The sequence below is a fragment of the Clostridioides sp. ZZV14-6009 genome, from assembly GCF_020658095.1.
Classification (GTDB): domain Bacteria; phylum Bacillota; class Clostridia; order Peptostreptococcales; family Peptostreptococcaceae; genus Clostridioides.
This window is the reverse complement of sequence record NZ_JAGWDG010000009.1, coordinates 57,672-115,342: the sequence shown is the minus strand read 5'-3', so window position 1 is coordinate 115,342 and position 57,671 is coordinate 57,672. Positions and strand designations below refer to the sequence as shown.

The window sequence follows — 57,671 nt, the reverse complement described above, 5'->3', positions numbered from 1 at the left end:
AATATTTTTTTTAGAATTTATATATCAGATTCTAGCTATTTAACTGCTATACAAATTCTAGTTAAATAATATACTAAAAAGCCCTTAAAAAACATCTATTTTGGATTTTAAGGGCTTTAACTTTATGATAAAATACTCATCTAAATATTCATTACAAATACATAATAAATATATAATAAATATATAATAAGCCTAAAAAAATTATATAAGAATTAAAATTTCATTGTTTTAATATTACTTCAACATTATTTTAATATTGTTTTAATGTTGTTTTAATATCGTTTTAGTATTACTTTAATCTTACTTTAATATGTTTTAATAAAGAACTTATCTCGTCTAAATAATATATGTTTAGCACATGAAGAACTCTTGTACAACAAGTATAAAGGAGCAACCTTTCATCTTCATTATTATAATTTTTATTGCTTGCATTATATATAATAACCACATCAAATTCAAGCCCTTTAGATAGATATGAAGGCATTATTAACACACCGTTTATATACTCGTCATCATCTTTTGTTATACATTGTACATCAACATCATTCTCTTTTACAAACTCGTATACTTCTCTAGTTTCACGAACTGTCTTTGTTATGATACCAATAGATTTATAATTTTTCTGTTTATAATCTTTTATATCGTCATATTTGCAGAATTAAAGAGTTTATAAAATATTTCATATTGTAATGGAGTGTAATCCTATGCTTCATCTATGATTACATATTTTTATAGTAGAAAGATAAATAGTTTCTAATCTTCATTAATATCCTTTTCGCTATGCTTTTCATCCTTAGATACATTCTGTTCATCAAATCTCTTATTCTTAAAAAACTCTGGATGTTGTTTTACTATCTGTTCAAAAAATCCCGGATGCTGTTTCATCATTTGTTCAAAAAATTCTTCTCTATTAAAAAAATCTTGAAATGCTTCCATACGTGAACTATAAAACTCTTTTCCTTCTTGAGAACTCTCATGTGGATTTGGACGTGAATCCATATGTCCCATTCCAAAGCCTTCTCTTCCATTAAAACCTAAGCGTTGACCAGGATATGGTCTTGAGTGTGGTCCCATATGCGACCCATCAAAATTAATATTATCATCATTTTTTATAGTTCTCTCCAACTCATTAGTAATCTTAATAAGAATATCACTTAGAATGCTTTTTTCTTCTTTTTCTAAAATATCGAATATTTTATTAGTTGGGTCTTCTTCCTGCTCAATTTTATTAATTTCATCCATACCTTTTGATGTTAGTCTTACTACCATTACTCTACGGTCTTTTTCTGAAGGGGTACGAGTAATAAATCCTTGATTTTCTAGTTTTGAAAGCAATTCACCTAAAGATTGAGGTCTCATATCAAGCAAATATGATAGTTCTTTTTGAGTAATTTCTGGCTTTATTTTTAGCATAGATAATACTCTTCCTTGACCTCTATGCGTTCCTCTAAAAAAACCATGTGATTTATGATTTTGAAGGTGAAATTTATGTAGTAATGATTGTACTTTAAAAAATTGCTCTAATAAATTTTCATCTTGAGTTTCATTCATGATTTTTACCTCCTAAATTAATTATTAATTTTGTAATCATGCACTTTACTAATTATATAATTTTTTTCAAATAGGTCCTTTAAAAAGGTACCTTACTTGTATTGAGTATAAGAGCAAGCCTTGGATTTGTCAAATATTTTAATACTTTACTACACTTTTTATGCTTTTTCAGCACCATAATAAAATACTTGTATTGTCTCTTTTAAATAAATAATCAAGTTTGATTTTTCAAATTAAAAACTACAATATATTATTACAAAATAAAAATACCCAATCAACCTAAATAGTCCAATTGGGTATAAATTCTTTAAAAAATCATTTTGTATTTAAATAATTATCTTTGTATTTGAATTTTTATCTAACTCTAATCTTTATCTAACTCCAACTTTTATTTAACTCTAGCTATTAGAGAAATTGTATTAAAGTACTTACCATCTTCTACTTCCATCATTTTTTTATCATTTTTTGCATAAGAATTATCGCAGTTTAACCAATCTTGCCATGCTTCTTCATGACAACTTAAAGCTTCACATTTCTCTAAAATCACAGACTCCGATTCTGACCAAAGTTCATTCCACCATTTAAGAGAATGAAAATTCATATTATCTTGCCAAAATGGAATAAGTTCATCAGGTATACAATCTACAAAATCTTGTTTTAATCCTGGCATTGCCATTGCAATTATTCCACCCTCTTTTACAAGAGGCGATATGTGATTTTCTAAAAAACCTTCTTTGTTTCCAAAGTAGTGATAAGAGTGAACACTTATTACTGCATCAAAGAAACCTTCTGCGTAAGGTAATTCATGTGCCTCTGCTTGTATTGGAAATATTTTATTATCTAAGTTAAAGTCCTTAAATCTTTCATAATTCTCAGTTGGTTCTATCCACAAATCTGTTGCAAATACAGTTGCATCAAATTCATTTGCTAAAAATATAGAAGATATACCTCTTCCACATCCCAAATCTAAAATACGCATTCCCTTTTCTAATTTTATCTTATTTGTCATTTCCTCTAGTATTTTTATACAATTAGGCCCCATCATGTTTTTCATGAGGAACTCTTTGTCATATTTATTACTTTTCGTAAATATCATTCTATCTTTCCTTTCCTTATAAATTATTATTTATTTAAATTGTTCCTATTTTAATGTATATACTAATTAATCTATTTAATTTAGCGGATATTTGACACTTTACCTTTTATTATACCATTTATTCTCATAAATATAATAATTCTATTATTTTAAAATTAATATTTATAATAATTTAAAATAAATACTTATAAAATATAGTTTATCATAATAATACTATAAAAAAACATCGAAAAATAAGTATTCTAGAGAGGAGTAGTAAAAATAGCTTTGATATATGTTAGTTATAAAATATGAACAAATAAAGAAGCAAATAGACATGAACTTTGGAATAACTAAAAGAATCTAACTCTGCGACAATTTTTTAAACTCTCCAGAGAGCATTACGACACTACATTATAAAGCTAATTAAGATACTATTCTAAAAACAATAAAATAAGCAGTCAGTAAACACAAATTTTTACTGACTGCTTATTTTTGTTTTCTTAAATTCTGGAGTAATAAAATCATTTTCAAAATTCATAAAACTCCAATCATCATCAATATTTTTAATATCAAATTCTATGTCTAGCTTTTTATAAAGTTCTTTTGCTTTAATACTAATCACTCCTTTATAATAATATTTAACTGATACATATTTATACAAGAGTTCTATAATATGCTTATACTTTAAAAGTCAACTATATCTCAAAATACTGTGAGTATTAACTCATTTTAAAGTATAGTTTATTTTTCTAGTATACGTTTTATCTCAATACTCTTGCCTATAAATATCCGTTCATTTTAATATACTTTATTAACCCTGTCAAATACTATTATTTTATATGAGCTATTCTCAATTTATTTATTATTCTAATTATATTTACTTATTATCTTAATTCTTATTGACTTACTATCTTATAGTTACTCTCATTTATTATCCTAATCCTGTTAATCATTAAGCTCCTAACTACCTAAACTTTTTTTAAATTTTTAGAAGGCTTTTTTTTAACTTCAATAATCTTTAAAATATCATCAAGCTCTTTCTCATTCTCCACTCTATAATTTATCCATCCTCCACTTCCACAAGGGTATCGCTTATCCCAAAATTCATTTGTCTTTGGCAATAAGTTATCCAGTATATCTAATAGCTTATCTACATCATTACTTCCAATTTGAATAGTTACTGTAAAGCAATCTTTCTCAAAAAACACATAAAATAGATGCATTGTTTTATGTGAATACTTATATCCCCAGCCATAATTATTTCCAAAAGGAAATCTTAATTCTTTACGTAAATCATATTTTTTATCTAATAAATTCTCAAGATACAAAATAAGGTTAAAATGATTTTTGCCCACATACTCAGAAATCTCTTTTTCTGATGGCATGACACTTTTATTCAACATTCTTTCATACAATTTTAATCACCACTTTTGATTTATTTTTAATCTGAAAATACTAGTATCAAAATTATTCACTTTTTTTACATTCCTCCACAAATTCAATTGGATGTTGAATAATCTTAGAAACTTCTTCTACAGAATACCCTTCATCTAAATATCTTCTAGCTATAACTTCCATAGATTCTCCTACCTCGATAATATGTTTATCAGGGTCATAAATACGCACTACCCTCTGTTGCCATTCATATTTTAGTGGTTGATGAACATACTCTACATCTTTATATGATTTAAGTTTTTCAATAAATTTATCAAAATCATCAGCTTCAAAATAAAGTTCCATATTGTGTGACTTTTGCACAACTGTATCGGGATTTAGCCCTGTTAACCATGCAAAATCCTCTTGTATTGCAAATCCCCCACTAAAAGTTACATTTCTACCTAAATCTAACACAACTTTTTGGTCAAACAATTCTCCATAAAACTTTTTTGACACTTCTACATTATTTACTGCCAATAATGAACATTGATATTTCATAAATGTACCCCCTAATTTCTATTATTATTTTATTATATCAATTTAAACTTGAAAGCTATATGTCATATTTACAAAAATTATTTGATTATGTATTTTACACAACTACAATCTCCATACAAAAAGCTACCCTAAATATAGTTATTTAATTGATAACTAAAGGTAGCTTTTTATATTGAATTAATAGAATTGTCCATCATTAATTTACACTCATGTTTAATTTTATTTTGGTTCATATTACAAACCATTTATAATTTTCAAAGTCAAATATACTATATATCATAAATATACTGTATATGATTTAGGTTTATACTATACAAGCTCGAAAAATTTCTAAAAATAAGTTTTCATATTTTTAGGTATCATGTTTTATTTTACAAATAGCTACTATTTTTCTTTAATCTTCTTTTCTTATTTTTCTTTAATACTTCTTAACCACGCTTCAATAAAAAGTATATCCTCTTCACTTATATTATCATCTGCATGCAGTGATAATAATAAACTTTTTATAGAGGAATCGTGAATATTACTAAAAAACTCTCTTGTTTCAAAATTCAAGTAATCTTTTTCAGCAATTAAAATCTCATACTGTGTATGTTTATTTATCTTTTTAGAATTTAAAAATCCTTTAACTACTAATCTAGATAAAACAGTTAAAGTTGTCGTTTGCTTCCATTGATATTTTTGCTCCATAGCTAAAATAATATCTTTTGATGTTATTTTGGAATCTACTTTCCATATAAATTTCATTATCTTAAATTCTGATTGTGGCAGCTTTTTTATCGGCATAATAAACCTTTGCTACTCAGAATATAGACAAGCAATATCCACAGTAAAATTTTCATCAATTTAATTGATATTATATTCATTTAAATTACTGTGATTTTATAAGATTTTCTCAATCTTAAATTCTAAAGTTAGCTATTTGTACATAATAAACATATGTAAATAGTGTCAAAATTACTTTATATTGCTTAGTTTTATGAAATATCTTGTACTCAGCTATATACTTCTGGATACTTGTCTCAGTAGCTCTCCCTTCTCTTAAGTTTTTCTTTCTAATTTTAAGCATTTATATTTTAGTAATCTTACTTCTTTTAATTTTGACTTATTGCTTCTCTAACTTTTAAAAAAATAATCTATCATTTGCGATTTTAAATACTGTAATCTCAATCTTAATTTACGATTTTAAATATTGTAATCTCAGTCTTAATAATTACACTTTATACAATTAAATTTTGCTAGTTTATTGAATATTCGTTTGTATCTTTTATAATCCAAACCTTTTCCTCAACAGTTCTTTATAGCTCTAATTTAATTCAACATATCTAGACATCTACACTTGATATAACTAAAAATCAGACACCAAAACTCTACTTTAGTAGAGTTTATATGGTCAAAAAATGTCTATTTAAAATACTTTTTCGCTCTAAATACAAAGTTATAATAAAATATTTTTCTAATAATTACATAAAAGTTTTTCTAATTAAATCTGCTCTTAAAATCTGATTATCGTCTTCTCAAAATTAAAAACTACTATATTATAATTCTATTTTAGTAGAATATTTTTGTCAATAACATTTTAAGTATTATTGAAAAATATTTAAAAAAAGGGAACTATTTAAAGAGTTTAACAATCTTACAATAATTCCAAAATATATTATTCCTATGAAAATTTTGATACCATGAGTAACTTAGCTCTAAGCGCATAAAGCAAAAGTTACTATTTTATTTAATAAAACTTGACAAGAAAAGAATTTATATTTATTCTACTATGATAGAGTATTTTTGTCAATAAATAATAAAATTATTTTCAAAATATTTTCATTGTTCACGCTTATTCATTATTTCATTATAAAATATTACTTTAATAGTGGTAATTTTAAAGTTATTTTTAGACCTTGACAATTATCACTTATGATATCTAATTTACCTTTATGTGCATTTATAATACCTGCTACTATTAAAAGCCCTAGACCATGATTCTGACCTTTAGCATATGCATCACTCAAATTATATTGATGCTTCAATAAATAACTAATTTTATCTTTACTTATACCTTTTCCATCATCTTCAATAGTTATATAGCAAAAATCTAAATCAGACCTTGAAACTACATTTATATTACACCCATGTTGATTGTGAGTTATGCTATTTTGTATCAAATTGCTAATTGCTCTTTTTAATAACTTTTTATCTGCATCTATAATAATATCTTCATCCAATATATTAAGCTCAATATAAAAGTTATTATCCAAATTATTATTTATAAAATCAGAAACAACCTCTCTTAAGAAAGCAGAAACTCTAATTTTACCGCAATCTAATGCTTGCATATTGTATTCTAATTTAGAGACTAAGTTAAGGTCGCTTACTAATTCCCTAATCTTAATACCTTGATTACATATAATATATACTTGCTCATGTTCTCTTTGAGAAAGATTTTTACTTTCCTCAAGCTCTCCAGCATATCCTATTATCATTGAAAGTGGTGTTCTTATATCATGAGATATTCCTGCAATCCAATTAGACCTAGCTTCTTCTCTTTTTCTAAGCTTTGCATTTTTTTCCTGTAATTCTCTAGATACAGAGTTAATAGATTTTGAAATATCGCTAAGTATCCCCTTTTCTTGAAGAAGTACTGGCTCGCCCTTTGAAATAAGCTTCATCCCTGTAATAATTGGCTTTATAGATTTTATCATTTTTAATCCTATAAATAAAGCTATTAAAAAAGTAATCATTGCATTAAGCAAAAGCATAATTAATATTAACCTTGGAAATTGGTCTATTTCATTAATAGTATAAGTAAGGTTAAACCTTGTATACTTGTCTTTGGGATATCCTGTAACTAGAAGCCCATCAGGATGTTCCCATACATACACAGGATAGTCTTTTAAAAAAAATTTTGAAAACTTAGCTACATCCGTTAAAGTATAATGCTTTGGTATTTCGTTTGGTAAATCATACTCCCATATTCTGTCCCCATTATCATCAATTAGCATTGCCCAAGCTTGATTTTTGTGTAACACCTCTTTACTAGATTCATCCAAGACAAACTTACCATCCTTTAAAGTTAACTTTTCTTCAAGCATCATTAAATTTGCTTTAGTTTCTCCGCTATTGCTTGTATCTGATTCGCCAGAGTATGGGTATACAAAAGTTACATATGAAAATATCAAAAATCCTGCTATGTTTAAGATAATTAGAAATAATGAAATCAAGATACTTGAACCTATAAATCGTCTTAATATATACTTTACACTATCCAAAATTAAATCCCTCCTCTTGAAATCTTCATATGGCATAAATCAATTAATAATTAACTTATATCCAAGCCCTCTTACTGTAAGAAGATGCTTAGGAGAAGATGGAGCTTCTTCTATCTTTTCTCTAACTCTCCTAACATGTACCATAAGAGTATTTTCATACCCATACATGTCATCCCCCCATATAGCTTGACATAGTGCATCACTAGTAACAATTCGCCCTTTATTTTCATAAAGCTTTAAAAGCAGGGAATGTTCTTTAGCAGTTAAAGATATTTCTTGTCCATCTTTTTTCACACATGCAGTATTTAAATTTACAACAACATAATCTCCTAGTTTAAATACTGGCAACTCATCTTCCTTCATAGGAATATATACACGATTTAATATACCTACTAACCTTAAAGTAAGTTCTTTAGGTAAAAATGGCTTTACTATATAATCATCAGCCCCTAAACCTAGACCAATCAATCTATCTTCATCCTCTCCTCTTGCAGAAAGAAAAATAACTGGTATCTTAGACGTTTCTCTAATTTTTCTCATAATAGAAAAGCCATCTCCATCTGGCAACACTACATCTAAAATTGCACAGTCTGGTTTTATATTTTTAAATACTCTCACAGCTTCTTCATAACTAGATGCTAGAAAAATTCTATTAAATCCCTCTTTTCTTAAGATTTCATCTATCATTTTTAATAATTCTTTATGGTCATCAACCACAAGTATTTTTTTATCCTTTATTGTTTCCATAATCATCACCCTTCCTAAGTATATCATATACCCATTTTTATAACTTTACCTCAATAGACTATTTAAGGTTATCGTAAGGTAAACTTCAGCTAGCTGAAATGTAAGTGCTTTATTGTATTAATATAAGCTACAAACACTACTATATGTAAGTCATAAAAATTCATACTAAATTATAGAAAAGAGGATAAAACATATGGAAATGATAATTAAGACAAACAGACTTTCAAAAGAATACAATAAAATATTTAGAGTAAAAGACTTAGACCTTAGAGTCCCAAAAGGAGCTGTATATGGCTTTTTAGGTCCTAATGGTGCTGGTAAATCCACTACTCTTAAAATGCTACTTGGACTTGCAAAGCCTACACAAGGAAATATTAGTATTTTAGGCAAAGAATTAAACGATAAAAACAGGATATCAATCTTAAATGACATTGGCTCATTGATAGAATCTCCATCATACTATGGACACTTGACAGGACTTGAAAATATGACTATTATGCAAAGACTTTTAGATTTACCTAAAAAAAATATACATGAAGCCTTAAAAATAGTAAGACTAGAAAATCAAAAGAATAAGAAGGTCAGTCAATATTCACTAGGTATGAAACAACGTCTTGGTATTGCCATGGCAATAATGAAGTTTCCTAAATTATTGATACTTGATGAGCCTACAAATGGACTTGACCCAGCTGGAATTGAAGAGATTAGAGAACTAATAAAATCTCTTCCAGAAAAATATGGTATGACAGTTCTTATTTCCAGTCATCTTCTAGGTGAAATTGACCAAATCGCCACATCAATAGGAATAATAAATCATGGCGAACTTGTTTTTCAAGATAGTATAAAAGAACTTCATGATAAAGGTCAAAGTCATATTGCTATTAAAACACAAAATCCAATATCTGCTCAAAAACTTTTAAATACACAAGGATATATGTCACTTATACAAGATGGATATTTAACTATTGAGAATTTAAAAGATACGGATGTAGCTAAAGTAAATAACATACTTGTACATTCAAATATGGATGTGTTTAGAATAGAAGAACATAAAAAGAGCTTAGAGGATATATTCCTTGAACTTACTGGCAAGGCGGTGACTTTATAATGAAATATCTTAGTTTAGAATTCTATAAGATTAAAAGAAAGAAAATTATTTTGATGACATTTTTATTTGTAGCTGTTGAGATAATGTGGTGTATCATGAATTCAAACAGAGCTCTTACAAAAAATCCAGACATGCTAAGTGGATTTGAATATTCATACATGATTATGAGTTTTACAAGTTTAAACGGATTATTTTTTCCTATTTTAATATCAATAATTACTTCACGAATAAGCGATATAGAACATAAAGGAGATACATGGAAACTTTTAAAATCTTCTGCTACACCCTTAAACAGTATTTATTTTTCTAAATTTTTATGCTCCACTATTTTGATATCAGTATCTATACTCTTACAAATATTAGCTATTTTAGGTTTTGCGTCTTTTAAGGGCTTTATCGAACCATTTTCTATGTCCTTAATTATCAAATATACCTTAGGCACAATACTTGTTAGTATAGCTATAATAGCACTGCACCAATGGGTTGCAACTGTATTCCAAAATCAAATGCTTGCTGTTACGCTTGGTATGTTAGGTAGCTTTATAGGTTTAACATCAGGATTATTTTTTCAAGGTATTCGTAGATTATTTATATGGTCTTATTACATAGAATTAACGCCTCTAAATTATGCCTATGACACTGCCCTTGGTTCATCAGTTTACAAGGTAAATATGAATTTTTCAATGACTGTTTTAATCTTCTTTGTTGGAATGTTAATTTATTATATTGGAAAAAATCATTTATTAAAAAAGGAAATATAGGAGGGATTTAAATGTTAAGAAAATCGGTTCTGGGAGAAATCCTAAAGTTAAAAAATTCTTTTATATGGTATATATTATTGGCTTTACCACTTATAAGTGTGCTAATTGGTTCTGGAAACTTTTATCTAAATCAAGGTGTCCTTAAGAAAGAATGGTATAGCTTGTGGACTCAAGTTAGTCTATTTTATGGTGAGTTTTTCTTTCCTATATTAATAGCAATCTTTTGTGCCTATGTTTGTAGACTTGAACATATGAATCATAATTGGAATAATGTAATGACACTTCCAATCAATTTAAAAAATATTTTTTTATCTAAGCTTATAGTTATTTCAATACTTACAGCTATTACTCAAATTGTTTTTGTTATTTTTTACATAGTTGCTGGAAATATGATTGGATTTTCCCAAAGTGTACCTAATGAACTTGCTGGCTGGATTGTTAAGGGTTGGATTATTTCCATTTCAATAGCTTCTATACAACTATACCTATCTATAAAGATTAGAAGTTTTGCTACTCCTATTGGTATCAGTCTTTGCCTTTCTCTATTTGGAATGGGCTTACTAGTAGCACAACCTTCTATTGGAATATTTTTCCCATACTCTATGTTAGGAAGTGCTATGGGTATTATAAAGCAATCTGCTTTAAATGTTAACGATACTATAGTTACAATATGTGTTGCATTTGCTACTACTATAATATTTTCTGAAATCGCTAAGAGAAACTTTAGAAAAAATGATGTTATATCTTAATATTATAATAAAAGTATATATGACAAGATGGTGTCACCCTTTTGTATTATAATAAACAAAGTATCTATGATAAGTAATTCAAATATATTATTTATTTATAATCTTTAAAAAAAGAAATTATGGAACAAACATGGGAAATCGATACTTACTTCTAAAAATTCACATATTTTTAGTATCTACTCTTCCCTTGTTTATTAATATAAAATATAATATGTATAGATGAAATTCAATCTAGTAATATGACTGAAAACAAATTACTAAATTGGTAAATAATTGTAAATAAAAAGAAGGAGAAGAAGAAAAGATTATTTATATTTTATACGAATTGTAAAAGAGCAAAGTTATAATAAAAAATGATAAAACTAGTGATAAGACTATAGTACATTGCTATTTTATTTTCTAGAATTAGCCTTAATCCACAGGAGGATAAATTAAAATGATAATTAGACAAGAAAAAGCCAGTGACAAAAATAAAGTATATGAAGTTGTTAAGTCTGCATTTGCAAATGAAGAATCTTCTGACCATGATGAACAAAACCTTGTTAATCGATTAAGAAATAGTACTAGCTTTGTTCCAGAACTTTCACTTGTAGCTGAAGACGATGGAAATATAGTTGGCCATATTCTATTTACAGAAATAAAGGTTAAAAATGATGTACTACTTGCACTAGCACCAGTATCAGTTTCTCCTAATGTTCAAGGTAAAAAAATAGGTTCAAAGTTAATTGAAGAAGGACATAAAATTGCAAAGTCAAAAGGATATAAAGGTTGTGTAGTTTTAGGTCATGACAAATATTATCCTAAGTTTGGCTATCAAGTGGCAAGTAAGTTTAATATAAAAGCTCCATTTGAAGTACCAGATGAAAATTTTATGGCTATAGAACTACTAGACAATGGGTTGAAAGAAGTATCTGGTGTTGTAGAATATGCAAAGGAGTTTTTTGAACAGTAGTTATAAATTATGATTAGTAATTTTGTTGAATATTCAAGAGATAAGGAGTGATATGATGGGTGAACTTTCTAAATTGCCAAATATAGGTCCTGTAGTTGAGGGTCAATTAAACCAAGTTGGAATCACAAACTATGAACAGTTAAAGGAAATAGGTAGCAAACAGGCATGGTTAAAAATAAAATCTATTGATGCTTCTGCATGTATTAACCGTCTATATTCATTAGAAGCTGCAATTCAAGGCATCAGAAAAAGTCAATTATCTTCAGATGAAAAGGAAGAATTAAAAGAATTTTATAATATATTTAAGTGTTAGAAAAGGAGTGTTTATATGTTTGAATCAAGATGTGGTGTACTCTGTAATAGTTGTACAAGAAAAGAGAAAGTAAATTGTAAAGGATGTACTCAAATGAAAGGCCCATTTTGGGGTGGTGAATGTAAGGTTAAGACTTGCTGTGAAAGCAAAGAACTTAACCATTGTGGAGAATGTGATACTTTCCCTTGTGATATGCTTTCAAATATGGGAAAAGACCAAGGTTTTGACCCTACAATAAAGATTGAACAATGCAGAAAGTGGCTAAATGAAGAAAAAGCTTTAAATGATTCTCTTAATTAATCTAATTCATGGATTGAAATACATATTATTTTAAGATACATATGATGAGTGATGTATTATAAAAGAGCTAAGTAAATAGTTTTAATTATTACTCAAAACTGATATTTAGCTCCTTTATATCTTATATTTAACTCTTTCATAATCACTCTTTAGCCTTTTATAATTATTCTTTAATTCTCTATAGTTATCTTTTAGTCTTTCATAGTTATTTCTAGCTCTTTCATAATTATCTTTTAGTCTTTCCAATAATTGTATGCCTTTTAATAAAATAAATTAATTGCTTTTAATCTAAGTAATACCAGACACTTTATCATTTAATCAATATTTACTTTCCCATAAAAATGGTCATAGAAAATCAATTCTTTATACTTCACTTTTTGCCTGTTTTTTGGTATGATTATTATGTTAAGAAAATTAATATAATTTAGTATTATCAAATTAAATTAGTTTACATTTTCCTAAAAAGTTTATTTAAACACCTTATATGACGTCTATTAAAAACCTATCTTTCCTTTTAAAATTTTTAGCTTAAAATAGGAGGTAAATATTGTGCATAATAAACTTTTGTCAATTACCCAATTAGCAAAACTTAGAAATCTTACAAGTGAAACACTAAGATATTACGACAGAATAAATCTTATAAAACCTAACTATGTAGACCCTAATACTAAATATAGATATTACTCTATCCTTCAATACGAAGAGTTAGGAACTGTAAAAGAATTAAGACAATTAGGAATGTGTATCAATGATATTACAAGTTATTTTAATGACAGAAATTTCCAAAAATCTATTGAAATTTTTGAAAAATACCAAGAAACACTTCACTCAGAAATCAGAGAAAAAATAGAACTTGAAAAGGTATTAAATAAAAAAGTTGAATTTTTAAAACAACTAAATTCTCTATCTCCAGTAAATACAATTACAGAGCTTACACTTCCAGATAGATATATGATTACCTTTGATGAACCAACTGGTGGACCTCATGAATTAGCTCTTGCTGTAACTGAATTAGAATCTCATTTAAATGAGATTGCTCCAATTGTTGCAAGCGATAGAGTGGGTGCTTATGGTAATGATTCGATTTTAGACGAATCGCAAGATTATATTCCTCTATCTCCATTTATATTCGTAGAAGACAACGATGTACAGTCCTCTTTAAAAAAGCTTGTTCCAGGTGGATTATATCTTTCTATGTATTATGATGGTGATGAACTTGAAAGATACCATCCGTCTTTTGATTTTATAAAAGAGTATATGAGTGAACACAACCTATGCCTTAATGGTGATATTTATCAGATATTTAAAATAGATGTGACTCTTACTAGTTACTTAAATGAAACGCTTATGGAAATTCAAGTTCCAGTAAAAAAAATATAGTCTATTACATAAAGGCTATGATTGTTAGCTTACCATAGCCTTTTTACTTACTTTTGTGATTCCCAATCTGCTGGGTATGTTACATATATAAACCTAGCATAATTAGGTACTGAAAACTTTATACTACTTCCTTTTGGTATAAGTATTAGCTCCCCTTCAGATGCTGTTATCTTTCTGCCATCTATTAATATGTCTAAAGTTCCTTCTATTATATAGTCTACTTCATCATAATTTAATGTCCAATCGAAAGTTGTTTCTTTCATTTCCATAATTCCACAACCTAATCTTGGACTTTCTTCTAAGGTAAATAAATCTTTTGTATAAACTATATCATTTGGATTGCCAGTATCTAATCTATTACTTTCATCTACCTTTACTCTTGGTAATCTTATAGAAGTTATTCCACTTATATCTTTGTGTCTATCAAAATCCACATTATTTTTAGAACCATTTAAATTTTCTTCTATTATTTGTCTAACTAATACTTCCAATATATCTTTATCTAACGTACTTATATCCATCTCTTATTACCTCCTTAACTCTTATATTAAACTCTATAGCATCAATACTTTTACTCATCTGTTACTCATCCGCAAATTCAAGAGAATCGACTATTCCAACTATAGTTGCATCTATTGGAACACTCTGTCTTTCTATTGAAGTTCTGGCAGCAGAGCCTCTCGTTATAAGGACTAAATCTCCATTCCCTGCCCCTGCATTATCTGCAGCTACTAAAAAGCCTTCTTTATATGTATCTTTAGCATTTAATAGTTTCACAACTAAGAATTTTTGTCCATTTAACTTTTCATCTTTTCTTGTTGCCCATACATTACCAACTATTTTTCCTATCTCCATAAGTCTCCTCCACTATATTCTTTTTACTGTTATATTATGTATTCTTATAAAATCCATAGCTAATGGAGTTATTATACTATTTTGACTTACGATAATATCCTTAGTTCCATTTATCATAGGCTTTCTCAAATCAGACTCCGATATAAGCCTTTTATGCGTCAAGTCTATGCTAAACTTATCATCTATTTTTACTTTTTCTTCATTCAATATTTCTTTTTTAAACTTTTCCTCACTAAATGCTATTTCATTAAACGCTACTTCACTTAATGTTATCTCATTTAAATCCTTTATAATCTTTACTCCATATTTACAAATACCATCTTCATACGCTCTGTATTTATTGTATAGTGTTTTAGGTGCAGTGTCTTTATAGAGTTTGTATTCTATTCCTCCATCTAACACATATACTTTCTTACCTTTCATAAGCATTTTTAATAGAAATCTTTCTTCATTTGAAAAACTATTTCCTAATGCTAAATTGCAAATACCTCTCATACAAAGTTTTGATACTATTACTACATCACAATCTTTTGTATCATTATCAAATATTTCTATATTAAACTTATCACTTAATAAATCAAATTTACTTTTATCATTTTCATATAATATAACTAATTTTTTTCTATTTTCATTTTCTATACAACCAATATTCGTAATATTTATTTTTTTGTAAAGTTCTTCTACTATAATCTCTATAAGATTGTTATAATCCATAAGCTTTCCTTTCTAGGTGTATAGCTATCTCTTTATTATCTTTGCAATACTTCCTTTTGAAAATGCGCATGCATTTGCCTCATCGTAATCTATGTGCATATAAGTTTTAAACTTATCACTAACTCTAACAACTACATCATCAAATATTAAAGGTCTTTTTCCAAATACTTTAACTTCAACTATCTCATTGTCTACCACATTAAATTTTTTGGCATCTTCTATCGACATATGTATATGTCTTTTTGCTACCATAAGACCTTTTTGAAGTTCAATTTCCCTTTTTTCTGTAGCTATTTTAATACCTAAGGTATTTTCTAAATCTCCACTTTGCTTTATTGGTGGCTTCAATCCTAATATAGAACCATCTGTTAAAGATATTTCTACTTGTGTTTCCTTTCTACAAGGTCCAAGAACTACAACATTTTTTAATGTACTTTTTGGTCCAATTATTGTAACTCTTTCTTTACAAGCATATTGACCTGGTTGAGATAAATCTTTTAATTTTGTTAATGTATATCCTTTGCCAAATAGTTTTTCTACATCTTCTTCACTTAAATGTACATGTCTTCCTGATGCTTCAACTTCTATAAATACTTCTTTTTTAACTCTACTTACTACTTCTTGTACTATTTCATTTAATAGGTTTTCCATAAATATCCCCCAACTACTGGTATTGTCCAGTTCTTATTTTATAAATCATAATCCAGAACACTGATGACAATCTATTAAGAGCTTTTATTAAATCTTCTCTCTCAACTTCTCCATATTCACCTTTAAACGCTTCATATGCACAGAGTTCAGCTTCCCTAGTACTAGTTCTTATACTATTTATAAGTACTACTTCTTCACCCATTTTATAAGTTGGAAATTCATGACCTATACCAAAATATTTTTTAGGATTATGAGATTGTTCTCTCAACTCTTTTTCAGATAGACCTAAAAGCTTAAAGCTATCTAATTTTTCTTCTAACACTTCACATCTCATTATCTTCCTTACAAACTCTAATATTTCTTGTAACTCATTTACTAATTTTCCCAGACCTTTTTTGTTACATAAAACTTGAACCTCTAGTATTTTTGATTCTAATGAGTCTATTTTGCCTCTTAAAATTATCCTCTTATGGTCTTTAAATACTAATATATTTCCATTTAAATGAGTCATATGTTCTGGCTTTTCATTTAACTTAGCTCCAAATACAGTTTTGTATTTATAAGATTCTTCTTTTACAGTTTCTTTTATGACTTCCTTATTTTCATTGTTTGTATTTGAAATATTATCAATATATTTTATTTCAATTTTTTTTTCAGCTAAATAAGACTTTGCTAAAGGAGTTATAATCTGACCTTTTTCAATGTAATATTCAGTTATATTCCCTTTGTTTTCGCGCATTTCTTTTCTTATTTGATTTTCTGTTAAAACACTCATTTTATCACATCTCCTATTAGATGTATAAAAGGGGACTCCTCAAAATATATTGACATCCCCTTTTTATCAAATTTAAATTTTATTTACTATATAACCTATTAGTCAACATTTACTTTTGGTAATATAGCATCTACTTCAAAGTGTGGTCTTGGTATAACATGAACAGATATTAAATCTCCAACTCTCTCAGCAGCAGAAGCACCTGCATCTGTAGCAGCTTTAACAGCTCCAACATCACCTCTCACCATTACTGTAACTAAACCTCCACCTACTTGCTCTTTTCCAACTAATTGAACATTGGCAGCCTTAACCATTGCGTCTGCTGCTTCTATTGCTCCTACTAATCCTTTAGTTTCTATCATCCCTAATGCGTTTGCGTTTGCCATAATTCTTACCTCCAAAATTTTATATTAATATTTTTTAAAATTATTTTAGTTTTTTAAAATCTAACATAGCTCTAAAGCTATCTTTTTTACTAATACATTTATTAGCTCTTCTCTATCCATAGAGTCAAATATTGATTTTTCTACTTTAGAATTTGTGCCTCTAAGTTCTTCTATTTCTTTAACTCCATAAGCTATTTTCTTTATATTTAATAAATCTAATGGTCCTACATTATTTGAAGTTGAACTTCCACCTATAGCTCCACACCCTAGTGTTAAGGCAGGTGATAAGTTTGTTGCTCCTCCTATTCCTCCAAGTGCAGATGGTGCATTTACTATTATTCTTGATACTGGCATATTAAGTGCAAATTTCTTTACAAGTTCCTCATCATTAGCATGCATTGAGAATGTGTGACCAGCACCTTCGTTTAAAAGTATCTCTCTAGATTTTTGCATAATAGATTCAATATTTTCCTCTACATAAAATGCAAGTATTGGAGTCAGTTTTTCTCTAGAGTAAGCTACATCATTTCCTACTCTAGATTCTCTTGCTATAAGCACTTTAGCATAACTTGGCACATTACTTAAATTAGCTAATTTAGCAAGTGTTTCTACACTCTTTCCAACTATTTGAGGATTCATTGTTCCATTTGCTCTTAATATAAATTTAGACAGCTTTTCACTTTCCTCTTCATTTAAGAAATAAGCTCCTTGATTTTTCAGTTCATTAACAACTATCTCTTCCATAGATTTTTCTACTATTATAGATTGTTCAGATGCACATATTACACCGTTATCAAAAGTTTTAGAATCTAATATTCTTTTAACTGCTAACTTAATATCTGCACTCTTATCTATAAATGCTGGTCCATTTCCTGGTCCTACACCTATGGCAGGTGTTCCTGATGAATAAGCAGCTCTAACCATAGCTTCTCCACCAGTTGCTAAAATAAGTTTAGTATCTTTATGCTTCATTAATTCATTAGTACCTTTAAGGCTAGGATTAGTTATACCTAATATAATATCCTCTGGACACCCTGCTTTTATAGCTGCCTCACTTATTATTTTTATAGTCTCAAGTATACATTTTTTTGCATTTGGATGTGGTGAGAAAATTATTGAATTTCCTGATTTTATAGAAATCATAGCTTTGTAGATTACTGTTGATGTTGGATTTGTTGATGGTATAAGCCCTGCTACTACTCCTACTGGTGTAGCTATATCAACTGTTTTTTCTTCTTTATTTTCACCTATTATCCCAATAGTCTTCATATCTTTTATGGCTTCATATAACATTTTAGATGCAAATGTATTTTTAACTATTTTATCTTCATATTTTCCAAATCCAGTTTCTTCGTTGGCCATTTTAGCTAATTTAGCGGCATTTTCATATGCTGCATCTGCTATTGACTTAACTATTTTATCTATTTGTTCTTGGCTCATTCTAGAAAGTTTAACTTGAGCTTCTTTAGCCTTTTTTACAAGATTTCTAACTTCTTGTATAGATAATAAATCTTTATCTAAAATTTCCATATCTATTTATCCTCTCTAATCAATTTATCAACTAAATCTACTAGGTCTTCTTTTTTCAAAGAGTTTAATTCTTTATTAGTCAAAGAAGAATTGTATTCTCTAGCTAAATTTTTTAGTTCTTTTACATTCATGTTTAGTAAGTTTCTATTATTAGTAACCCCATCTCTTACTGGTTTTACTTCTTCTAAAGTTTCTATATTTCCATTTTCGTTTTCTTCAACTTTTATATCTTCTTCTAATGTTTCTATATTTGTATTTGCATTTTCTTCAACTTTTATATCTTCTCTTAAAGTTTCTATATTTGTATTTTCTTCAATTTTCACATCTTTTTCTAAAGTTTCTGTATTTGTATCTTTATTTTCTTCTATCTTCATATTTTCTTTGATTGGTATTTCGCTAACTTTATTATATTTTTGAGTAGCTCTTTCTTCTTTTTTCAATAAATTATCAGCTACTTCTTTATGTATCCTTGGTATTACATGAGTTGCTCTTAATACTCCAACTTTATTTGCGGCCACTTCTCCAGCTTCTATAGCTGATTTAACTGCTCCTACATCTCCAACTATTGTTAATGTAACTATTCCCGCTCCTACTTTGTCAATGCTAAGTATATTTACACTAGCAGACTTTACACATGCATCACATGCCTCTATTGCAGCAACATATCCTATTACTTCTATTAAACCTACAGCATTCATTTATCTTTAAAACCTTGTTGGGTCATCAGCTACAGATTTAACAGCTTCAGCAAAAGCATCACAAGCTGCTTTACAAGCTGATTGAGACCCTGTAAGCAATGCTCCACCAAAGTTTGTTTCAGTTGGAGGTGCAAATAATTCACATAGACTTACATCTGCTGCTTTTAATGCTGCATCTAGTGCATACATAGCTTCTAAAGGTGGTGCTACTAAATAAGCTATGGCTTCTCCTTCATTGATTCCTGCCACTTTAGAAAGATATGTTCCTGTTCTAGATACACAGTGAGCATAATATACTATTGAATCATCATCATTTGCACTTATAAAAGTTGATCCATATTCTAGAAAATCAACTACTGCATTTAATCCACTTCTTACTTCAGCTGGGCTTGGTCCTGCTATTATACCTAATACTTCCCCAGCAAGTTTTGTTGAAGCATTTGTAGCTCCTGCATACATTGACTTTGCATATACAACATCAACTTCTGAAGCTTTTGTTGCTTCATCAAGGGCAGTATATGTCACATCATCACAATCAGCAGTTATAAACCCTAAACTTTTATGGTCTGAATTTAATTCTAGCTTTTGTGCAATTTCTGGACTTACGTTTGAAATCATTTTAATTCCCAATATTTTAGGACGAATTATATCATTTTTCATAACTTGTACTCCTTTAAGTTATTATTTTAAATCAATTCCAGAAGCTTTCTTATCTAAAATTGTTTTTATAAGTTCAGCTATATGTGCACCTGCTTCAACAGCAGTAGTTCCACCTTTATGGATGTTTGATACCACTGTTCTCTTAGCTTCTGCTATACCAACTTTAGGCTTGTATGTAAGATATGCTGACATAGATTCTGCTGTAACAAGACCTGGTCTTTCTCCAATTAACACACATACCACTTCACAACCTAACTCTTCACCTAAATGGTCCATAGCCCCAACTCTACAATGTTTAACAAATACAATATCTCCTACTTCAATTCCATACATCTTTAAACCTTGCTTTATAGCCATAATACAATCATTTGAGTTGGCTTCTATAGCAGCTGAACTTAGTCCATCACCTGCCATTATTAATACCTTTTGATTTGTACCTATTTGCGTTTTTATAAAATCTATAGTTTCACTTGAAAATTTTCTTCCAAGGTCTGGTCTAGTTAAAAATTCATCTTTATCCTTACATAAAGTTTCTATTTTTATTAAGTTGCTATTTTCCACAAAATCTTCATCTACGTAAGAGAAAACGGCATCTTGTGCAGCAGCATGGTCTGCTCTAAATCTTAAAACTGTTTCTGTTTTATATCTAGCTCCACATCTACCTATACCTATTCTTGCAGGAGTTTTAGATTTCATATCTAAATAGGCTTCTGCATCCTTAGGATTTTTTACTAATAATTGCTTTTTTAAATCTATTTCCGTTATATCTTCTATGCAAGCATCATCATCTACTGTACTTTTATTTACTTTGTCTACTGTATTTTCAACAACTTCATTTATAACACTAGAATCGATTTGACCAGCCATTTGATTTACTAACTGCTCTACTAATGCTTTTAAATCTTTTTCATTCATACTTAAGACCTCCTACCCTAATAATATTGATGCATCTCCAGCTTTTTCTGTTAATTTACCATCTTTAGAGAAGCCCATTTGTTCCATCCAAGCATCAAACTCTTTTATTCCTGTAAGTCCAAACATTTCTCTAAGTGATGCTGTCTCGTGGTATCCTGTAGTTTGGTAGTTAAGCATTACATCATCTCCATGAGGTATTCCCATAAAATATGTACATCCAGCTGTAGTTAATAATATGGCTAAATTTTCCATATCGTTTTGGTCTGCTTTCATATGGTTTGTATAGCAAACATCAACACCCATTGGTAATCCATGTAATTTACCCATAAAGTGGTCTTCTAGTCCTGCCCTCATTACTTCCTTTGCATCATATAGATATTCTGGTCCTATAAATCCAACTACTGTGTTTACTAAAAACGGCTCAAACTTTTTAGCAAATCCATAACATCTAGCTTCCATAGTAACTTGGTCTATTCCATGATGTGCTTCTGAAGAAAGCTCCGAACCTTGCCCTGTTTCAAAATACATTACATTTGGACCAGTAGCTGTCCCATGCTTTAAAGCTAAATTTCTTGCTTCTTCAATAGTTGCTGAATTGAATCCAAAAGCTTCGTTTCCTTTCTCAGAACCAGCTATCGATTGGAATATTAAATCTGTGGGAGCTCCATTTCTTATAGCTTCCATTTGTGTCGTAACATGAGCTAACACACAAGTTTGAGTAGGTATTTTATATTTTTGTTTTACTTCCTCAAATCTCTTTAGTACTTTAGTTACACTTTCAACTGAATCATCAACTGGGTTTAATCCAAGTACGGCATCACCTATTCCAAAAGTTAATCCTTCTAGAAGTGATGCAAGTATCCCATCTGGGTCATCTGTTGGATGATTTGGTTGAAGTCTAGCTGATAGAGTACCTTCTTCGCCTATTGTTGTATTACAATGAGCTGTAACTTTAATTTTTTTGGCTGCATAAACTAAGTCCATATTTGACATTAGCTTTGCAACTGCTGCTGTCATTTCTGAAGTTAATCCTCTTGATATTCTTTTTATATCTAAACTACTTGTTTCACTATCTAATAGCCACTCTCTAAGTTCTGAAACAGTCCAGTCCTTTATTTCACTATAAACTTTTTCATTTACACCATCTTGAATTATTCTTGTGACCTCATCTTCATCATAAGGAACTGCGGGATTGTTTCTTATATCCTCTAATTTTATATGAGATAAAACTACTTTCGCTGCAACTCTCTCTTCGGCACTTTGAGCTGCAAGACCAGCTAGCTTATCACCAGACTTTTCTTCATTTGCTTTTGCCATTACATCATATAGTCCTTTGAACTGATAAGTGCGCCCAAATAATTTTGTCTTTAAAATCATCTCCTTACCCCCTTTTTTAATTAAAAACTAATGTCTTTATTACTACAGGTAACACTTTACCTTCAGCTATTGGCTTTCCAATATCTATGTAGTCTCCATTTTCAACCTTAATACTATCTATACAAATAATATCTTTTTTGTAATCTAAAACTGCACAAATAGATTGTCCTAGTACTTTTGCCATGTCATTTTCTATAATTACTACAAATGGCAAGTCATTTTCTATAATTTCTTTCATACCACTTACTAATCCACGTGCATACTCTTGTATTTCTAAAAAGCTTGGATTTTTGCTTCCTTCTATAGCTATAACAATTTTTTGTAAGTCATTTTCTAACTTAAACCAATTTAACTTATTTTTTATACTTTCACTTAATGCCTTTTCATTGCTAGTTTCTTCTTCTCTTGATAGTTTTAAAACAGGTAGATTTTTAAGTGGAAAATCCTCACTTGTATAAGTTATAGTACTTCCACTTACTTCAGTCGTATGAGAACCAGCACCTACTACTGTAGCTCTAATAGTCTCTAATGGAGTTATTACATTTATTTTTTTTAGTTCCTCACAATTTTTTATTGCTTGCCCTAATAAAATACCTAAGTCTCCATATTTAAAATATTCATCTATGTTTTTATCATAGTAGATGTAATCAGCGACCCCACCAGAAAAAGATATGTTCTCTATCTTTTCACTTAAATTTATAGATTTATTGGTTACTATAAACTCAAATAGACTTGTTTTCTTTTTTATTCCTATACTTTGTAGTATTAAATCAACCATTATATCTATTATTGGCTTTGTGTTTTCTATAGTTGCTATAGTTCCTATTTGAAGACCTAAATTATAATCTTTTATGATTTTTTCTATCTTAGGTGATATATAAGTTATTTTTTTGCTATGCTTGTCTATTTTTATAAGTCTCCCACCTATATCTAGACAACCAGTATCTAAGACTTCACCTCTTTTAAATAAAGCTAAATTACTAGTTCCGCCACCTATATCTAGATTTACAACACTAGTTGAATGATTTTTAGAATAAATATGAGCCCCTGCTCCTTTACCAGATATGATACTTTCTAAATCTGGTCCTGCTGTTGCCACCACAAAGTCTCCTGCAAATCCACTTAAATTATGAAGTACATAATTTGCATTTTCTTTTCTAGCTGTTTCACCAGTTATAATAACTGCACCTGTATGTATGTCTTCTTTAGATATATTTGCTTTTTTATATTCACTATCAACTATGTTTTTTATTTCATTTCCATTTATCTCATTGTTGGAGATAAGAGGTGTAAAGTATATTTCACTTTTATATACAATTTCTTTGTCTATTATACTTATCCTAGGTACTGAAAAACTAGATGCAGTGTTTTCAACTATCAATTTAGAAAATATTAGTTGAGTAGTACTTGTCCCAATATCTATCCCAACACTTAATAACTCTTCTCTCATTTTCTCACCTCATAATTTAAAAGCATTTCTTAAACAAAGAAGTTAGATTGTTCTATAGACTATCAATATTTTTCTTCCAATGACCTTATCTCATTTAAATATTCAAATAACTCATCTATACCTACATCATCTATTGTGTCTACTTTAAATATTTTATTGACTCCTGCTAAAGTTAATCTTTCTATTCCTAAATCTATTTGATTTTTATCTAATTTATTTATCTTAGTCATAATGCCTATAGTTTCTTTACAAAATATACTTGCAAAGCCTGGTGCCATATAATTTTCTTCTTGAGTTGCATCATAAACTATAGCCACTACTTTAGCATCTACAGCTGTAGTTATTAAAGCGTTATACAATGCTCTATTTTCCATATATTCACCTGGGGTATCTATTGCATTTTTATAAATTTCTATTGACTGTGTTTTCTTATATCGAATCTCTAGTTCATCTAGTTTTTGGCAAAGAGTAGTCTTTCCACTACTTGTTTTTCCCATAAAAATTATATTTTTCATTTTATGTCCTCGTTATCTTAGTTGATGAAAAATTCAACATCTCACCTAACACTTCTAATACTTCATTTAATGCAGATTCTACAGAACTTACATCTCCAGATATTACTAAAGACCCACTAAATCTATCTATAAATCCAAGCGATATATCTGATGATTTTGTTGCCACATCTGCTGCTATTATTGAAGCTTCACTCGGCGTTATTGTAAGAATACCGATTGCATCTTTTCTATCTAGTATTAATCCTAACTTTTTGTATATATCCTCATTTGGATTAGCTATTATATGAGCAAGTGTTACTTGCTTTCCTGGAACATATTCTTGTATAATTCTTTGTTTAGTTTCTTCGCTCAATTTTGCCCCCTAATTTTTATTACATTTTTACTTGATTTTATTTAGTATTTCTATTATGTCTTCTTCTATGGGAACTTTAGGATTTGCATTAGTGCATCCATCTTGAATAGCCAAAACTGCTATTTCACTCTGTAAATTACTTAATTCTTCCAAACTTACATTGCATTCTCTCAATTTAATTGGCATGTTTAATTCTTTTTGTAGCTTTTTTATTTCATTAACTAAACTCTTCACACCACTTCTTGTATTTGAAGTACTAAGACCTATTAACTTTGATATTTGTGCATATTTTTTTGCTGATAATGAGTAGTCTGTATTCGAATATCCTGTGATATTAGCATTGTATTCTATTACATGTGGCAATAATATTGCATTTGCTCTTCCATGTGGTATATGAAATTTTCCACCTAGAACATGCGCTATGGAGTGATTTATTCCTAATGATGCTTGATTAAATGCCATTCCTGCTAGACAAGATGCATTATGCATTTTTTCTCTAGCCTCTAAATCATTTCCATCCTTATATGCTTTCAATAAATATTCAAATACTAGTTTTATTGCCTTTTCAGCAAGTGCATCAGAAAAATCATTAGCATTTACTGATACATATGCTTCTAATGCATGTGTCAAAACATCCATTCCAGTATCTGCTGTTATAAAATCTGGTACTGTTTTAACCAACTCTGGGTCTAGTATCGCTATATCTGGAATTAATTCATCTGACACTAGAGGATACTTTGCACCTTTTTGCTTATCTGTTATTACAGAAAATGATGTTACTTCTGAGCCAGTTCCACTTGTTGTTGGTATAGCAATAAATTCGATTTCATTAGTTCTTAAAATTTGCTTTGAAAAGTCCTTTATAGCTTTAGCTGCATCTATTGCAGAACCTCCACCTAAAGCTATTACTGTATCTGGCTTTATATTTTTTAATACTTCGATGCCTTGTACTACTGTATCTATAGGTGGGTCTGGTACTATATCACTAAATACTTCATATGTACTGTGTTTTAAATTCACCAAGATTTTATCTATAGTTTTTGATTTAACCATAAAAGGGTCTGTTATAACCAATACTTTTTTATCTTTTATCTCTTGTAAGTATTCTAAAGAACCTACTCCAAATTTTACTTTGGTTTTTATTTCAAAATTATTCAATCTAATCTCCTCTTTTATAAAAACTTATTTAAAATTAAACAATTGTTAAGCAAAAGCCCCACAGAACAACCTATGGAGCTTTTATTAAGCTTTCAATATTTCGTTATGACATTATTTTAGTAAATATTGGATTTTAGTAAAGTCAAGAATCTTGTATATTAATACTTTATGTTATGCTTTTTCTTATAAGCTATATGAGATATAAATTCATACATTATACCCGCAGCTGTAAGTGAAGTAACATTTCCAGCATCATATTGTGGCGCAACTTCAACAAGGTCATAGCCTACTATATTTAAATCCTTTAATCCTCTTATTATTTCTAATGTTTGGGCAGATGAGAATCCACCTATAACAGGAGTTCCTGTCCCTGGTGCATATGCTGGGTCAACAAAATCTATATCAAATGTAAGGAATGCTTTTGAATCACCAACACGTTGTTTAATTCTTTCTATTATTTCTTCTGTAGTCATCTTATGACATTCAACAGCTTTTAAAACTTCATATCCTAAATCAGTTGAATGGTACTTATCTTCTTCACCATAATAACCTTCTCTTATTCCAACTTGAATTGATTTAGATGTATCAACAAGGTTTTCTTTAGCAGCATGGTAGAAAGGTGTTCCATGACTATAAGGCTTTCCAAAATATTCTGCTATTGTGTCATAATGAGAGTCAAAGTGTATTAAAGCAACTGGTCCATGAACCTTATGACAAGCTCTTAATTCTGGTAATGTTACACTATGGTCTCCTCCCATAGCTATTGGAATTACACCATTTTCAAAGATAGGTAACATACCCTCTGTAATTACATCAAATGTATCTTCTACATATCCTGGCACAGAGCCTAAATCACCATAGTCTACCCCAGAACAATAGTCAAATATACCAACATCAAGAACTGGATTATATGGTTTACAACCTAGAACTGACATTTCTCTTATTGATGATGGACCAAATCTAGCACCAACTCTAAATGTAGCACATGAGTCAAATGGTATACCAAGAACAGCAAAATCTACATCGTCTGTTGTAACTACATTTTGTAATCTCATGAATGTTTTAATTCCTGCAAATCTAGGTGATTTTAAAGAATTTATTGTTTTATATTTAATCATAACTACTCTCCCCAATTTTTATTATTTTTGTTATTTTTTTATCAAATTTATTTTAAGCTTCAGATACACCATCTTCTTTTTCCATCTTAAGAACGTATGGAACTGCAATTAACTTTGCAAATATTATACCTATTACTCCACCTACGATTTGACCAACAAGTATTGCAATAACCAAGTTTGGTTGAAAATTGACATTGAAAGCTATAAAATCTCCTAAAGAATATCCTGCACAAACTAAAAATGACATAGATATTACTTTACTTGTCGGTTTCATATCTTTAACTAGTCCAAAAATTGCGATACCATTTGCCATACATGCAACTAATCCAGCACTACCTGCGCTATCTAGTCCAGCTATTGAACCAAGTTTTTCCAGTGGCTTTTTAAAATACTTACGTATAAGGTAAACCATTGGAAATGCTCCACAAAGCATCATTGCAATACTCCCTAGAAGCTCAATAGACCTAAACATTTCTTTCTCATCTGCAAACATTGGGTCAAATCCCCAACTCCCAAATACTTTAGTGAAAATACCTGTATAGTGTTCAACAATAGATGATACTACGACTATTATTAATATGCTTGTAAGACCTTTTCCAAAATACATGAATCCTTTTATCATTCCATTAGGGAACAACTTTAACCCTAATGCAAGCAACACACACACCACAACAATAGGAATTAGATTTTGGAAAATCATTAGCATACTTAAATTTAATGTATAGTTAGAACTTCCTACTGTAGAAAGTGTCGTACGTATCGTAGGATTTGTAAGTAATGCAACCATATATGACGTGAATACTCCAAAAGGTACTGATAAAAATCCAGACATAGCTCCTAAAGCTAAGTACTTGTAATCTTTTTTATCTAAAATTGAAAGTCCTATTGGAATATTAAATGCCACTGTAGATGCACACATAAATCCAACTGCTAATACTATCACTAATATTTCACTCGTTTTCCCAATCTCTATAGCTAAAGCATATGAACCGCAATCTGGTGGCATAATCATAGCTGCTGCTACCACTGGGTCTGCGCCAAACATACTAAACAACTTTCCAAATATTTTCTCTACCCCGACTTTTAGATACGGAACAGATACCATAAGACCTACTATTGGTATAAACATCGTTGCCATAGTATGTAAGCCTTCATCAAAAGATTTGGCTAGCTCTGATTCTTCTTTGAAAATCTTTGCTAATCCTCCAGCTACACAACAAGCCATGATGATATACAGTACTGAGTCTCCTAATAATTCCATACAGTATACCCCCTATGTACTAAAAACATTAATCAGCTCTTTATTACTTAATTTTTATTATATTTCTTATGCTAATAAATACTTCTTATGCTAGTGTCTCTACAGATTCTGTAAAGTTAGGGTCATTTATTATATCTAAGTAATGGTCAAAGTTTTCATCCTTCATAAATTCTATACAATCAGCTGCACGAGTTCTTCCATATTCCCAATAGAAGTCATGGTCTTTACCATATGTTATTTGAACTAATGACCATAAAGACCAATGTGCATTAACTAAAAACTTACTTGTAAGTAATCTTGCTCTTTGCTCTTCTGTTGGTTCTCCACCAAAGTATGTTCTTACATAAAGCTCTTCTTTATCTTTTGGAAGAGGATTTTCTACGCACACACATGCCATATCGTAAAATCTATCATTTGTTCCACCGTATTCCCAGTCTATTACACGCATAACTTTTCCATCATACATAAAGTTTTCTGCTAGTGTATCATTGTGACAAGGAACTAATTTTTGTGGGTTATTTTGATAAGCAATTTCTATTATATCTACTTTTTCTGTTATACTATCCCATCCATCGTATCTCTTATCAAATCCATTTTCTTTAAGTATTTGTAAGTACTCTTTCATCTTAGCTATTGGGTTAAATACACTTTTAAACTCCATTCCACTATCGTGGTATTTTCTCATAATTTCTGCTGATTTCATAACTACATCTGAATTATTTATAAAATCCTCTGCATGCATTGTATCTGATTTTATAAATTCACAAAGTTGTGAACCTGTTTTTGGGTCATAGTAATATATTTCTGGAGCTATTCCAAGACATGACATTAAAGAAGCATTGTGCTTTTCTGCTGGACGATTTATATATCCTGCTGTCCCTACTCCTGCCACACGCATTGCTATTTGAGTGCCATCTTCAATCTCAAGCTTAAAGTTTTTATTTGTAAGCCCGCCTGGCATTATTTCTATTTTGCTAAGTTCTTGGCTAAATGCTGTTTTTGTTAAATTAATTAACCTAAGGAAATCTTGAATTTCATACGGTTGTATTACCTCTCCAAATACTGACATATTTTCTCTTATACTTTCATTTTTCATAATAATTTCTCCTTTGTATGATTTGTTTTTGATTAAAACTTTTTCTATTAAAAACCATTTCCCTTTGATTAGAATTCTATATCTTTGTGCAACACAAAGGTCAACACTATTTTTGTTTAATTTTTTGTTATAATGAATTTTTTTATATATTCTTTGGGTTTTATCTCTATTTGTGCAAATAAAAAAGGGGTTATCTCAAAATGGATTTTGAAAGTTTTGTAAAAAATAATGATTTTGGAATTAGAATAGCAGAAGGTCTATGAGCATCTAAATAAATAAAAGAAAATTCAAAATCTAAAATAAGAAAAGATATTGTAAAATATATTATATAATTTCGAATTTTCACATAAATAAATAGAATATAGAATAATGTAATATATTTATGTCATATTCCTTATGATAAAATTGAACTATGTTAAGGGGGAATTTAATATGCCATTTACTGAAATATGTGTTTATCAAGTCAAGCCACAAAAGGTGGACGAGTTTGAAACGCTTATGCTTGAAGTTAAGAGTTTTTTAGAAAAGCAAGAGGGGTTACTTTTACTTCGATTTACCAAAAGAGAGTATCACATAGACTTAGAACAAATTAAAGAGGGGCTTCCTCCTCCCAAACTTACTCGCATTGTAAAAAGCGTTAAGTATATGCTTTATTGGGAGTTTGACACGAAAGAAAATTATGGAATTGCACAAAAAAACCTTTATGATAGTTATTGGAAATCTATCGAAAAGTGCTTAATAGTGCCACATGACTAAAAAAAGAAACCACATTCTGTTTTGTATAGAATATAGTTTCTTGAATTTTAAATAATTAAAAGCAATCTTTTATTTTTTGAATTTTCTAATTTTATAGTAGACAACTTTATTAATTAACTCTTAAATTTTTATCTTCTCTACAAAACTTTTTTCTTATTAAGAAATATGCAGAGATTACAACAAGTTCTATCGCTAAAAATATACCATAAGTAGCTATAGAATCTATACTGTCTATACCATTTCTAAAGAAAATTAATGCTACTCCTGCTACTATAATTCCTATAGCATTTTTACCTATAGCATTCTGACCAAAACCATAAAAAGAAGGGAAATTTCCTTTTATCTCAACAACTGTCAAAATCAATCCAATTACTATAAATAATGCTCCTACAACTTCCATAATCATACTAGCCATTTTACACCCTCCTCATTAGAGAATTAACCACTACTATAAAAATATCTTGCTTTTATAATTACATTATATATTCAATTGAACATTTTTGGAAGCATTATTCAAAAATAATTTTTCATTCTATTTAAATTTATTTTTCATATTAAAATCATCCCAATTTTTATATAAATATTAATCTAACCTTTATAGTTTTATATATTAGAAGGCTTGTAAATAAATTTATTTTATAAAAATCTATTCACAACCTTTTATATACATTTATATATTATATATAAAGAAAATAACAGCTAAATAACCAATATTTTTTTAATTATTAATTTTGATTATAAATTTCTTCAATCTCATTCTTACTCAAATCAACTAGTTCATAAATTTCCTTTAGACTATGTCCCTTGTCTTTCAACCTTATGATAAATTTACGATTTATTTGTAAAGTTGTTTCATTTTTTCCTATTTCTATTCCCTCTCTTAAAACTTCTTCTCTAAAACTTCTACTTCTATCCATAATGTAAGCACCTCTTTTCAGATTTAATAAATATTCTTCATTACTACCTAATTCCTTTAACCTATCTAATGCCTTTTTAACAATAGTATCATTCTTAGCTATAACCCTGACATCCAAGTTAGAAGGATTATTGATAAGTTTTCCCCATAATATAATTCTATCTACTATGTTATCATGTCTATTAATCTTAGGAAGCTCTACAAAATACAGCACTGTTTTCTTTGAATAAATCTCTGGATGACCATCCATAGTTAATCTCATACAATTTACATAATCATCTATTTGCCTATATTTTACATGATTTAGTATATGTATTCCAATAGTTTTTCCAATATCTTTATATTTCTTGCCTTCTTCTAATTTCTTTCCATGTACAAGATTTAAGTAATACTCAGCTCTTTCTCCATAGTCATCTTCAAGGGCTCTTTGCATTTCAATATTTATATGATTCTTTTCTTCATCCTCGGCTAAAATGTCTAATCTAGGTCTTTTCTCGCCAATATAATTAATAGTTGGGTCAGTTTCAACTCTGATTATCTTCTTGATTTGTGTAAATGGCTTAATGTTTTTATTGGCATTTGGAGCATATTTTATAATATCATTTATGAAATTTGATAGTAAATCATAGTCATTATGTAAGGTAAATAGTGATTTAAATACTTCATCATATTCAGGTTTAGCATAACCATCTTCTGTTATAACTTGACCAATATTTTCATATGTTAATATTTCTTTTGGAATTAGATTTCTAAGTTTGTCTAGCTCCTCATTAGAAAAAATATCTTTTTTTAATATATCATTTATTTTACTTGTCCATTCTCTATCTTTTTCTTCAACTATGGTTCTTCTATACTCTTTTGCAGTTTTTCCAATTTCTAAGCCATATTTCATCCCAACACCACTTTCTTTTATTATATCAATTATTTATTGATTAATCTTGCTTTTTACATCCTTACCTCCTATTTTTTGTATTATTTACAAATGTAATTTAAGGTTTTATTGGTTAAAATTAGCTTTATTTTCTCTTATATTTATTATTGTCCAAACTTGTATTTTTTAAAATAAAATAGAGCATGTTATCCATGATTTTTAAGAATCACAAATAAGACACTCTATCAGTAACATTTTATATTAGAGCTTATTTATAATATATTACAATAAGATTATTCCTACTAAAAATCTTATTACTCACGATTGATTATTAGATATATTATATAAATATTTAAAGCTAATACGATTGATATTATTCTTTATTATACAATGTGCATCCTGTTTTCTCAGTAAAAATCTTAGCCCAGTCTTCTGTACAGTAAAAAACAATACACTCCTGATAACCATCTCCCATGAAAAATAACTGTTTGATATTTTTTTCTTTTTCAAAAACTTCATTCATAAAATATAGCATTTTTTCATTAAACCAGTCATAATTAACTTCTACTTCACACATATACGGATTACTATTGTAGTAAAAACTTATTGTCTGCATGCCAGTTCCTTGATTGAAATCTACTTGGCTTGTATCTTCTACAATTTGTGTGATTTCAAATTCATTATTACTAATAGATAAAATTCCTTGCAGAAATATGGTATACATATCATGTCCTTCTACATCAAAACTGTATACTTGAGAAGATTTAGGTGTCCATATCCCAGTATTGTAATCATAAGAACCCCTGCCAAGAATGGTTAAAAGCATGGCTGTTTTATTCATTGAATCTAATACCTCTGATGGCATGATGTTCCAAGTATCTTCAAGATGTTTAATTGCTTCATCTGTAATGCCATGAATACCCAATTCTTTAAGAGTATTAGCTACTTCCTGAAAAGTCATTTGGTTAGAATCTACCATAATATTTTCCTCCTTAGATAAGCTACTATTACCTTTTTAGTTATTATTTCAATCACTTAGCCAATAAAAAATATCGTGCATAATGTAATTATAATTTTATTTTCTATCAAATCTGATTGGTTTGCAAGCTAATAGTATCAAATCAAATTGGACAAAACAACTTTGTTATTTCTTTGAAGCAGATTTTTAAATATCTGAATAAAGTCAAGAAAATACTATCTTCACAGTTTTCCCTGTAATAAAATCTAGTTTTGTATCTATATACATCCTTTTATGAATGAATTTCATTCAATAGATAATTTAAAAAAATACTTGAGATTTAAAGAAGTTTTGAGTTAAAAATTTACAACAGGATAGAGTATTATATGTAATATTTTTTATGTTTATATTTCGCTTTCTCTTTATGTTTTTAGTTTTATTTTTTTGCTTTGTATTTTTATCTTTTTCTGCCTTTTTCTTTATTTTTATTTGTCTTTTTATATTAGTTTCTATTTTTTAGCAGTTACAATATATGAAGTATGATTCACTTTCTTCCATGTAATATTTCTAAAATCTACAGATAACAATTTACATATTTCTTTTTCTGAGTACATTTTTACATCTCCATCTTTGCTGTACTTTATGAAAACATTCATTATATGTCTAAATAAAAATGGTTGCCAACAGTCACAAATTATCAGGGTTCCTTTTGGCTTTAATACCCTACATACCTCTGACAATACCTTATCGGGTTTAGGATAATGATGAAAAGAATCATTACAATATACAACATCAAAAAATTCATTTTCAAATGGCAAATACTCTGAATCTCCTAAAACTAAGGTAGCATTCTCTTTTAGTTTATTTTTTGCTATATCTAGCATATTCTCAGAAATATCAATTCCATAAGCCTTTTTCCTACAATCTTCATTTAAAATAGCTTGTAATACTGCTCCTGTTCCACACCCTAAATCTAAAATAGTATCATATGAAATATCTGAAAGTGTTTTAAGTAAGACTGGATAAAGCTTTCTTGCATGTTGCCCCTTTATGTCTTGGTCATAGGTATCCGCTTGATTATTAAATGTTTTTCTTGATTTTTCTTTTATATCTGTCATATCTAAACTCCTCCTTTCTTATATTGTTCACAGTATATCACGGGTAGTTCTTTATGTCAATGAATGATATTCATTCACTTTAAATATTTAATATAACTATATTAAGTTCTCTATACTTATATTAATATTCAATTTATACTATGTGTATTATGATTAAGTTATATTACACATATTATGATTAAGTTCCATTATTCATATTATTCTTAAGTTATGCTATATATATTATATTTATTTGGTCAATTTGACCTTTTTATATTTTTTCTCTCTTCTAACTTTTATAAAACAATCATAAAATAAAGTATCATAATAATTACTCATACTTATCACGCATTTTTCTGTTTTATCTGTGACCTTTTATCTTGTCTCTGTAAATTTCACAATTAATATTTTGCCCTAACTAGTTCCTACCTTTAAAAATTTATTTTTAGAACCTATCAATTTTATTCTTTAATTGTCTCTTTACTTTAAAGATAAATCGGTCACAGTACTGTTCGTTTTTTACCAACAGCTCATATGCATCCATAATCCCAATAGATTGTACGAAACCAAAAATACCAACTGCCAATCCCAAAAATACAAGTGAATGATATTCTGTCCATTCAATGTACCCTCTAGCTGTTACCGCAATAATAAGAATACCAACTACAAACAAAAATGTACTTGGAATAGCAACTAACTTGTATTTTTTCTTGATTGAAATATATTCCTTTGATAATTCTTTCAAAAACTCATAATCAAATAACAATGGCTCTTTTCTCAAGATTTTATAATCTTCTTGTTCTGTAAACATCCCAAGTATAACAACACCAATACCTAAAACAACACACACTGCTATTCCTAAAATACGCCAACTTGTATGAGTTGGAAGCATTACATAAGGAATACCTGCTAATGCCCAAAACAAAAAACATAAACCCAAATATTTACATTCTCTTTTCTCATTGATAAGATAACCTCTTGCCACTTCCTTGCTTACATAATATCCCTTTTCATTTGTTCCTTTTATTGATTTCTCATCTTTTAATAAAAAATCAATTGATACTTCAAAGATATTAGATAGTAGTAAAAGTTTTTCTGTTTCAGGAAATCCTTGATTGTTTTCCTACTTACTAACCGCCTGTCTTGTTGTTCCGATTTGTTCTGCAATTGCTTCCTGTGATAGCCCTTTTTCTTTTCTCAACTTAAATAATTTTTCACCAAAATTCATATATTATTACCTCCTGTGATTTGATATCCAAATATTATCAAACTATTATGTTAAATTCTATATTTTAAGAAATGCACATTGTCAACTTCAAGTTGCACTCATGTAATTTGTTGCTAAAACATGATTTTATAATAATTTTTGCTTCTCTTTTTGTATTATAGCATCAATGGAAATCTAAATCCTTTCCTTTCTATTTTGGAAGTAATATTTGTCAAAATATGATTTTATTAAGTGTACAAACATTTGATTAACAATAGGCTTTTGATTTATGTTCTAAATACAGCATATCCACACATTGAGATTCCCCTTCAAAAATTGGCTCTGGATAATTATCTATAAAAAAGTTTTTAACCTTATGTGAATAAACAAATCCAAATTTCTCATAAAACGGGATTCCACTTTCAGCTGTACCCACAATCATTGATGGATACTTTTCACTATAAACATCTAAAATATGATTTATCATCTTTGATGCGTAGCCCCTATTTTGAAAATGTTCATATGTAGCAATATTTTTTAATTCACATGTTTCTTTAGAAATTTCATTTACAACTGCTATACAAGTGAGTTCATCATTATCATACAAAGCATACATAGTGCCTTCATCAAGATACTTATCAATCATTACCTCATATGGGTCAGCCAACAACAAAAGGTCAATGTGACCTTTTTTATTTTTATCTATAGTTTTTATTTCTATCATATATATCTCCTCTTTTCAGCATATATTTCTTTTATATTTTTGATACACATAACTAAATGATAATATAATTAGAACACTGAATGATTATTACTATCTGGTTTTATTGTATTTACTCCTTTTTAGTTTTTAATACTAAATTGATAATAGAATACATTTTTAGAAGAATCAAGAGTAATTACAACTTATAGGTTAAAAAAACTTTAATTGTGTATATGTATCTGATTTCTTATAGGCTTCTATAATGTCTTTCATCTCTGTCAAAATACCATAACGACCACATTCTTTTTTTAGTACTTGTTCACATCTCTTTCCATTCAAGCTAGGACATACATAATTTAGTCCATATGTCTTTTGATACTGAAATACTAGTTTTTGCGATATATTCTTTAAATGCTTATAAAAAAACTCTCTTTGACCATTACGCATTGTCATTCCATACATACAATAGATAAACTTTGCATTAGCCTTATGTGCTTTTTCAACAATTGCTCTTATCTCATTCTCATTGTCAGTCAAAAATGGTATCAAAGGTGTCAATAATATCCCACAAAATATTCCAGCATCATTAAGCTGTTTTACTGCTTCAAATCGTTCAGAACTTAGACTCACATTAGGCTCTATTTTCTTTGCTAATTCGTCATTTGCAGTGGTTATAGTCACTTTGACAATGGCAGAATTATTTCTTGTTATTTCTTTCAAAATTGGTATATCTCTAACTACCAAACTACTTTTTGTATCAATAGATACTCCAAAATGATTTTCTGAAATTAAATTCAATGCTTGTTGAGTAATGCAAAGGTCTTTTTCAAAAGGATTGTATGTATCAGACATAGCTCCAATACCTACAACTCCTTTTTTCCGTTTTGAACGTAGCTCCTTTTTTAGAGTTTCTATCACATTTTCCTTATATCTCACTTGGTCAAAATTTTCTATGTTGTATACTGTGCTACGACTGTCACAATAAATACAACCATGAGGACAACCACGGTAGAGATTCATATTATAATCAATCCCAAACCATCTTGAGTTGTCAAATTTAACTTTCTGTAAAATTTGTTTTGCTGGTATACTTTTAATCATTATTAACCTCTTTTACTATCAGCATCTATAATATTCTTTAAGGAATTCACCCATGTTTCTAACGTTTGAGTTAAGACCAATTGCTGGTCTAGAATAGCCTTCCCTGTTTCTGGTACATTCGATTTTGTATTTATATTTTCCTCAATATACGACTTTAATACTTGTATGTTTTCTTCAATACTACTCAAGCACAATTTTTGCTTTTCTGGTGTAAGGCTGTATAAATTTACTATTACAGCATTGAAATCCAGAAAAATGTTTACTGGCTTTGAAGCTGTATCAAACATTAAGTCTAAAAAATGCTTTTCACCTAATTCTGTTAAAGAGTAAATTGCCTTTTCTGGCATTCTCCCCTCTCTTACAACTGTACTTTGAATATAACCTTTTTCTTCTAACTGAATTACCTTCTTGTAAATTGATGGTGTACTGATTTTAACCCAACGTGATATATTTCTATATTCCACCACTTTCTGTATATCATAAGCACTCTGAGGCTGTTGCTTTACTATGCCAAGTACAATTAAATCTATTGTTGCCATAAAAATTCTCCTCTCGTTTTCTCTCTATTGACAAACACTATAAATTATAGTAGCATTTTCTGTATTACTATAATTTATAGTATTATATTTTAGAGCTAATGTCAATAGAAAGGGAGTGTTTAGCATGAAAGAAAGCAACAAAAAAATTGAATTATTAGGGTCTGCCCCAATACCGAAAGCATTGTTATCTATGGGATTGCCTACTATGATAGGTATGATGATAACTGCATTGTACAATTTAGTAGATGCATACTTTGTGGGTGGTCTTGGAACAAGTCAAATGGGTGCTATATCCGTTGCATTTCCACTAGGTCAGATTATTGTGGGATTAGGATTATTATTTGGAAATGGAGCAGCTTCCTACATTGCCAGACTCCTAGGTCATGGAGATAAGGAAAAAGCAGGTAAAGTTGCTAGTACAGCTATTTACAGTAATATAATAGTCGGTATATTATTTATTATTGTCATTATGATTCTTCTCAATCCTGTTTTAAAATTATTAGGAGCTACAAAAAGTATTATGCCTTATGCAATGTCTTATGCCAGTATATATGTCGTATCATCTATTTTTAATGTATTTAATGTCACTATGACTAATATTGTCACAAGTGAAGGAGCTGCTAAAACAACTATGTGCGCTATGTTATTAGGTGCATTGCTTAATATGATTTTAGACCCAATATTCATTTATACTTTTGGAATGGGTGTAAAAGGCGCTTCAATTGCAACTGCTCTTTCTCAGATGGTTTCAACACTTGTTTATATAGGATACATTTTTAGCAAGAAAAGCATGTTTAGTTTTAGAATTAAAGAATGTTGTTTTTCAAATGAAATCATGTCAGAAATATTAAAGATTGGTGTACCTACCTTAATATTCCAGTTATTGACTAGTCTCGCTATTACATTAACTAATATGGAAGCTACAAAATATGGTGATTCTGTAATAGCTGGAATGGGTGCAGTAACAAGAATAATGTCTTTAGGTAGTCTTATCGTATTTGGGTTTATAAAAGGATTCCAACCAATTGCTGGTTATAATTTTGGTTCAAAGAACTATGATAGATTACACAAAGCAATAAAAACATCTATAGAATGGACTACTATATTTTGTGTAGTACTTGGTCTTGTAATGGTGTTTTTCCCAACAGCTATAATTTCACAATTTACAAGTGGTGACGTGTTATTGATTGAAAATGGTAGTAAGGCTCTTAGGGCAAATGGATTTTCATTTATGTTATTTGGTTTTTATACAGTGTATTCTACATTATTCCTTGCACTAGGAAAAGCAAAGGAAGGTGGATTTTTAGGCATGTGTAGACAAGGGATATGTTTTATTCCTATAATCTTGATTATTCCTATATTTTGGGGATTAAATGGTATTTTATATGCACAACCAATAGCTGATTTTATAGCTGCCATAGTTGCAGGTTTTATGGCGATAAAACTACATAAAGAGCTTCATATTTTAAAAATAAATTCCATTTCTTCTAAAGAATAAATCGAATTTAAAGTATGTGTCAGTTATATAAATCGACTATCAAAGAAGCTTCATGTATATTACTTATACAAATCGACTATCAGAAAAGATATAAAATTATTTCATGTATTTTGTAGGCTTAATTAACTCTATTAGCACTTATAAATTAATTTATCTACTTACTATGAATTAACCTACTTCCTAACAGGCAATAATATATATTAACATATATTTTTCACACAAATCATACTATTAATATGTGGTTAAATAATCCTTTTTCTCAAACTACTTGTTATTTTATCTATTCACTTGTATCATGGGATTATAATTATTTTAGGAAGGGAGACATTATATGCTTTCACAAAACGATATTGATATACTTACACAAGGTTTATCTTTTTGGGATAAACTCACTGACTCTCAAAAAAGCTTATTAATCTCTTCAGCCAATATATCCCACTTTGAAAAAGGAAACTCAATTCATAGTGGTGATAGTGATTGTGTTGGTGTTTTGATTATAAAGTCTGGAACAATACGCACATACATACTTTCAGATGAAGGGCGTGAGGTAACACTTTTCCGTCTTGATAGTGGTGATGTATGTATATTATCAGCATCATGTATTCTAAATACAATAACTTTTGATGTCTATGTAGATGCTGAGACAGATTGTGATATTATACAAATTAGTTCTTCTGTTTTCTCAAAATTATCTACAGAAAATATTCATGCAGAATTGTTCTCGTATAAACTAGCCACTGAACGTTTTTCTGATGTTATGTGGGCAATGCAACAAATCCTTTTTATGAGTTTTGATAAGCGTTTGGCATCTTTTTTAGTTGATGAAATAACTAAGAACAATAATACTACTGTAAATATGACTCATGAACAAATTGCTAAGTATATGGGAAGTGCGAGAGAAGTTGTGTCGAGAATGTTGAAATATTTTGCTAGTGAAGGTCTTGTATCTCTATCTCGTGGTGGTATAAAAGTGTTGGATAAAGATAGACTTCGTTCTTTAACATTATAAGGGGATGACTCAAAATAAAAATTTAAATCATCTCCCTTTTTATACAAAAATTGAATATCATACATTATAGCTTAATATTTTATTAGATTCATTTTTTTATTTAAATACATCTAATGTTCCTATTTAATATAATAAATAAAAAACATTGACTATTTAGCTAACACTTTTTATTTATTATTCTCATAAACTTCTTTTATTTCATTCTCAGTTAATGTAGAATATTTAAATTTGGTTAATGTATCCTCTAATTTAAAACCATTCTTCTTTAGCATTATTATAAATCCAGAGTCTTTTCTTCTAGCTTCTTCCTTTTTAGCTCTTTCTTCAATTTCTTCTTTAAAATTTCTACTTTTATTCATAATGTAAGCACCTCTTTTTTATTATATCAATTCTTCATTAATTTAATTTTATTTTTCATATAATTACCTTCTGTTTTTATAAATACGGATAAATTTAGTTTGAATTTTTATTTGCTAATAAAATAGCTTAGTTTTACTTCTATTACTAATATGAAATAAATTTGAATTTTTTTGAAAAGCTTACTCTTATGATTAGTGTAACTTACCTGCGATTTTACCTGAAACTTTTTTATCTATTTCATCAAGAATATGAGAATATATATTTTTCATTGTTGCATTAACAATTCAAACACTACATTTCAATATAAAGCATTACATTTCAAATTGAAATCTTATATTTCTATTTGAAATGCAATATAAAGAAATATAATATTATTTTATTAAATTACAAAAAATATTTTCATAAAATTGTATTAAATCAATTTGATTAACAGTTAAATTACAATAAATCACATAAAAAAACAAATAAAATATTATTAATCTAAAAAGTTGGCATATTTTGTGCTTTTATAATTTAACATAAATCTAAAATTAAATAAGGAGAAGAAAATGAATAAAAAACAGTTGATGAAATTCTTACTTGTTGCAGCTATACCAATAATTGTATGGAGCTTACCTGCACCACAAGGATTAAAGAAAGAAACTTGGGATATTGTTGCTTTATATCTAGGTTTACTAGCAGGTCTTGTTATTAAACCATTTAAAGAGCCAATAATTACCTTAATCATTGTAGGTGTAGCCCTTATGTTTATGGATGAGTCAATACTACTTCATGGATATTCGGATAAAATGACTTGGTTTTTAGTTGTTGTAACTATTGTCTGTACAGCATTTGTAAAGACAGGACTAGGAAAACGTATGGCATACAACCTTTTACTAAGAGCAGGAGATTCTACTCTAGGACTTGGATACTTAATGATGATAAGTGATTTAATACTTAGTCCTGCTACAGGGTCAAATGCCTCTAGAACAACTATTATATATCCTATATTTAGAAATATCGCAGAAGGTGCAGGTTCTAAGCCTGATGATGAGCCTAAAAAATTGGGTGCATATTTAACAGTATTAACATATGTAGTCTCTCAAGGTACAGCAGCATTATTTTTGACAGGTATGGCAACTAATGCGATAACAGTTTCTTTGGCAGCAAGTATGTTAGGTGTTAACTTAACTTGGGGAACTTGGTTTATGGCATCAGTTGTACCAGCAGGTTTATTCTTACTAGTAGCACCACTTATAGTCTATAAAATATATAAGCCAGGTTTAACTCACTTAACAGATATTAAGCCACAGATAAGAAAAGATTTAGATTCATTAGGTGCTATTACAAAACATGAAAAGATACTAGTTGTATTCTTTATTCTTGCAATTCTTGGATGGATGTTTGGTGAAAAAATACCTTTTGTAAACTTAAATATGCAAGTAGTAGGATTTGTGTTCTTAGCATTAGTTCTTATAGCAGGTATTTTAGATTGGGACGATGTTATTGGAGCTAAAGGAGCATGGAATGTATTTATATGGTATGGTGCCTTTTATGGTATTGCTGGTTCGTTAGCTGATGCAGGTTTTTACAATTGGCTGGCTGATAAATTAGGTACAGTACTTAATCTATCAGATGTAAATGGATTATTAGTTACAATAGTACTATTGTTAGTGAGTTTGGCAGTTAGATACTTCTTTGTATCAAATAGTGCATTTGTAGCATCTTTTTATCCTGTACTATTTGCAATAGTTTTATCTACTAAAGCAAATCCGATGGTAGTTACATTATTACTAGCATTCTTTGCAAGTTATGGAGCTTTATTGACTCATTATGGAAATGGAGCTGGTCTTATAGCCTTTGCATCAGGATATGTATCTCAAAAAGATTTCTGGAAAGTAGGTACTATCATGGTAATGGTTGCATTAGCAATATTCTTAGTAATAGGCTTACCTTACTGGAAAGTAATTGGATTATGGTAAGTACACATTAAATTTATATACTGGAGATGAATAATTATGCTAGATTTACTTATTGTAAATGGACATGTAGTAGACCCTAAAAATAATGTAAATGGGAATAAAACAATTGCTATATACAATGGAAAAATAACTGAATATAAACATGGCGATAATGCAAAACACACAATAGATGCAAGAGGTAAATTTGTTTTTCCAGGGTTGATTGATGCACATGCTCATATGTTTGCAGATGGAACTGAAATTGGTATATATCCAGATAGCACCTATCTTCCAACTGGTGTTACTAGTGCAATTGATTGTTCAGCAGGGGTAGCAAACTACCAACTCTTTAAGTCTTCAATTGTGGCTAGAAGTAAAGTAAATATAAAAAGTTTCTTGCAAGTTTGTTCAGCAGGATTAGTAACTACTAGCTATCATGAATGCATTGACCCAAGGTATTTTAATCATGAAAAAATAGAACGAATATACAATGAAAATAAAGACAATATATTAGGTCTAAAAATAAGATTAAGTGAAAATTTAGTAGAAGATCTAGGAATAGAGCCATTAAAAGAAACTATTAAAATAGCTGAAAAAATAGGATGCCCTGTTGAGGTACATTGTACAAATTTACCAGTTCCTACAGAGGAAGTATTAAATATATTAAGACCAGGAGACATATTTGAACATGTATATCAAGGTGTTCAAAACACTATCCTCGACTCAAATGGCAATTTATATGAATGTGTAAAGAAAGCAAGAGAAAGAGGAATCATATTTGACACAGGAGAAGGTAGAAAACATGGTGATTTTGAAGTCATGCTAAAAGCAAAAGAACAAGGATTTATAGCTGATATTTGTAGTACAGATTTGGTGTTAGAAAGCATGTTTAGAAGACCTATATTCTCTCTACCAAATCTTATGTCTAGATACATGTGTATGGGAATAAGTCTATATGATGTTGTAAAAATGACAACACAAAATCCAGCTAAACTTATGAAAATGGAAAATCAAATAGGATGTTTATCAGAGGGTTCAAATGCAGATGTAGCAATATTTGACATTATGGATGTTAAACAAACTTATACAGATTGGAAAGGTAGTAAATTCGAGGCAGATAAATTATTAAAAACAGAAATGACAATTAAAAATGGATTTATAGTATATTGTGCCCCAGATTACATATATGAAAATTAATTAGGAGGAAAAAAATGGGTTGGAAAATATTATTACCACAAGAAATAATGCAAGAAGGAAGAGATTACTTAGAAAGTAGAGGACATGAACTAATAACTGGTTCAGGCATGGAGACTAAAGATATAATAAATGATATAAAAGGTATTGATGCAATTATAGTTAGGTTATCTAAAATAACGAGAGAGGTATTTGAAGCTGCTGATAACTTAAAAGTAATAGTACGTCATGGTGCAGGATTTGATACTGTAGATTTAGATGCAGCAAAAGAATTTGGTGTTCAAGTATTGTATTGTCCAGTAGCAAATAGTACTTCTGTTGCAGAGGTAACACTAATGTATATGTTATATTGCTCTAGAAATTATACAAGAGTAAGAAAAAGTTTTATAGATGACTATTATAAAGCTAAATTAAGAACTCCTAAATGTGAGCTTGATGGAAAAACTGTAGGAATTATTGGATGTGGAAACATAGGTTCAAGAGTTGCTAAGATGTGTATGGATGGATTCAATATGAAAGTGGTTGCATATGACCCATATAAATCATCTAAAGACTTCCCACAAGGTGTAGAAGTAACTAGAGATATAAGCAAAATATATAAAGAAAGTGATTTTGTTTCTGTTCACTGTCCAACAACTTCTGTCACTAAACATTTTATAGGAAAAGAACAGTTTAGTATGATGAAGGAAACAGCATTTTTTATAAATGCAGCAAGAGGAAGTGTTGTAGATGAACAAGCTTTATATGAAGCATGTAGAGATAATATTATAGCAGGTGCTGGCTTGGATGTATTACAACAAGAACCAGTAGATTCTAAAAACCCTATATTATATTTAGATAATGTTGTGGTATCTCCTCATATAGGAGCAGCAACTAAAGAAGCTACTAATAGAGCCTCTTTACACTCTGCAATTGGAATTAATGAGGTATTTGAAGGTAAAAATCCTACTTGGCCAGTAAAATCAATAGATTGGGACAATGCAACTATATACAATGATTAGTAAACAACAAACACTTATTAGGAGGAACTTAAAATGACAATAGGAAATAGAGTATATTTAAAAAGAGATTTACCAGATAAAGAACTTGTAAAAAGATTTAGTGTATTACCAGCAGCTAATGTAGGAGACTGTATGTATAGGTCAAGTGCATTAAGTTCAGAAATAAAGTTAATGTCTTCACCAAAAAACAGAATGTGTGGAGTTGCATTAACAGTAAAATCAAGACCAGGAGATAATTTAATGCTTCATCAAGCTCTTAATATAGCTCAAGAAGGAGATATTATAATACTATCTAATAATGGAGATAGAACACAAGCTATCATGGGAGAAATCATGTACAAATATCTTGCAGATTTCAAAAAGGTAGCAGGAATTGTAATAGATGGTCCAATAAGAGATATTGATGTTATATCAAAGTCTAGTTGTCCAATATATGCTACAGGAACTACTCCAGGTGGTCCATATAAAGAAGGTCCTGGAGAAGTGAATGTACCTATATCTATAGGAGGAATTGCTGTTAATCCAGGAGATATAATATTAGGAGACCAAGATGGTGTAATCGTAATCCCTAAAAATGATGCAGCAGACCTTATTGATAAAGCAGAAGCAAATGCTCAACAAGACCATGCTAAAGTAGTAAAAGCTTCTGAAGGAACTGCAAATAGAGAATGGGTAAAAGAAACATTAGAAAAAAAAGGTGTACAAATTATAGATGATGTTTACAGAGTTTAGTAATAGATGACTTCTACTCTATGTCTATAAAATATTTATACATATAAATATTAAAATAAAAATGGATGTGTCTCAAAATGAACTTTTTAGTTCATGAGGCACTCTTTTTTGTATGAAATCAACTATATTTTCATCATTTCAACAATGAAAAAGAAGCTTATCTCTATTTTGAGACAGCCCCATTTTTTATTTTATTCAATGAATATTTTATTTAATAAATATTTTATTTATCATATATTTAATTTGAAAGTTGATACTTTTTAAGTTTACGCCAAAGAGTAGTAGTACTGATACCTAACTGACTTGCAGTAACAGATTTTACTCCATTATTTTTCTCTAATGTTTCAAGAATTAATTTTTTTTCATAATCTACAATTTTATTATCTGCCAAAGTAGGAGAATAATCTATTGTGGATGTTGAATTCATATCCTTTCGAAAATGTGGCTCAGAAGTTAAAATTTCAGAAACTAAGTACTCATCTATAAAATTATCATCACACATAACTACTAGTCTTTCTACTATATTTTTTAATTGTCTTATATTACCAGGAAAGTCATATCTACTTAAAATTTTAAGTGCAGAATCAGATATTGACACTGGTTTGTTATAATGAGATATAATAGCATATGTCAGTTGTTCGATATCTTCTTTTCGCTCTCTAAGAGGAGGTAAATCTAGCTTCAACACACAAAGTCTGTAAAATAAATCTTCTCTAAAATTATTATTATCAATCTGCTCCACTAAGTTTTTATTGGTAGCTGTTATAACTCTTACATTAATAGGTACAACTTTAGTATCACCTATTCTAGTAACTTCCCTCTCCTGCAATACTCGAAGCAGTTTGACTTGGACATCTTTAGAAATTTCTCCAATTTCGTCTAAAAATATAGTCCCATTATGTGCCAATTCAAAGACACCTGCTTTTCCTTCATTTCTAGCACCTGTAAAAGCTCCCTTTACATATCCGAATAGTTCACTTTCAAGTATATTTTCAGGTATAGCTGCACAGTTTATAGCCACAAAAGGTCCATTAAATCTATTGCTATAATTATGTATACTTTGAGCAAATATTTCTTTTCCAGTACCAGATTCGCCAGTTATTATTATTGTAGAATCAGATTTAGCAAATTTCTTAGCCATATTTACTGAGTGCATTAATGCATCACTTGAACCTAATATATCGTTAAAATTGCTTTTTGCACAATGAGACTTTGAAATTAAACTCTCTCTTATTTCTTTTTCTGTTGATTGAATATTTTCGATATCTTGTATAGTTGCAACACATCCAAAATGCAAACTATCAATTATAATTGGAAAACAATCAAATGTGAGAGAAGACCCTTTAAAATTAATTATATTGTTACATAAAGAATGCCCATTTTTCAATGAATCCGAAATATCACCAGAAGTTAAATAATCTTTTATAAATTTATCAACTTGGTTAAATAGTAGCCTTTTTGCTTGATTATTTATAAAAAGTGGTGAGTGATTTTTATCAATTGCAATTATACCACTATGGGTACATTCTAGAATTTCTTCTGTAATAGAGTTATTTATTCTCTTTTCAATTCCTATGTTATATAGATGAATTGCTTCATTAATAGATGCATGAATAGAAGACTTTTCAACTTCAGTCTCTATACAGGGCTTATTGTATTTAGAGGTGATTTCTTTTGTTGTTTTTCCACCTATGAAAATTTCAGTACCATTATCAATTAATTCTTTTATTGTATCTTCAAACTCATAAAGAGAATTTAACTTGGGTATTTCTAAGTCAAAATTGGAGATTTCTTTGAATCGCTTAGCCGTTTTATATGATAATTCTAAACCTATAAATCCTATTTTTGAGGAATATTTAAGTGCTTTTTTGTACGAATAAAATATGTCTTCATATTTATATCCAATATCTACTATAGGAATTGAAACATGCTTACGCAATAAATCAACATTTTGACCACGAGTAATTATTACTTTAGTGCCTAAGTTAATTAGGTTATCTGCTAGTTCTATAGTTTCTTTACCTGTAGCAATGTATGATGGAATTTTTATATGTAGTTCTTCAAGCACTTCATATACAGTATCTGAAAATAACTTAGAAGGAGCAATAACTACTATCTCGTTTTTCATATCATCAAATCTCCTTTTATTAATCTATTTTTAATCTATTTTTTATTTTATATATGTATTGTATTAATACCTTGTACTCTCATTTTACCATGATAAAAGGGGATGTCTCAAAATAAAAATTTGAATCATCTCCTTTTTTATACAAAAAACAGAAAAGGAGTTCCTAAGAACCCCTAATCTATATGATAATTGCTATGTAAAAAAAACAAAAAACACATTATAATTATTTATAATCTTATTTGTCGTCTTACTTGTAATATTCAAATATCTATCCATAAACATAAAATAATATTATCCACAAACAATAATATACAAACAATAAATAAAAATAAATATATTATATATTATATATACATATTATAAACCTCAAAAAATTCTTCAGTCGTAACTGTATCTAACCATTCTTTAGAAGGATATAAAAACTTATACTGATTGTTTTTAATAAGACTATCATCCATAGTATCATAAATACAAGATAGCAATGATGCAGACTTCACAAATGAATTACAAAACTCCTTAGATACAAGAGATTCCAATACCTGCAACATAGTTTTTTCATCTAATGATTTACTTGCAGCAATATAAGATGGTAATGCTATAGCTCCATCATCAGGGTATGACATAAATAAATCGTTATTATTAGCACGCTTTGCATATATACTAGGAGTTATTGCTAATCTATCCGAACCATTTTTTACATCATTAAATGATTGTATTGGCATATCTAATATAGTTGAATTAGATAAAAATCTCTCCACATACTCTTTTCCATATCTACTCCATATAGCTTTAACAACAGATTTCGCACCAGAGTTATTTATACCACCAATAACAGTTTTTGTATCAGTGTCAATTACGTTTTTTATAGAATCTGTTAAACCCTTGTAATTATGGTTATAAGAAAATACTAATGGTATAACCAAAAATGGAAGTAATCTTTCATCAAAATATATAGATGATGATTTAATCTCACTTTTAATATTGAAATAGCTCGATAACGAGTACAAGTTACTTGAAAACTTTGAATAGATATTCTTATCTTCATACACTTCTAAATCTGTAGAAACTATAATATCAGGAATTAAAGCATCTGGTTTTTTTAAATACTCATTGAGTTTGTAAGGATAACCTATACCAAAATAAGTTACCTCTAAATTAATATCCTTCTCTTTTAAAGACATAATTAAATTATCTAAATAGTTTTTCTCATATTTATGAAGTATACAAATATTGCTCCAATACAGCCTAACATTTTTCATAAAGAGTCTCTCCTTTTCTTAATTTATATTGACATTCTAATTGAAATTCATATATATCTTTAAGTTTCCCTAAGATTTCTTTTTCTTCTTTAGTCTTATTGATTACTTTGAAGATTGAACCATTTTTCATTATTATACGCTTCTCTGCTATAAGTGCTGTATGAGGGTCATGAGTAACTATAAAAATCAGCTTATCACTTTTCAATAAGATGTCTAATGCAACATTTTTATTTATTCCAGCATTCTCTATTTCATCTATCAAAACAATAGGATTATTTGAAATGAGAGCAACATCTGCAATCATCAAGGCACGTGTCTGTCCCCCACTCAATGATGTAAGGTCTTGAGATAGGGAAATAGGTTCTGCTGTTATGGAGTTTGCTACATCTAATACTTCTTTTATTGATACAGAAGTATTGTTTTTACATTCTTTATGTATAACTAAAAAGTCCTCAACTGTAGAATCAAGAACAAACCTCATGTTTTGGCTAAGATGAGAAATGAGATTTGTAGAAAATTTATTTCTTTCCTCAATAGCAACTTCCATATTATCAATGACTACTTTTCGATTAGTCAAAGAATCTTTATTGACAAACTGCTCTATATCTTTGATTAACCTGCTTTTACCAGAGCCAGTATTACCTACAATAGAATAAATATGACCTCTATAAAAAGTTAGAGATTCAAAGTTCTCTGTATTCCCAAGTTTGTTTTTTCCAGGATATATGGTTACACTTTTCATTAAAATTCACCTCTAAAATTCATTTTAGAAACTATGCCTTGTTGGAATTCATCACCAATTCTACATTCCCCAATACAATAAGAACATACTCCACTTGGCATTGTATGTCTTAATAAATGTTCGTCGTTATTTGAAATATTAGTACTTTTTATATAGTTTGAAATTAGCTCTACACCAAAACCAACTAATCCATCTATAAAGAATATATTAGAATTAGGATTTATTTTTTTTATATTAAATGATATTATCTCTCTTTCTGCTTGCGATACCATGTCTATTTTACTTAGAACTATGGCATCACTTTCACTTAACATAGGGCCTAGTTTTTGAGGAGTCTTAAAGCTAGATGTACAATCACATACACATATGTGTAATGTTTTATTTGTTGCAGGTGAGCATCTATTGCAAAGCCCAGCAGTTTCTATTAGTAAAATATCGCTACTTTTATTTTTAGCCCAAAGTATAAGTTCGTTTATGTTTGAGATAAGAAAATGGTCTGGACATATATCTTTACTAAGTCCAACAATATAAGGTATATTCAATTTTTTATATATTAAATCATCATCAGTAGCTAGACAATCTATCTTACATATTGAAGGGTTAAGCCCATTAGACTTCAGATAAGGAATTAAATGTTTTATTAAAGCAGTCTTCCCTACAGAAGATGAACCAGAAATTAATATAGTTTTCATGGCTTATGTAAAATCTCCTTTCATATTTTGTTAAGAGATATGATAGCATTAAAAACTACTAAAAACTGTATCAAATGAGACAATTAATAAATAAACTTGATTGAAAATAATTATCAATATTATTGAATTTTGGTAAATACTATGATATTATTTCAATCAAAGTGAATATTTATCAGAAAAGGTGATGACTTTGAATGAGAAGGAAGTACTAATAAATAGTAAGTTATTTTCTGAAAGATACATTGTAGAAGATAAGATAAAAGCAAAGAGTTATAAAAAGGGTCAATTTATAAGCGATTTTTTTGATAAAGAATATTATGTAGGTGTAGTCAAAACAGGACAAGTATCCATCTATTGTATATCAAGTGATGGAACTGAAGTTAACATGTCTATTCTAAAGGAAGGAGATGTTTTTGGAATTTCTAATATATTTGATGAAGAATCCTTAGATACTGTACTAAAATGCAAAAGTGATGTTTACGTAGTTTTTTATCCAAAAAAATGCTTTATAGATATGATGAAGTTGGATATTGCTGTTGCTTTAGAGTATTCAAGATATTGTAATAGAAAAATACAATTTTTACTTAGAAAGGTAGAGTTTTTAAATATACAATCTAGTAAAAAGAAAGTTATTGAATACTTACTAGAAAAAGCTAGTAAAAATGACACTGTGCTATTAGAGTGTTCTAAGGAGGAGTTAAGTAAAAGAATTAGTGTAAGTCGAGCATCTTTATATAGGGAATTGCAGTCATTACAAAATGAAAATTGTTTAGAACTTGGTAAAAAGTGTATAAAAATATTGAATAAAGAAAAGTTAACACAGATTCTATATGAAATATAAACTTAAATAACAGATTCTATATAAAATATAAAATTAAATACTAGGAGGAAGTTTTTATGAAAAAGAAATTATCAATATTATTACTAGCATCATTAATAATAATTTCATTGGTAGGATGTGCATCAAACCCACCAGAAAAACAAACAAAAGAAGAAGCTAAAGTAGTTGCAAAGGTGACAGCACTAAAGGGTCCTACAGGAATGGGAATGGTCAAAATGATTGGTGATGAAAACGATAAAAAAGAAAAGGATTATGAATTTTCAATAGCAAATTCTGTTGATGAAATTACACCCAAGCTTGTTAACAAAGAGCTAGATATTGCTGCTATTCCTGCAAATCTGTCATCTGTTTTATATAATAATAGCAATGGTGAAATAGAAACACTAGCCATTAATACTTTAGGAGTCTTATACATAATTGAGAATGGAAATTCTATAAACAGTGTTGATGATTTAAAAGGAAAAACGATTTATTCTAGTGGTAAAGGCTCTACTCCTGAATATGCTTTGAATTACATATTGAAAGAAAATGGAATTGACCCGACTGAAGATGTCAACATAGAGTACAAATCAGAACATACAGAATGTTTGGCAGCATTATTAAATGATAAAAATGGAATAGCACTACTTCCCCAACCATTTGTAACAACAGCATTGACTAAGAGTGACAACTTAAGAGTAGCTTTGGATTTGACAAAAGAATGGGATACTTTGAATAAAGATAAAAATACTGAAAGTGCTTTAGTAACAGGAGTTGTTGTTGCACGAAAAGAGTTTATTGATAAATATCCAGAAAAGGTTAAAAGTTTCTTAGAAGAATATAAGAAATCAGTTGATTTTACAAACAATAATATAGAAGAAGCTTCAAAACTTATTGAGGAAAATGAAATAGTACCATCTCAAATAGCAAAGCAAGCAATACCAAAATGTAATATAACATTTATAGAAGGTAATACAATGAAAGATAAATTAAGTGGATACTTACAAGTACTTTATGATGCTAATCCAAAGTCAATAGGAGGAAAGATGCCAGGTGAAGATTTCTACTACACTCAAGAAAATTAGTAAAGCTCATATACTAGCAATAATCTTTTGGCTTATAGTTTGGCAAATAAGTAGTATGATAATTGGTCAGGAGATACTTTTAGTATCTCCTTTTTCCTCTTTAAAAAGGTTATTCGAATTATCTATGAAGTTTGAGTTTTGGCAATCAATACTCTTTTCTTTTATGAAAATAACAACAGGATTTATATTAGCTTTTATCATTGGAATAATATCTGCCATAATAGCATCTAATAAAAAAAATTTTAGGATACTTATTGAACCCTTAATACTGACAATACAATCTATACCAGTAGCTTCTTTCATAATATTATCTCTAATATGGATATCTTCAAAGAACCTGTCTATTTTTATATCTTTCTTGATGGTATTGCCAGTGGTATATAGAAATATTCTAGATGGAATAAATAGTATATCTAGGGAGTTAAATGATATGGCAAAAGTATTTAAGGTCAGTAAGATAAAAAAAATAAGGTACATATATTTATCTGAGGTAGCACCATATCTAAGAGCAGCATGTAGTGTTTCTTTAGGGCTATGTTGGAAGTCTGGAATAGCAGCAGAAATAATAGGAATGCCAGCTAATTCTATAGGAGAAAACTTATACAAAGCTAAAGTATACTTAAATACACCAGATTTATTTGCATGGACTATAGTTATTATTATAATAAGTATTTGCTTTCAAAAGGGCTTTTTATCATTGATAGACTATTTATTAAAAAGATTGGAGATAAACTAAATGGATATAGTAATTGAGAATCTAAGTAAAAAATATAATGATAAGGTTGTTTTAGACAATTTTAATAATGTATTTAAAGATGATACTATCTCATTTATAACAGGAACATCTGGTATTGGTAAAACAACATTGATAAGAATATTAATGGGCTTGGAGAAAGCAGATAGTGGAAAAATTATAGGTATTAGTAATAAAAAGATTAGTGCAGTATTCCAAGATGATAGTTTGTGTGAAAATCTAAGTGTGTTATTGAATATAAAGTTGGTATGTGAAAGTCTGGGTAATTCAGAAATTGAAGATGCTTTAGAACTATTGGACTTAAAGGGTTGCATGAATAAAAGAGTAAGGGAATTAAGTGGTGGTATGAAAAGAAGGGTTGCAATATTAAGAGCTTTATTATATGATTTTGACTTGCTTATAATGGATGAGCCATTTAAGGGTCTTGATATTGAAACTAAGTATAAGGTTATGGATTTTGTAATAAGAAAGATGGAAAATAAGAGTGCTATAATAATTACTCATGATATGGATGATATAAAATACTTTAGAAATCATGAAAAATTAATAATTGACTTTAAAATGCCTTCGATATATTGATTTCATATTGGTTTTAAAATCAACTAAAGTTTTTATATGAATATTATTTCAAACTTACTAATTCTATATACCAAAAAGGCTGTAGGCAAATTTGTTTTTACATAAAAAAGTACCTGCGATTAAAACAAGTACTTTACATATTTTTTCTAATTTGTGATATAATAAAAGCAAGAAGAACTACAATCTATTTGCAGTAGAGTGGAGTTCGTAAATTAGTGTTTCTTTTTGAACTTAATCTTTAGTTCAAAACTAAAGTCACTCCTGCCAGAGTGGCTTTTTACTTTTTTAAACAATTTATCCGTTAAGTAAACTATTAAACTGGCAACTAAACTTGCTAGTACACCTTGTAAAAAATTATCCACACATACTCACCTCCCTTCTATACGTTGGGAGGATAACCTTTTGTATGAACTCCACTCTATAAATTGTAGATTACATCTTCTTGCTAAAACTATTATAACATATAATTCCTACATATTTTACCTATTCTATAGTTATTTTCCTATCTCCTTCGCCCTCTTTTTCTTTCTCTTTCAGCCTCTTTCATTGCTTTATATTCTATCTTATTATTTAATTATTATTGCTATCTAAATTTATCATGTCTACTCTTTTTAATTTTCCTACTTAATTAAAACTCTTACACATAAAAAAGAAGCATAAACAAGTTTATTTTATACAAACTCTATCTATACTCCTCACAAATTCACATAAATTCTCTCTACACAGACTTACTCTTTGCCTTACATATCATCTGAGTCATAGTACCCATAGGGCAATAAACACACCATGAACGAGGCTTAAATAGTATCATCGTAATCAATCCAAGAACAGTTGATGTAAGCATAACACTATAAAAACCAAACGCAAACTGTACCACCCAAGGTGAAACTAAAGTCCCATGATATGCCCATTGCCATGGCATTTTTATAGTCCAAAGCAAAGTCACTACCTCTTTAAAGTTTCTACTACCCTCAAACACTAGATAAGTTGAAAAAAGCATATTAGCAAACATCACCATAAAAAATGTCAAAAAACCATATCTAAACCACTTACTTCTAATAAATTTAGGAATATCTTTATTTCTTGACAACTTTAATTTATTTCCAAGCAAATTAAACAGCTGCCCTCTTCCACAATATTTATTGCAGTACGCTTTATTTCCTTTAATAATAGAAATAAGTAATGGGATAAAGAAACAAATTAACCCAATCCAAGCGAAAATAATATTTACAAATCCCAATATCAAATATATCGAAGAGAAAATCCATAAATAGTCATACCAATGTTTTTTATTATTCATGACACTTACCTTCTTCCTCTTTTAATATTGTTATAATCTCAATCACAGATGCTGGACATACCTTCTCACAAATACCACATCCAACACATAAGTCTCTATCAATCTTTGCACTAATACCATGTGGTACTGAGATAGCCCCTCTTGGGCAGACTTTTATACAGCTACCACAAGCTACACACTCGTTTTCTAAAATATTTGCATACTTCTTTTTTTTAGAAGACATAATAACCTCCCTATATTATTATTCTATAGGAATTATATCAATATATTTACTTTTTATCTGTGACTTAATCACATAAGATATCAAGATTAAAAATTCTACTCTAATAGTCACACTTGCCTTATCCACAATATATCTATTTTTTTCTAACAATGTACCTGACATTAATAACACTCATGTCAAACATTCTCGCTAATTCCATATAATTTTTTCCATTAAATAATTTAATCATAAGCTCATTTCTAGCCTCTTTTAAAGCACCCTCCACTGTCTTAATATAAAAATATGTTCCCCCACTTTGTTGACACAATTTCAGATACTCCAATAAATTATACTTATGTAACTCCTTTGGAATACTCACTTCTATATTGTGTTCTTCAAGCAATTCTATAATTTTTTCCAATTCTAACATCTTTTCACCTCATATTTTATATTATTTTTAGACTTTCAATAAGCTTGTTATGGCTATCTTATTACTCTAATAATTTAGTTCTTGAAAATGTAACCTATCCCCATAGTAACAAAAATGCTTATGCCTAGTCTGTCCATCCCTACACTTCGCAACTATTAAATCAACAATCTTAATTCCCCTGTACTCTGATTCCCTAACTAATTCCTCACTTTCTCCTATATCTTTTACTGCTTCTTCATAATCACTCCCTTTTAATTGATGTATATAAACCACATTGTTGCTATCGTGGTAGATGGCTTTACTATCCCTCATAGGTCTATCTCCATAAGGTCTAAAATCTTTCATTTCATCATTTAATTGACTTAACTGAATTATTGGTATATCAAAATCCAGAGTCATACTTTTTAATTCTCTAGAAAAAGTGGCTACTTCTCTTTCTCTTTTTTCCATACTTTTTTGAGATGTAAGAAGTTGCACATAATCTACAATTAATAAGTCGGGCTTTATTTGCCTTATCCTCTTTCTAATTGCACTGATTGTGTCTATCTTGTCATTTATATAAATTAAGTTATTCTCGCGTAAATCTCCTATTGCATTTACAATTAGTTTCCAATCACTTTCATTTATCTCTTTAGATTTCATATTTCTTGTACTTACCCCTGTTATCTTGCATATATTTCTCATAAACACTTGCTCACTTGTCATTTCTCTACTTATAAATAGAGTCTTTTTCCCTTGCTTGGCCGAATTTAACATTATTTGAAGAGCTAAAGCAGTCTTTCCAACTCCTGATTTAGCTGCTATTGTTGTTAGCTCTCCTTTAAAAAGACCTCCTATAGTCGAATCAAGTAAACTTATCCCAAACTTAAATCCAACATCCTTTTTACTTTCTAAAAAATCAAGGACTTTTTCTGCTATGCTATGTACATCATCATTTTCATAAGTATCTTTGTCCAAGATTTTTCTTATATTATTTTCAAATTTATAGATGCAAGTATCGATATTTTCTCCAAAATTTATACCTTCCAAGAGTCTTTGACAATTTTGATTTATGCTTCTTCTTGCTAAGTTTTCTTTTAAAATTTTTATATAACCATCAATACCAAAAGTTTGACCCCAAGTGATTACACTAGTTAAACTGCTCATTTTAATTGCTAAAGACTTCTCATCTATCTTTGATTTTACAGTTGCTACATCAATTATTATCTTTTCTTTTCTAAGTTCTTTCATGATTTTAAATATTTCAAGGCATGTAGAATTCATAAACATATTTTCATTTAAGTCATCTAATTTGTAGTTTAATTTATTGTCTAAAATAATTGTGCCTAAAATAGCCTGCTCTATTTCAACAGCTTTTGATTTAACCATATAAATTAATCTCACTTTCCTCTTAAGTTTTATATTTTAATATTATTAAGTCTTTTATTTTTATATTAGATTACAATGATATTGTCAGTTAGAAATATACTTTTAATTGTAAAAGATATAAATATATTTCCAGTTAAAAATGCATTATCAGCTATAAAATATATAAATTCATGTTAGTTATAAACGCATTGTCAGCTATAAAATATATAAATTAATTTCACTTATAAATGCATTCTCCGACTAGTTAAAATTCACAGACTGGATTCCAATACCTTACATTTTCATGTTTTTTTCTTTCACGCTTGCTGTCATCATATGTGGTATAGTCAGAATATATATAATTATTATTGTTATGATTGTCGTTCTTTTTACACTGGTAAACATTACTTTGATTTTTTACAGATATGTTTTCATTAACATAGGATTCAAATTTATGGCTAAATAAGGTCTCTGGTCTTATATACATTTCCATTATGGTATCTTTCCACTTAGCTACTTTTACCTCAATAACTTTGTAGAAATCTTCTAAGACATAACCCTCCTTTAGTCTTTCATTGATAAGTTTGATGCTCGTTGGAGAATTGATTTTAAAGTTTTTTCCTGTTTTTTTATTTAGCATATTTATAATGCTTTGCTGTATATTTTTTTTATTAAATTTATTTAAAGATTCTTTTTTATTTGTTACAAACTTAGCTTCTTTTTGTGCATCATGAGTATTATCAAAATCACTCTTTTTACTATATCTACTCATGCTACTAAACACTTTGCTATTGCTTGAT

Annotated in this window: 66 protein-coding genes (1 of these 66 only partly in view); 18 read left to right on the top strand and 48 right to left on the bottom strand. The window is 28.9% G+C overall.

The genetic code is table 11. The features are described from left to right. Window positions 1-289: 289 nt before the first annotated feature. The 9 genes from KGF36_RS20490 to KGF36_RS12785 all read right to left on the bottom strand — a co-directional run bounded on the left by KGF36_RS20490 (window position 290) and on the right by KGF36_RS12785 (window position 8,577). Window positions 290-484 (bottom strand): ATP-binding domain-containing protein, encoded by a 195-nt coding sequence (locus KGF36_RS20490; RefSeq protein ID WP_413840943.1) that lies wholly within the window; start codon window positions 482-484, stop codon window positions 290-292. 269 nt (window positions 485-753) lie between these two features. Further along, complete coding sequence (locus KGF36_RS12820; protein WP_227842709.1) at window positions 754-1,551, bottom strand: MarR family transcriptional regulator; 798 nt, start codon at window positions 1,549-1,551, stop codon at window positions 754-756. A gap of 388 nt (window positions 1,552-1,939) precedes the next feature. Then, the gene (locus KGF36_RS12815; protein ID WP_227854788.1) at window positions 1,940-2,605 is read right to left on the bottom strand and encodes a methyltransferase domain-containing protein; all 666 of its coding nucleotides are present in this window, start codon (window positions 2,603-2,605) and stop codon (window positions 1,940-1,942) included. A gap of 499 nt (window positions 2,606-3,104) precedes the next feature. Beyond that, the gene (locus KGF36_RS12810; RefSeq protein ID WP_227854787.1) at window positions 3,105-3,251 is read right to left on the bottom strand and encodes a hypothetical protein; all 147 of its coding nucleotides are present in this window, start codon (window positions 3,249-3,251) and stop codon (window positions 3,105-3,107) included. Between the two features lie 346 nt (window positions 3,252-3,597). Continuing rightward, entirely contained in the window at window positions 3,598-4,044 is a 447-nt protein-coding gene (locus tag KGF36_RS12805; RefSeq protein ID WP_227854786.1) for a DUF3788 family protein, read from the bottom strand. Between the two features lie 52 nt (window positions 4,045-4,096). After that, window positions 4,097-4,564 carry a VOC family protein gene (locus KGF36_RS12800; RefSeq protein WP_227828710.1) on the bottom strand — a complete coding sequence of 156 codons (468 nt, stop codon included), beginning with the start codon at window positions 4,562-4,564 and terminating at the stop codon, window positions 4,097-4,099. A 408-nt stretch (window positions 4,565-4,972) separates the two neighbouring features. Next, the gene (locus KGF36_RS12795) at window positions 4,973-5,350 is read right to left on the bottom strand and encodes a BlaI/MecI/CopY family transcriptional regulator (RefSeq protein ID WP_227839774.1); all 378 of its coding nucleotides are present in this window, start codon (window positions 5,348-5,350) and stop codon (window positions 4,973-4,975) included. 1,073 nt (window positions 5,351-6,423) lie between these two features. Further along, a complete protein-coding gene (locus KGF36_RS12790) occupies window positions 6,424-7,830 on the bottom strand; it encodes a sensor histidine kinase (protein ID WP_227842712.1) in 1,407 nt (468 codons plus the stop codon). Window positions 7,831-7,869: 39 nt separating this feature from the next. Next, the gene (locus KGF36_RS12785; protein WP_227828713.1) at window positions 7,870-8,577 is read right to left on the bottom strand and encodes a response regulator transcription factor; all 708 of its coding nucleotides are present in this window, start codon (window positions 8,575-8,577) and stop codon (window positions 7,870-7,872) included. A gap of 193 nt (window positions 8,578-8,770) precedes the next feature. Between KGF36_RS12785 and KGF36_RS12780 the strand changes: the two genes are divergently transcribed. From KGF36_RS12780 to KGF36_RS12755, 6 genes are all read left to right on the top strand, one after another. Beyond that, window positions 8,771-9,685 (top strand): ABC transporter ATP-binding protein, encoded by a 915-nt coding sequence (locus KGF36_RS12780; RefSeq protein ID WP_227828714.1) that lies wholly within the window; start codon window positions 8,771-8,773, stop codon window positions 9,683-9,685. Then, window positions 9,685-10,446 carry an ABC transporter permease gene (locus tag KGF36_RS12775; protein WP_227850472.1) on the top strand — a complete coding sequence of 254 codons (762 nt, stop codon included), beginning with the start codon at window positions 9,685-9,687 and terminating at the stop codon, window positions 10,444-10,446. Before KGF36_RS12780 ends, KGF36_RS12775 begins: the two co-directional genes overlap by 1 nt. 11 nt (window positions 10,447-10,457) lie before the next feature. Continuing rightward, complete coding sequence (locus KGF36_RS12770; protein ID WP_227850473.1) at window positions 10,458-11,195, top strand: ABC transporter permease; 738 nt, start codon at window positions 10,458-10,460, stop codon at window positions 11,193-11,195. Window positions 11,196-11,631: 436 nt separating this feature from the next. Continuing rightward, window positions 11,632-12,147, top strand: a complete 516-nt coding sequence (locus tag KGF36_RS12765; RefSeq protein WP_255287816.1) for a GNAT family N-acetyltransferase — start codon at window positions 11,632-11,634, stop codon at window positions 12,145-12,147. A 55-nt stretch (window positions 12,148-12,202) separates the two neighbouring features. After that, on the top strand, window positions 12,203-12,460 hold the full coding sequence (locus KGF36_RS12760; protein WP_227828717.1) for a TfoX/Sxy family protein: 258 nt from the start codon (window positions 12,203-12,205) through the stop codon (window positions 12,458-12,460). Between the two features lie 15 nt (window positions 12,461-12,475). Beyond that, window positions 12,476-12,760, top strand: coding sequence for a DUF3795 domain-containing protein (locus KGF36_RS12755; RefSeq protein ID WP_227828718.1), 285 nt, complete (start codon window positions 12,476-12,478; stop codon window positions 12,758-12,760). 114 nt (window positions 12,761-12,874) lie between these two features. Here KGF36_RS12755 and KGF36_RS20225 read toward each other — a convergent pair whose 3' ends face one another. After that, on the bottom strand, window positions 12,875-13,006 hold the full coding sequence (locus KGF36_RS20225; protein WP_255287817.1) for a hypothetical protein: 132 nt from the start codon (window positions 13,004-13,006) through the stop codon (window positions 12,875-12,877). Between the two features lie 303 nt (window positions 13,007-13,309). Here KGF36_RS20225 and KGF36_RS12750 point away from each other — a divergent pair, with 303 nt between their 5' ends. Continuing rightward, entirely contained in the window at window positions 13,310-14,140 is an 831-nt protein-coding gene (locus tag KGF36_RS12750; protein ID WP_227828719.1) for a MerR family transcriptional regulator, read from the top strand. A 47-nt stretch (window positions 14,141-14,187) separates the two neighbouring features. On the opposite strand, the gene KGF36_RS12745 is transcribed toward KGF36_RS12750, so the two are convergent. The 18 genes from KGF36_RS12745 to KGF36_RS12660 all read right to left on the bottom strand — a co-directional run bounded on the left by KGF36_RS12745 (window position 14,188) and on the right by KGF36_RS12660 (window position 29,651). Continuing rightward, on the bottom strand, window positions 14,188-14,661 hold the full coding sequence (locus KGF36_RS12745; RefSeq protein ID WP_227828720.1) for a cupin domain-containing protein: 474 nt from the start codon (window positions 14,659-14,661) through the stop codon (window positions 14,188-14,190). Window positions 14,662-14,722: 61 nt separating this feature from the next. Continuing rightward, a complete protein-coding gene (locus tag KGF36_RS12740) occupies window positions 14,723-14,995 on the bottom strand; it encodes a EutN/CcmL family microcompartment protein (protein ID WP_227824686.1) in 273 nt (90 codons plus the stop codon). A 12-nt stretch (window positions 14,996-15,007) separates the two neighbouring features. Next, window positions 15,008-15,709, bottom strand: coding sequence for a TIGR02536 family ethanolamine utilization protein (locus tag KGF36_RS12735; protein WP_227828721.1), 702 nt, complete (start codon window positions 15,707-15,709; stop codon window positions 15,008-15,010). 24 nt (window positions 15,710-15,733) lie between these two features. Then, window positions 15,734-16,360, bottom strand: coding sequence for an ethanolamine utilization phosphate acetyltransferase EutD (eutD, locus tag KGF36_RS12730; RefSeq protein WP_227828722.1), 627 nt, complete (start codon window positions 16,358-16,360; stop codon window positions 15,734-15,736). A gap of 13 nt (window positions 16,361-16,373) precedes the next feature. Beyond that, a complete protein-coding gene (locus KGF36_RS12725; RefSeq protein WP_227828723.1) occupies window positions 16,374-17,135 on the bottom strand; it encodes a cobalamin adenosyltransferase in 762 nt (253 codons plus the stop codon). A 98-nt stretch (window positions 17,136-17,233) separates the two neighbouring features. After that, complete coding sequence (locus KGF36_RS12720) at window positions 17,234-17,521, bottom strand: BMC domain-containing protein (RefSeq protein ID WP_227828724.1); 288 nt, start codon at window positions 17,519-17,521, stop codon at window positions 17,234-17,236. A 60-nt stretch (window positions 17,522-17,581) separates the two neighbouring features. After that, window positions 17,582-19,051: an acetaldehyde dehydrogenase (acetylating) gene (locus tag KGF36_RS12715; RefSeq protein ID WP_227828725.1), complete on the bottom strand. Its 1,470-nt coding sequence runs from the start codon at window positions 19,049-19,051 to the stop codon at window positions 17,582-17,584. A 2-nt stretch (window positions 19,052-19,053) separates the two neighbouring features. After that, window positions 19,054-19,749, bottom strand: coding sequence for a BMC domain-containing protein (locus KGF36_RS20360; protein WP_285892266.1), 696 nt, complete (start codon window positions 19,747-19,749; stop codon window positions 19,054-19,056). Between the two features lie 6 nt (window positions 19,750-19,755). Further along, entirely contained in the window at window positions 19,756-20,409 is a 654-nt protein-coding gene (gene eutL / locus KGF36_RS12705) for an ethanolamine utilization microcompartment protein EutL (RefSeq protein WP_227828726.1), read from the bottom strand. Window positions 20,410-20,430: 21 nt separating this feature from the next. Beyond that, a complete protein-coding gene (eutC, locus tag KGF36_RS12700) occupies window positions 20,431-21,324 on the bottom strand; it encodes an ethanolamine ammonia-lyase subunit EutC (protein WP_227828727.1) in 894 nt (297 codons plus the stop codon). Window positions 21,325-21,336: 12 nt separating this feature from the next. Further along, window positions 21,337-22,701 (bottom strand): ethanolamine ammonia-lyase subunit EutB, encoded by a 1,365-nt coding sequence (locus KGF36_RS12695; RefSeq protein WP_227828728.1) that lies wholly within the window; start codon window positions 22,699-22,701, stop codon window positions 21,337-21,339. 16 nt (window positions 22,702-22,717) lie between these two features. Further along, window positions 22,718-24,151: an ethanolamine ammonia-lyase reactivating factor EutA gene (gene eutA, locus KGF36_RS12690; protein WP_227828729.1), complete on the bottom strand. Its 1,434-nt coding sequence runs from the start codon at window positions 24,149-24,151 to the stop codon at window positions 22,718-22,720. A gap of 62 nt (window positions 24,152-24,213) precedes the next feature. Then, window positions 24,214-24,666, bottom strand: coding sequence for a EutP/PduV family microcompartment system protein (locus KGF36_RS12685; RefSeq protein WP_227828730.1), 453 nt, complete (start codon window positions 24,664-24,666; stop codon window positions 24,214-24,216). A 1-nt stretch (window position 24,667) separates the two neighbouring features. Next, entirely contained in the window at window positions 24,668-25,018 is a 351-nt protein-coding gene (gene eutS / locus KGF36_RS12680; protein ID WP_227828731.1) for an ethanolamine utilization microcompartment protein EutS, read from the bottom strand. A 27-nt stretch (window positions 25,019-25,045) separates the two neighbouring features. Further along, window positions 25,046-26,176, bottom strand: coding sequence for a 1-propanol dehydrogenase PduQ (locus tag KGF36_RS12675; RefSeq protein WP_227854785.1), 1,131 nt, complete (start codon window positions 26,174-26,176; stop codon window positions 25,046-25,048). Between the two features lie 158 nt (window positions 26,177-26,334). Continuing rightward, window positions 26,335-27,294 (bottom strand): agmatinase, encoded by a 960-nt coding sequence (gene speB, locus KGF36_RS12670; RefSeq protein ID WP_227828733.1) that lies wholly within the window; start codon window positions 27,292-27,294, stop codon window positions 26,335-26,337. A 52-nt stretch (window positions 27,295-27,346) separates the two neighbouring features. Next, window positions 27,347-28,555, bottom strand: coding sequence for an ethanolamine utilization protein EutH (locus tag KGF36_RS12665; protein ID WP_227828734.1), 1,209 nt, complete (start codon window positions 28,553-28,555; stop codon window positions 27,347-27,349). An 85-nt stretch (window positions 28,556-28,640) separates the two neighbouring features. After that, the gene (locus tag KGF36_RS12660) at window positions 28,641-29,651 is read right to left on the bottom strand and encodes a choline/ethanolamine kinase family protein (RefSeq protein WP_227828735.1); all 1,011 of its coding nucleotides are present in this window, start codon (window positions 29,649-29,651) and stop codon (window positions 28,641-28,643) included. Window positions 29,652-30,083: 432 nt separating this feature from the next. Between KGF36_RS12660 and KGF36_RS12655 the strand changes: the two genes are divergently transcribed. Continuing rightward, a complete protein-coding gene (locus tag KGF36_RS12655) occupies window positions 30,084-30,407 on the top strand; it encodes a hypothetical protein (RefSeq protein WP_227828736.1) in 324 nt (107 codons plus the stop codon). A 109-nt stretch (window positions 30,408-30,516) separates the two neighbouring features. Here KGF36_RS12655 and KGF36_RS12650 read toward each other — a convergent pair whose 3' ends face one another. The 9 genes from KGF36_RS12650 to KGF36_RS12610 form a co-directional block, all read right to left on the bottom strand. Continuing rightward, window positions 30,517-30,822: a hypothetical protein gene (locus KGF36_RS12650; RefSeq protein WP_227828737.1), complete on the bottom strand. Its 306-nt coding sequence runs from the start codon at window positions 30,820-30,822 to the stop codon at window positions 30,517-30,519. 310 nt (window positions 30,823-31,132) lie between these two features. Beyond that, complete coding sequence (locus tag KGF36_RS12645; protein ID WP_227854784.1) at window positions 31,133-32,215, bottom strand: Rpn family recombination-promoting nuclease/putative transposase; 1,083 nt, start codon at window positions 32,213-32,215, stop codon at window positions 31,133-31,135. A gap of 352 nt (window positions 32,216-32,567) precedes the next feature. Next, complete coding sequence (locus tag KGF36_RS12640) at window positions 32,568-33,155, bottom strand: hypothetical protein (RefSeq protein WP_227854783.1); 588 nt, start codon at window positions 33,153-33,155, stop codon at window positions 32,568-32,570. 506 nt (window positions 33,156-33,661) lie between these two features. Next, window positions 33,662-34,270, bottom strand: a complete 609-nt coding sequence (locus tag KGF36_RS12635) for a class I SAM-dependent methyltransferase (protein ID WP_227828740.1) — start codon at window positions 34,268-34,270, stop codon at window positions 33,662-33,664. Window positions 34,271-34,694: 424 nt separating this feature from the next. After that, a complete protein-coding gene (locus KGF36_RS12630; protein WP_227854782.1) occupies window positions 34,695-35,189 on the bottom strand; it encodes an XRE family transcriptional regulator in 495 nt (164 codons plus the stop codon). A gap of 183 nt (window positions 35,190-35,372) precedes the next feature. After that, a complete protein-coding gene (locus tag KGF36_RS12625) occupies window positions 35,373-35,477 on the bottom strand; it encodes a helix-turn-helix domain-containing protein (protein WP_227839191.1) in 105 nt (34 codons plus the stop codon). Window positions 35,478-35,724: 247 nt separating this feature from the next. After that, a complete protein-coding gene (locus tag KGF36_RS12620; protein ID WP_227854781.1) occupies window positions 35,725-36,180 on the bottom strand; it encodes a GNAT family N-acetyltransferase in 456 nt (151 codons plus the stop codon). 189 nt (window positions 36,181-36,369) lie between these two features. Continuing rightward, on the bottom strand, window positions 36,370-37,260 hold the full coding sequence (locus KGF36_RS12615) for a radical SAM protein (RefSeq protein ID WP_227854780.1): 891 nt from the start codon (window positions 37,258-37,260) through the stop codon (window positions 36,370-36,372). Window positions 37,261-37,262: 2 nt separating this feature from the next. After that, the gene (locus KGF36_RS12610) at window positions 37,263-37,799 is read right to left on the bottom strand and encodes a PadR family transcriptional regulator (RefSeq protein ID WP_227828744.1); all 537 of its coding nucleotides are present in this window, start codon (window positions 37,797-37,799) and stop codon (window positions 37,263-37,265) included. A 124-nt stretch (window positions 37,800-37,923) separates the two neighbouring features. On the opposite strand from KGF36_RS12610, the gene KGF36_RS12605 reads away from it, so the two are divergent. Further along, window positions 37,924-39,297 (top strand): MATE family efflux transporter, encoded by a 1,374-nt coding sequence (locus KGF36_RS12605; RefSeq protein ID WP_227854779.1) that lies wholly within the window; start codon window positions 37,924-37,926, stop codon window positions 39,295-39,297. A gap of 331 nt (window positions 39,298-39,628) precedes the next feature. Beyond that, window positions 39,629-40,306 (top strand): Crp/Fnr family transcriptional regulator, encoded by a 678-nt coding sequence (locus tag KGF36_RS12600; protein ID WP_227854778.1) that lies wholly within the window; start codon window positions 39,629-39,631, stop codon window positions 40,304-40,306. Between the two features lie 167 nt (window positions 40,307-40,473). Here the strand turns inward: KGF36_RS12600 and KGF36_RS12595 are convergent, their stop codons facing one another. Next, complete coding sequence (locus KGF36_RS12595; RefSeq protein ID WP_227828747.1) at window positions 40,474-40,665, bottom strand: hypothetical protein; 192 nt, start codon at window positions 40,663-40,665, stop codon at window positions 40,474-40,476. Window positions 40,666-41,214: 549 nt separating this feature from the next. Between KGF36_RS12595 and KGF36_RS12590 the strand changes: the two genes are divergently transcribed. The 4 genes from KGF36_RS12590 to KGF36_RS12575 are packed head-to-tail and all read left to right on the top strand — an operon-like array spanning window position 41,215 to window position 45,533. Then, window positions 41,215-42,627, top strand: a complete 1,413-nt coding sequence (locus tag KGF36_RS12590) for a DASS family sodium-coupled anion symporter (RefSeq protein WP_227828748.1) — start codon at window positions 41,215-41,217, stop codon at window positions 42,625-42,627. A gap of 36 nt (window positions 42,628-42,663) precedes the next feature. Next, complete coding sequence (locus KGF36_RS12585) at window positions 42,664-43,803, top strand: amidohydrolase family protein (protein WP_227854777.1); 1,140 nt, start codon at window positions 42,664-42,666, stop codon at window positions 43,801-43,803. Between the two features lie 14 nt (window positions 43,804-43,817). Then, on the top strand, window positions 43,818-44,801 hold the full coding sequence (locus KGF36_RS12580; RefSeq protein ID WP_227839184.1) for a hydroxyacid dehydrogenase: 984 nt from the start codon (window positions 43,818-43,820) through the stop codon (window positions 44,799-44,801). A gap of 33 nt (window positions 44,802-44,834) precedes the next feature. Beyond that, window positions 44,835-45,533, top strand: a complete 699-nt coding sequence (locus tag KGF36_RS12575; RefSeq protein WP_227839183.1) for an RraA family protein — start codon at window positions 44,835-44,837, stop codon at window positions 45,531-45,533. A 238-nt stretch (window positions 45,534-45,771) separates the two neighbouring features. Here KGF36_RS12575 and KGF36_RS12570 read toward each other — a convergent pair whose 3' ends face one another. From KGF36_RS12570 to KGF36_RS12555, 4 genes are all read right to left on the bottom strand, one after another. Beyond that, on the bottom strand, window positions 45,772-47,661 hold the full coding sequence (locus KGF36_RS12570; RefSeq protein WP_227828752.1) for a sigma 54-interacting transcriptional regulator: 1,890 nt from the start codon (window positions 47,659-47,661) through the stop codon (window positions 45,772-45,774). Window positions 47,662-48,005: 344 nt separating this feature from the next. Beyond that, on the bottom strand, window positions 48,006-48,920 hold the full coding sequence (locus KGF36_RS12565; protein ID WP_227842722.1) for a hypothetical protein: 915 nt from the start codon (window positions 48,918-48,920) through the stop codon (window positions 48,006-48,008). Next, window positions 48,907-49,662: an ATP-binding cassette domain-containing protein gene (locus tag KGF36_RS12560; RefSeq protein ID WP_227854776.1), complete on the bottom strand. Its 756-nt coding sequence runs from the start codon at window positions 49,660-49,662 to the stop codon at window positions 48,907-48,909. Before KGF36_RS12560 ends, KGF36_RS12565 begins: the two co-directional genes overlap by 14 nt. After that, window positions 49,662-50,354 carry a GTP-binding protein gene (locus KGF36_RS12555; protein ID WP_227850476.1) on the bottom strand — a complete coding sequence of 231 codons (693 nt, stop codon included), beginning with the start codon at window positions 50,352-50,354 and terminating at the stop codon, window positions 49,662-49,664. Before KGF36_RS12555 ends, KGF36_RS12560 begins: the two co-directional genes overlap by 1 nt. 190 nt (window positions 50,355-50,544) lie before the next feature. On the opposite strand from KGF36_RS12555, the gene KGF36_RS12550 reads away from it, so the two are divergent. Genes KGF36_RS12550 through KGF36_RS12535 form a run of 4 tightly spaced genes read left to right on the top strand, consistent with a single transcriptional unit; the run spans window position 50,545 to window position 53,592 of the window. Further along, window positions 50,545-51,195, top strand: a complete 651-nt coding sequence (locus tag KGF36_RS12550; protein ID WP_227828756.1) for a Crp/Fnr family transcriptional regulator — start codon at window positions 50,545-50,547, stop codon at window positions 51,193-51,195. Between the two features lie 56 nt (window positions 51,196-51,251). Next, complete coding sequence (locus KGF36_RS12545) at window positions 51,252-52,259, top strand: ABC transporter substrate-binding protein (protein WP_227854775.1); 1,008 nt, start codon at window positions 51,252-51,254, stop codon at window positions 52,257-52,259. Continuing rightward, on the top strand, window positions 52,228-52,995 hold the full coding sequence (locus KGF36_RS12540) for an ABC transporter permease (RefSeq protein WP_227828758.1): 768 nt from the start codon (window positions 52,228-52,230) through the stop codon (window positions 52,993-52,995). Before KGF36_RS12545 ends, KGF36_RS12540 begins: the two co-directional genes overlap by 32 nt. Next, complete coding sequence (locus KGF36_RS12535) at window positions 52,996-53,592, top strand: ATP-binding cassette domain-containing protein (protein WP_227828759.1); 597 nt, start codon at window positions 52,996-52,998, stop codon at window positions 53,590-53,592. A 212-nt stretch (window positions 53,593-53,804) separates the two neighbouring features. On the opposite strand, the gene KGF36_RS12530 is transcribed toward KGF36_RS12535, so the two are convergent. The 6 genes from KGF36_RS12530 to KGF36_RS12505 form a co-directional block, all read right to left on the bottom strand. After that, a complete protein-coding gene (locus KGF36_RS12530) occupies window positions 53,805-53,954 on the bottom strand; it encodes a type I toxin-antitoxin system toxin (protein WP_227433538.1) in 150 nt (49 codons plus the stop codon). 356 nt (window positions 53,955-54,310) lie between these two features. Beyond that, window positions 54,311-54,892: a 4Fe-4S binding protein gene (locus KGF36_RS12525; RefSeq protein WP_227828760.1), complete on the bottom strand. Its 582-nt coding sequence runs from the start codon at window positions 54,890-54,892 to the stop codon at window positions 54,311-54,313. Continuing rightward, complete coding sequence (locus KGF36_RS12520) at window positions 54,885-55,115, bottom strand: ATP-binding protein (protein WP_227828761.1); 231 nt, start codon at window positions 55,113-55,115, stop codon at window positions 54,885-54,887. The genes KGF36_RS12525 and KGF36_RS12520 overlap by 8 nt, the downstream gene beginning before the upstream one ends. A 133-nt stretch (window positions 55,116-55,248) precedes the next feature. Beyond that, window positions 55,249-55,524 (bottom strand): Mor transcription activator family protein, encoded by a 276-nt coding sequence (locus KGF36_RS12515; RefSeq protein ID WP_227828762.1) that lies wholly within the window; start codon window positions 55,522-55,524, stop codon window positions 55,249-55,251. 66 nt (window positions 55,525-55,590) lie between these two features. Beyond that, on the bottom strand, window positions 55,591-56,892 hold the full coding sequence (locus KGF36_RS12510) for a replicative DNA helicase (RefSeq protein ID WP_227828763.1): 1,302 nt from the start codon (window positions 56,890-56,892) through the stop codon (window positions 55,591-55,593). A gap of 244 nt (window positions 56,893-57,136) precedes the next feature. After that, window positions 57,137-57,671: the end of a conserved phage C-terminal domain-containing protein gene (locus tag KGF36_RS12505; RefSeq protein ID WP_227828764.1), read on the bottom strand. Its footprint extends 860 nt past the window's final position; the window shows 535 of its 1,395 coding nt (coding positions 861-1,395); the start codon falls outside the window, past its right edge; its stop codon occupies window positions 57,137-57,139.

Coding starts and splice junctions, on each gene's coding strand:
- KGF36_RS12660 (WP_227828735.1), bottom strand. CDS start 29,651: ATGAAAAATGAAAGTATAAGAGAAAATATGTCAGTATTTGGAGAGGTA.
- KGF36_RS12795 (WP_227839774.1), bottom strand. CDS start 5,350: ATGCCGATAAAAAAGCTGCCACAATCAGAATTTAAGATAATGAAATTT.
- KGF36_RS12635 (WP_227828740.1), bottom strand. CDS start 34,270: ATGACAGATATAAAAGAAAAATCAAGAAAAACATTTAATAATCAAGCG.
- KGF36_RS12685 (WP_227828730.1), bottom strand. CDS start 24,666: ATGAAAAATATAATTTTTATGGGAAAAACAAGTAGTGGAAAGACTACT.
- KGF36_RS12590 (WP_227828748.1), top strand. CDS start 41,215: ATGAATAAAAAACAGTTGATGAAATTCTTACTTGTTGCAGCTATACCA.
- KGF36_RS12715 (WP_227828725.1), bottom strand. CDS start 19,051: ATGGAAATTTTAGATAAAGATTTATTATCTATACAAGAAGTTAGAAAT.
- KGF36_RS12760 (WP_227828717.1), top strand. CDS start 12,203: ATGGGTGAACTTTCTAAATTGCCAAATATAGGTCCTGTAGTTGAGGGT.
- KGF36_RS12725 (WP_227828723.1), bottom strand. CDS start 17,135: ATGAGTGTTTTAACAGAAAATCAAATAAGAAAAGAAATGCGCGAAAAC.
- KGF36_RS12525 (WP_227828760.1), bottom strand. CDS start 54,892: ATGAATAATAAAAAACATTGGTATGACTATTTATGGATTTTCTCTTCG.
- KGF36_RS20490 (WP_413840943.1), bottom strand. CDS start 484: ATGCCTTCATATCTATCTAAAGGGCTTGAATTTGATGTGGTTATTATA.
- KGF36_RS12775 (WP_227850472.1), top strand. CDS start 9,685: ATGAAATATCTTAGTTTAGAATTCTATAAGATTAAAAGAAAGAAAATT.
- KGF36_RS12610 (WP_227828744.1), bottom strand. CDS start 37,799: ATGGCAACAATAGATTTAATTGTACTTGGCATAGTAAAGCAACAGCCT.
- eutC (WP_227828727.1), bottom strand. CDS start 21,324: ATGAATGAAAAAGATTTAAAAGCATTAGTAGAGCAGTTAGTAAATCAA.
- KGF36_RS12640 (WP_227854783.1), bottom strand. CDS start 33,155: ATGACTTTTCAGGAAGTAGCTAATACTCTTAAAGAATTGGGTATTCAT.
- KGF36_RS12625 (WP_227839191.1), bottom strand. CDS start 35,477: ATGAATTTTGGTGAAAAATTATTTAAGTTGAGAAAAGAAAAAGGGCTA.
- KGF36_RS12695 (WP_227828728.1), bottom strand. CDS start 22,701: ATGATTTTAAAGACAAAATTATTTGGGCGCACTTATCAGTTCAAAGGA.
- KGF36_RS12510 (WP_227828763.1), bottom strand. CDS start 56,892: ATGGTTAAATCAAAAGCTGTTGAAATAGAGCAGGCTATTTTAGGCACA.
- KGF36_RS12555 (WP_227850476.1), bottom strand. CDS start 50,354: ATGAAAACTATATTAATTTCTGGTTCATCTTCTGTAGGGAAGACTGCT.
- KGF36_RS20360 (WP_285892266.1), bottom strand. CDS start 19,749: ATGAATGCTGTAGGTTTAATAGAAGTAATAGGATATGTTGCTGCAATA.
- KGF36_RS12800 (WP_227828710.1), bottom strand. CDS start 4,564: ATGAAATATCAATGTTCATTATTGGCAGTAAATAATGTAGAAGTGTCA.
- KGF36_RS12565 (WP_227842722.1), bottom strand. CDS start 48,920: ATGAAAAATGTTAGGCTGTATTGGAGCAATATTTGTATACTTCATAAA.
- eutD (WP_227828722.1), bottom strand. CDS start 16,360: ATGGAAAACCTATTAAATGAAATAGTACAAGAAGTAGTAAGTAGAGTT.
- KGF36_RS12535 (WP_227828759.1), top strand. CDS start 52,996: ATGGATATAGTAATTGAGAATCTAAGTAAAAAATATAATGATAAGGTT.
- KGF36_RS12580 (WP_227839184.1), top strand. CDS start 43,818: ATGGGTTGGAAAATATTATTACCACAAGAAATAATGCAAGAAGGAAGA.
- KGF36_RS12765 (WP_255287816.1), top strand. CDS start 11,632: ATGATAATTAGACAAGAAAAAGCCAGTGACAAAAATAAAGTATATGAA.
- KGF36_RS12755 (WP_227828718.1), top strand. CDS start 12,476: ATGTTTGAATCAAGATGTGGTGTACTCTGTAATAGTTGTACAAGAAAA.
- KGF36_RS12820 (WP_227842709.1), bottom strand. CDS start 1,551: ATGAATGAAACTCAAGATGAAAATTTATTAGAGCAATTTTTTAAAGTA.
- eutL (WP_227828726.1), bottom strand. CDS start 20,409: ATGAAAAATGATATAATTCGTCCTAAAATATTGGGAATTAAAATGATT.
- speB (WP_227828733.1), bottom strand. CDS start 27,294: ATGATTAAATATAAAACAATAAATTCTTTAAAATCACCTAGATTTGCA.
- KGF36_RS12575 (WP_227839183.1), top strand. CDS start 44,835: ATGACAATAGGAAATAGAGTATATTTAAAAAGAGATTTACCAGATAAA.
- KGF36_RS12520 (WP_227828761.1), bottom strand. CDS start 55,115: ATGTCTTCTAAAAAAAAGAAGTATGCAAATATTTTAGAAAACGAGTGT.
- KGF36_RS12645 (WP_227854784.1), bottom strand. CDS start 32,215: ATGAAATATGGCTTAGAAATTGGAAAAACTGCAAAAGAGTATAGAAGA.
- KGF36_RS12560 (WP_227854776.1), bottom strand. CDS start 49,662: ATGAAAAGTGTAACCATATATCCTGGAAAAAACAAACTTGGGAATACA.
- KGF36_RS12615 (WP_227854780.1), bottom strand. CDS start 37,260: ATGATTAAAAGTATACCAGCAAAACAAATTTTACAGAAAGTTAAATTT.
- eutA (WP_227828729.1), bottom strand. CDS start 24,151: ATGAGAGAAGAGTTATTAAGTGTTGGGATAGATATTGGGACAAGTACT.
- KGF36_RS12785 (WP_227828713.1), bottom strand. CDS start 8,577: ATGGAAACAATAAAGGATAAAAAAATACTTGTGGTTGATGACCATAAA.
- KGF36_RS12720 (WP_227828724.1), bottom strand. CDS start 17,521: ATGGCAAACGCAAACGCATTAGGGATGATAGAAACTAAAGGATTAGTA.
- KGF36_RS12655 (WP_227828736.1), top strand. CDS start 30,084: ATGCCATTTACTGAAATATGTGTTTATCAAGTCAAGCCACAAAAGGTG.
- KGF36_RS12745 (WP_227828720.1), bottom strand. CDS start 14,661: ATGGATATAAGTACGTTAGATAAAGATATATTGGAAGTATTAGTTAGA.
- KGF36_RS12770 (WP_227850473.1), top strand. CDS start 10,458: ATGTTAAGAAAATCGGTTCTGGGAGAAATCCTAAAGTTAAAAAATTCT.
- KGF36_RS12735 (WP_227828721.1), bottom strand. CDS start 15,709: ATGGATTATAACAATCTTATAGAGATTATAGTAGAAGAACTTTACAAA.
- KGF36_RS12780 (WP_227828714.1), top strand. CDS start 8,771: ATGGAAATGATAATTAAGACAAACAGACTTTCAAAAGAATACAATAAA.
- KGF36_RS12650 (WP_227828737.1), bottom strand. CDS start 30,822: ATGGCTAGTATGATTATGGAAGTTGTAGGAGCATTATTTATAGTAATT.
- KGF36_RS12815 (WP_227854788.1), bottom strand. CDS start 2,605: ATGAAAAACATGATGGGGCCTAATTGTATAAAAATACTAGAGGAAATG.
- KGF36_RS12595 (WP_227828747.1), bottom strand. CDS start 40,665: ATGAATAAAAGTAGAAATTTTAAAGAAGAAATTGAAGAAAGAGCTAAA.
- KGF36_RS12515 (WP_227828762.1), bottom strand. CDS start 55,524: ATGTTAGAATTGGAAAAAATTATAGAATTGCTTGAAGAACACAATATA.
- KGF36_RS12545 (WP_227854775.1), top strand. CDS start 51,252: ATGAAAAAGAAATTATCAATATTATTACTAGCATCATTAATAATAATT.
- KGF36_RS12620 (WP_227854781.1), bottom strand. CDS start 36,180: ATGATAGAAATAAAAACTATAGATAAAAATAAAAAAGGTCACATTGAC.
- KGF36_RS12665 (WP_227828734.1), bottom strand. CDS start 28,555: ATGGAATTATTAGGAGACTCAGTACTGTATATCATCATGGCTTGTTGT.
- KGF36_RS12585 (WP_227854777.1), top strand. CDS start 42,664: ATGCTAGATTTACTTATTGTAAATGGACATGTAGTAGACCCTAAAAAT.
- KGF36_RS12570 (WP_227828752.1), bottom strand. CDS start 47,661: ATGAAAAACGAGATAGTAGTTATTGCTCCTTCTAAGTTATTTTCAGAT.
- KGF36_RS12600 (WP_227854778.1), top strand. CDS start 39,629: ATGCTTTCACAAAACGATATTGATATACTTACACAAGGTTTATCTTTT.
- KGF36_RS12605 (WP_227854779.1), top strand. CDS start 37,924: ATGAAAGAAAGCAACAAAAAAATTGAATTATTAGGGTCTGCCCCAATA.
- KGF36_RS12740 (WP_227824686.1), bottom strand. CDS start 14,995: ATGGAGATAGGAAAAATAGTTGGTAATGTATGGGCAACAAGAAAAGAT.